The 52341-nt window shown below is 67.8% G+C and carries 63 protein-coding genes, 3 tRNA genes and 2 pseudogenes (2 of these 68 cut by a window edge); 49 read left to right on the top strand and 19 right to left on the bottom strand.

The window, feature by feature from the left end; translation table 11 throughout:
* The 3 genes in view from ACFVYK_RS07780 to ACFVYK_RS07770 are tightly spaced (each overlapping or abutting the next) and all read right to left on the bottom strand, a layout consistent with a single transcriptional unit that may run on beyond the window.
* Nucleotides 1-178, bottom strand: the 5' end (the start) of a protein-coding gene (locus ACFVYK_RS07780) for a DUF2637 domain-containing protein (RefSeq protein ID WP_389769859.1). The gene continues 797 nt to the left of window position 1, outside the view; the window shows 178 of its 975 coding nt (coding positions 1-178); it begins with the start codon at nucleotides 176-178; its stop codon lies beyond the left edge, outside the window.
* Nucleotides 175-462, bottom strand: coding sequence for a DUF6303 family protein (locus ACFVYK_RS07775; RefSeq protein WP_389769857.1), 288 nt, complete (start codon nucleotides 460-462; stop codon nucleotides 175-177). The genes ACFVYK_RS07780 and ACFVYK_RS07775 overlap by 4 nt, the downstream gene beginning before the upstream one ends.
* A complete protein-coding gene (locus ACFVYK_RS07770; protein ID WP_389769854.1) occupies nucleotides 462-719 on the bottom strand; it encodes a DUF6284 family protein in 258 nt (85 codons plus the stop codon). Before ACFVYK_RS07770 ends, ACFVYK_RS07775 begins: the two co-directional genes overlap by 1 nt.
* A 645-nt stretch (nucleotides 720-1364) precedes the next feature.
* On the opposite strand from ACFVYK_RS07770, the gene ACFVYK_RS07765 reads away from it, so the two are divergent.
* Together ACFVYK_RS07765 and ACFVYK_RS07760 are read left to right on the top strand one after the other, a co-directional pair.
* Nucleotides 1365-2090: an XRE family transcriptional regulator gene (locus ACFVYK_RS07765; RefSeq protein WP_389769852.1), complete on the top strand. Its 726-nt coding sequence runs from the start codon at nucleotides 1365-1367 to the stop codon at nucleotides 2088-2090.
* 2 nt (nucleotides 2091-2092) lie between these two features.
* Entirely contained in the window at nucleotides 2093-2566 is a 474-nt protein-coding gene (locus tag ACFVYK_RS07760) for an NUDIX domain-containing protein (RefSeq protein ID WP_389769849.1), read from the top strand.
* On the opposite strand, the gene ACFVYK_RS07755 is transcribed toward ACFVYK_RS07760, so the two are convergent.
* The 5 genes from ACFVYK_RS07755 to ACFVYK_RS07735 all read right to left on the bottom strand — a co-directional run bounded on the left by ACFVYK_RS07755 (nucleotide 2554) and on the right by ACFVYK_RS07735 (nucleotide 6613).
* The gene (locus tag ACFVYK_RS07755) at nucleotides 2554-3120 is read right to left on the bottom strand and encodes an HD domain-containing protein (protein ID WP_389769846.1); all 567 of its coding nucleotides are present in this window, start codon (nucleotides 3118-3120) and stop codon (nucleotides 2554-2556) included. The two genes, ACFVYK_RS07760 and ACFVYK_RS07755, sit on opposite strands and share 13 nt — an antisense overlap.
* Nucleotide 3121: 1 nt before the next feature.
* Nucleotides 3122-3583, bottom strand: a complete 462-nt coding sequence (locus tag ACFVYK_RS07750; RefSeq protein ID WP_389769843.1) for a GntR family transcriptional regulator — start codon at nucleotides 3581-3583, stop codon at nucleotides 3122-3124.
* Between the two features lie 208 nt (nucleotides 3584-3791).
* Nucleotides 3792-5198 carry a hypothetical protein gene (locus ACFVYK_RS07745; RefSeq protein ID WP_389769841.1) on the bottom strand — a complete coding sequence of 469 codons (1407 nt, stop codon included), beginning with the start codon at nucleotides 5196-5198 and terminating at the stop codon, nucleotides 3792-3794.
* Nucleotides 5199-5307: 109 nt separating this feature from the next.
* Entirely contained in the window at nucleotides 5308-5598 is a 291-nt protein-coding gene (locus ACFVYK_RS07740) for a hypothetical protein (RefSeq protein ID WP_389769838.1), read from the bottom strand.
* A gap of 736 nt (nucleotides 5599-6334) precedes the next feature.
* Complete coding sequence (locus tag ACFVYK_RS07735; RefSeq protein WP_389769836.1) at nucleotides 6335-6613, bottom strand: hypothetical protein; 279 nt, start codon at nucleotides 6611-6613, stop codon at nucleotides 6335-6337.
* A 97-nt stretch (nucleotides 6614-6710) separates the two neighbouring features.
* Between ACFVYK_RS07735 and ACFVYK_RS07730 the strand changes: the two genes are divergently transcribed.
* Nucleotides 6711-6932 carry a hypothetical protein gene (locus tag ACFVYK_RS07730; RefSeq protein WP_389769834.1) on the top strand — a complete coding sequence of 74 codons (222 nt, stop codon included), beginning with the start codon at nucleotides 6711-6713 and terminating at the stop codon, nucleotides 6930-6932.
* Nucleotides 6933-7017: 85 nt separating this feature from the next.
* Here ACFVYK_RS07730 and ACFVYK_RS07725 read toward each other — a convergent pair whose 3' ends face one another.
* Both ACFVYK_RS07725 and ACFVYK_RS07720 read right to left on the bottom strand, forming a co-directional pair.
* On the bottom strand, nucleotides 7018-7674 hold the full coding sequence (locus tag ACFVYK_RS07725; protein WP_389769832.1) for an SDR family oxidoreductase: 657 nt from the start codon (nucleotides 7672-7674) through the stop codon (nucleotides 7018-7020).
* A gap of 350 nt (nucleotides 7675-8024) precedes the next feature.
* Nucleotides 8025-9305 carry an amidohydrolase family protein gene (locus tag ACFVYK_RS07720; RefSeq protein ID WP_389769830.1) on the bottom strand — a complete coding sequence of 427 codons (1281 nt, stop codon included), beginning with the start codon at nucleotides 9303-9305 and terminating at the stop codon, nucleotides 8025-8027.
* A 278-nt stretch (nucleotides 9306-9583) separates the two neighbouring features.
* Here ACFVYK_RS07720 and ACFVYK_RS07715 point away from each other — a divergent pair.
* The 6 genes from ACFVYK_RS07715 to ACFVYK_RS07690 all read left to right on the top strand — a co-directional run bounded on the left by ACFVYK_RS07715 (nucleotide 9584) and on the right by ACFVYK_RS07690 (nucleotide 12346).
* Nucleotides 9584-9656, top strand: a tRNA-Thr gene (locus ACFVYK_RS07715).
* A gap of 46 nt (nucleotides 9657-9702) precedes the next feature.
* Nucleotides 9703-9775: transfer RNA gene (locus ACFVYK_RS07710), tRNA-Met, on the top strand.
* A 98-nt stretch (nucleotides 9776-9873) separates the two neighbouring features.
* A complete protein-coding gene (gene rpmG / locus ACFVYK_RS07705; protein ID WP_003948671.1) occupies nucleotides 9874-10038 on the top strand; it encodes a 50S ribosomal protein L33 in 165 nt (54 codons plus the stop codon).
* Nucleotides 10039-10167: 129 nt separating this feature from the next.
* Nucleotides 10168-10650, top strand: coding sequence for a MaoC family dehydratase N-terminal domain-containing protein (locus ACFVYK_RS07700; RefSeq protein ID WP_389769827.1), 483 nt, complete (start codon nucleotides 10168-10170; stop codon nucleotides 10648-10650).
* A 7-nt stretch (nucleotides 10651-10657) separates the two neighbouring features.
* Nucleotides 10658-11086: a MaoC family dehydratase gene (locus ACFVYK_RS07695; protein ID WP_389769824.1), complete on the top strand. Its 429-nt coding sequence runs from the start codon at nucleotides 10658-10660 to the stop codon at nucleotides 11084-11086.
* 204 nt (nucleotides 11087-11290) lie between these two features.
* Nucleotides 11291-12346, top strand: coding sequence for a UDP-N-acetylmuramate dehydrogenase (locus ACFVYK_RS07690; protein ID WP_389769822.1), 1056 nt, complete (start codon nucleotides 11291-11293; stop codon nucleotides 12344-12346).
* Nucleotides 12347-12472: 126 nt separating this feature from the next.
* Here the strand turns inward: ACFVYK_RS07690 and ACFVYK_RS07685 are convergent, their stop codons facing one another.
* On the bottom strand, nucleotides 12473-13105 hold the full coding sequence (locus ACFVYK_RS07685) for an NAD(P)-dependent oxidoreductase (RefSeq protein ID WP_389769819.1): 633 nt from the start codon (nucleotides 13103-13105) through the stop codon (nucleotides 12473-12475).
* A gap of 99 nt (nucleotides 13106-13204) precedes the next feature.
* Here ACFVYK_RS07685 and ACFVYK_RS07680 point away from each other — a divergent pair, with 99 nt between their 5' ends.
* Nucleotides 13205-13792 (top strand): TetR/AcrR family transcriptional regulator, encoded by a 588-nt coding sequence (locus ACFVYK_RS07680; RefSeq protein WP_389769816.1) that lies wholly within the window; start codon nucleotides 13205-13207, stop codon nucleotides 13790-13792.
* Between the two features lie 4 nt (nucleotides 13793-13796).
* Here ACFVYK_RS07680 and ACFVYK_RS07675 read toward each other — a convergent pair whose 3' ends face one another.
* Both ACFVYK_RS07675 and ACFVYK_RS07670 read right to left on the bottom strand, forming a co-directional pair.
* Entirely contained in the window at nucleotides 13797-14861 is a 1065-nt protein-coding gene (locus tag ACFVYK_RS07675) for an adenosine deaminase (protein ID WP_389769814.1), read from the bottom strand.
* A gap of 135 nt (nucleotides 14862-14996) precedes the next feature.
* Nucleotides 14997-16223, bottom strand: coding sequence for a pyridoxal phosphate-dependent aminotransferase (locus ACFVYK_RS07670; protein ID WP_389769811.1), 1227 nt, complete (start codon nucleotides 16221-16223; stop codon nucleotides 14997-14999).
* A gap of 261 nt (nucleotides 16224-16484) precedes the next feature.
* Here ACFVYK_RS07670 and ACFVYK_RS07665 point away from each other — a divergent pair.
* The 11 genes from ACFVYK_RS07665 to ACFVYK_RS07615 all read left to right on the top strand — a co-directional run bounded on the left by ACFVYK_RS07665 (nucleotide 16485) and on the right by ACFVYK_RS07615 (nucleotide 30695).
* Nucleotides 16485-16557: transfer RNA gene (locus ACFVYK_RS07665), tRNA-Trp, on the top strand.
* A 114-nt stretch (nucleotides 16558-16671) separates the two neighbouring features.
* Nucleotides 16672-16959 (top strand): preprotein translocase subunit SecE, encoded by a 288-nt coding sequence (gene secE, locus ACFVYK_RS07660; protein ID WP_256918771.1) that lies wholly within the window; start codon nucleotides 16672-16674, stop codon nucleotides 16957-16959.
* Between the two features lie 80 nt (nucleotides 16960-17039).
* Nucleotides 17040-17885 carry a transcription termination/antitermination protein NusG gene (gene nusG, locus ACFVYK_RS07655; protein ID WP_389769809.1) on the top strand — a complete coding sequence of 282 codons (846 nt, stop codon included), beginning with the start codon at nucleotides 17040-17042 and terminating at the stop codon, nucleotides 17883-17885.
* Between the two features lie 169 nt (nucleotides 17886-18054).
* Nucleotides 18055-18489 (top strand): 50S ribosomal protein L11, encoded by a 435-nt coding sequence (gene rplK, locus ACFVYK_RS07650; protein WP_020132675.1) that lies wholly within the window; start codon nucleotides 18055-18057, stop codon nucleotides 18487-18489.
* An 81-nt stretch (nucleotides 18490-18570) separates the two neighbouring features.
* Nucleotides 18571-19296, top strand: coding sequence for a 50S ribosomal protein L1 (rplA, locus tag ACFVYK_RS07645; protein ID WP_109003125.1), 726 nt, complete (start codon nucleotides 18571-18573; stop codon nucleotides 19294-19296).
* A gap of 156 nt (nucleotides 19297-19452) precedes the next feature.
* Complete coding sequence (locus ACFVYK_RS07640; RefSeq protein ID WP_389769805.1) at nucleotides 19453-20385, top strand: hypothetical protein; 933 nt, start codon at nucleotides 19453-19455, stop codon at nucleotides 20383-20385.
* A gap of 99 nt (nucleotides 20386-20484) precedes the next feature.
* Nucleotides 20485-21303 carry a hypothetical protein gene (locus ACFVYK_RS07635; protein WP_389769803.1) on the top strand — a complete coding sequence of 273 codons (819 nt, stop codon included), beginning with the start codon at nucleotides 20485-20487 and terminating at the stop codon, nucleotides 21301-21303.
* A gap of 284 nt (nucleotides 21304-21587) precedes the next feature.
* Nucleotides 21588-22118 (top strand): 50S ribosomal protein L10, encoded by a 531-nt coding sequence (gene rplJ / locus ACFVYK_RS07630; RefSeq protein WP_069770411.1) that lies wholly within the window; start codon nucleotides 21588-21590, stop codon nucleotides 22116-22118.
* A gap of 125 nt (nucleotides 22119-22243) precedes the next feature.
* Nucleotides 22244-22624, top strand: a complete 381-nt coding sequence (gene rplL, locus ACFVYK_RS07625; RefSeq protein ID WP_351351609.1) for a 50S ribosomal protein L7/L12 — start codon at nucleotides 22244-22246, stop codon at nucleotides 22622-22624.
* A gap of 575 nt (nucleotides 22625-23199) precedes the next feature.
* Nucleotides 23200-26685: a DNA-directed RNA polymerase subunit beta gene (gene rpoB / locus ACFVYK_RS07620; protein WP_389769800.1), complete on the top strand. Its 3486-nt coding sequence runs from the start codon at nucleotides 23200-23202 to the stop codon at nucleotides 26683-26685.
* A gap of 110 nt (nucleotides 26686-26795) precedes the next feature.
* Entirely contained in the window at nucleotides 26796-30695 is a 3900-nt protein-coding gene (locus ACFVYK_RS07615) for a DNA-directed RNA polymerase subunit beta' (protein WP_389769797.1), read from the top strand.
* 235 nt (nucleotides 30696-30930) lie between these two features.
* On the opposite strand, the gene ACFVYK_RS07610 is transcribed toward ACFVYK_RS07615, so the two are convergent.
* On the bottom strand, nucleotides 30931-32208 hold the full coding sequence (locus ACFVYK_RS07610; RefSeq protein WP_389769795.1) for a hypothetical protein: 1278 nt from the start codon (nucleotides 32206-32208) through the stop codon (nucleotides 30931-30933).
* A 198-nt stretch (nucleotides 32209-32406) separates the two neighbouring features.
* On the opposite strand from ACFVYK_RS07610, the gene ACFVYK_RS07605 reads away from it, so the two are divergent.
* From ACFVYK_RS07605 to tuf, 5 genes are all read left to right on the top strand, one after another.
* Nucleotides 32407-33423 carry a glycosyltransferase family 2 protein gene (locus ACFVYK_RS07605; protein WP_389769935.1) on the top strand — a complete coding sequence of 339 codons (1017 nt, stop codon included), beginning with the start codon at nucleotides 32407-32409 and terminating at the stop codon, nucleotides 33421-33423.
* A 257-nt stretch (nucleotides 33424-33680) separates the two neighbouring features.
* The gene (gene rpsL / locus ACFVYK_RS07600; protein ID WP_003948652.1) at nucleotides 33681-34052 is read left to right on the top strand and encodes a 30S ribosomal protein S12; all 372 of its coding nucleotides are present in this window, start codon (nucleotides 33681-33683) and stop codon (nucleotides 34050-34052) included.
* A 3-nt stretch (nucleotides 34053-34055) separates the two neighbouring features.
* Nucleotides 34056-34526, top strand: coding sequence for a 30S ribosomal protein S7 (gene rpsG / locus ACFVYK_RS07595; RefSeq protein ID WP_020132641.1), 471 nt, complete (start codon nucleotides 34056-34058; stop codon nucleotides 34524-34526).
* A gap of 39 nt (nucleotides 34527-34565) precedes the next feature.
* Nucleotides 34566-36692 carry an elongation factor G gene (gene fusA / locus ACFVYK_RS07590; protein ID WP_389769792.1) on the top strand — a complete coding sequence of 709 codons (2127 nt, stop codon included), beginning with the start codon at nucleotides 34566-34568 and terminating at the stop codon, nucleotides 36690-36692.
* A gap of 164 nt (nucleotides 36693-36856) precedes the next feature.
* The gene (gene tuf / locus ACFVYK_RS07585; RefSeq protein ID WP_329412700.1) at nucleotides 36857-38050 is read left to right on the top strand and encodes an elongation factor Tu; all 1194 of its coding nucleotides are present in this window, start codon (nucleotides 36857-36859) and stop codon (nucleotides 38048-38050) included.
* A gap of 158 nt (nucleotides 38051-38208) precedes the next feature.
* On the opposite strand, the gene ACFVYK_RS07580 is transcribed toward tuf, so the two are convergent.
* The 4 genes and pseudogenes from ACFVYK_RS07580 to ACFVYK_RS07565 all read right to left on the bottom strand — a co-directional run bounded on the left by ACFVYK_RS07580 (nucleotide 38209) and on the right by ACFVYK_RS07565 (nucleotide 41035).
* Nucleotides 38209-38676 carry a hypothetical protein gene (locus ACFVYK_RS07580; protein ID WP_389769790.1) on the bottom strand — a complete coding sequence of 156 codons (468 nt, stop codon included), beginning with the start codon at nucleotides 38674-38676 and terminating at the stop codon, nucleotides 38209-38211.
* A gap of 175 nt (nucleotides 38677-38851) precedes the next feature.
* Nucleotides 38852-39448: a Uma2 family endonuclease gene (locus ACFVYK_RS07575; protein WP_389769788.1), complete on the bottom strand. Its 597-nt coding sequence runs from the start codon at nucleotides 39446-39448 to the stop codon at nucleotides 38852-38854.
* Between the two features lie 49 nt (nucleotides 39449-39497).
* Nucleotides 39498-40340 (bottom strand): helix-turn-helix domain-containing protein, encoded by an 843-nt coding sequence (locus tag ACFVYK_RS07570; protein ID WP_389769786.1) that lies wholly within the window; start codon nucleotides 40338-40340, stop codon nucleotides 39498-39500.
* Between the two features lie 207 nt (nucleotides 40341-40547).
* A pseudogene (locus ACFVYK_RS07565) lies at nucleotides 40548-41035 on the bottom strand (ATP-binding protein).
* A gap of 250 nt (nucleotides 41036-41285) precedes the next feature.
* Between ACFVYK_RS07565 and ACFVYK_RS07560 the strand changes: the two are divergent.
* Nucleotides 41286-41591: pseudogene (locus ACFVYK_RS07560) on the top strand (Scr1 family TA system antitoxin-like transcriptional regulator); the annotation flags it as partial.
* On the top strand, nucleotides 41588-41791 hold the full coding sequence (locus tag ACFVYK_RS07555; RefSeq protein ID WP_389769783.1) for a DUF397 domain-containing protein: 204 nt from the start codon (nucleotides 41588-41590) through the stop codon (nucleotides 41789-41791). The pseudogene ACFVYK_RS07560 and the gene ACFVYK_RS07555, both read left to right, overlap by 4 nt.
* Here the strand turns inward: ACFVYK_RS07555 and ACFVYK_RS07550 are convergent.
* The gene (locus ACFVYK_RS07550; protein WP_389769780.1) at nucleotides 41765-42073 is read right to left on the bottom strand and encodes a hypothetical protein; all 309 of its coding nucleotides are present in this window, start codon (nucleotides 42071-42073) and stop codon (nucleotides 41765-41767) included. The two genes, ACFVYK_RS07555 and ACFVYK_RS07550, sit on opposite strands and share 27 nt — an antisense overlap.
* A gap of 535 nt (nucleotides 42074-42608) precedes the next feature.
* Between ACFVYK_RS07550 and rpsJ the strand changes: the two genes are divergently transcribed.
* The 21 genes from rpsJ to rplO form a co-directional block, all read left to right on the top strand.
* Nucleotides 42609-42917 (top strand): 30S ribosomal protein S10, encoded by a 309-nt coding sequence (gene rpsJ / locus ACFVYK_RS07545; protein ID WP_003948644.1) that lies wholly within the window; start codon nucleotides 42609-42611, stop codon nucleotides 42915-42917.
* Nucleotides 42918-42934: 17 nt separating this feature from the next.
* Complete coding sequence (gene rplC / locus ACFVYK_RS07540; RefSeq protein ID WP_069770402.1) at nucleotides 42935-43579, top strand: 50S ribosomal protein L3; 645 nt, start codon at nucleotides 42935-42937, stop codon at nucleotides 43577-43579.
* Nucleotides 43580-43586: 7 nt separating this feature from the next.
* On the top strand, nucleotides 43587-44246 hold the full coding sequence (gene rplD / locus ACFVYK_RS07535) for a 50S ribosomal protein L4 (RefSeq protein ID WP_256907665.1): 660 nt from the start codon (nucleotides 43587-43589) through the stop codon (nucleotides 44244-44246).
* Nucleotides 44246-44665 (top strand): 50S ribosomal protein L23, encoded by a 420-nt coding sequence (gene rplW, locus ACFVYK_RS07530; RefSeq protein WP_389769776.1) that lies wholly within the window; start codon nucleotides 44246-44248, stop codon nucleotides 44663-44665. Before rplD ends, rplW begins: the two co-directional genes overlap by 1 nt.
* A gap of 40 nt (nucleotides 44666-44705) precedes the next feature.
* Nucleotides 44706-45542, top strand: coding sequence for a 50S ribosomal protein L2 (gene rplB, locus ACFVYK_RS07525; protein WP_389769773.1), 837 nt, complete (start codon nucleotides 44706-44708; stop codon nucleotides 45540-45542).
* A gap of 12 nt (nucleotides 45543-45554) precedes the next feature.
* Complete coding sequence (gene rpsS, locus ACFVYK_RS07520; RefSeq protein ID WP_389769770.1) at nucleotides 45555-45836, top strand: 30S ribosomal protein S19; 282 nt, start codon at nucleotides 45555-45557, stop codon at nucleotides 45834-45836.
* 42 nt (nucleotides 45837-45878) lie between these two features.
* The gene (rplV, locus tag ACFVYK_RS07515; RefSeq protein WP_003974262.1) at nucleotides 45879-46226 is read left to right on the top strand and encodes a 50S ribosomal protein L22; all 348 of its coding nucleotides are present in this window, start codon (nucleotides 45879-45881) and stop codon (nucleotides 46224-46226) included.
* Nucleotides 46226-47059 carry a 30S ribosomal protein S3 gene (gene rpsC / locus ACFVYK_RS07510; RefSeq protein WP_054238784.1) on the top strand — a complete coding sequence of 278 codons (834 nt, stop codon included), beginning with the start codon at nucleotides 46226-46228 and terminating at the stop codon, nucleotides 47057-47059. Before rplV ends, rpsC begins: the two co-directional genes overlap by 1 nt.
* A gap of 5 nt (nucleotides 47060-47064) precedes the next feature.
* Nucleotides 47065-47484 carry a 50S ribosomal protein L16 gene (gene rplP, locus ACFVYK_RS07505; RefSeq protein ID WP_006140905.1) on the top strand — a complete coding sequence of 140 codons (420 nt, stop codon included), beginning with the start codon at nucleotides 47065-47067 and terminating at the stop codon, nucleotides 47482-47484.
* A complete protein-coding gene (gene rpmC / locus ACFVYK_RS07500) occupies nucleotides 47484-47708 on the top strand; it encodes a 50S ribosomal protein L29 (protein ID WP_003998824.1) in 225 nt (74 codons plus the stop codon). The genes rplP and rpmC overlap by 1 nt, the downstream gene beginning before the upstream one ends.
* On the top strand, nucleotides 47708-47995 hold the full coding sequence (rpsQ, locus tag ACFVYK_RS07495) for a 30S ribosomal protein S17 (RefSeq protein ID WP_057584675.1): 288 nt from the start codon (nucleotides 47708-47710) through the stop codon (nucleotides 47993-47995). The genes rpmC and rpsQ overlap by 1 nt, the downstream gene beginning before the upstream one ends.
* A 127-nt stretch (nucleotides 47996-48122) precedes the next feature.
* On the top strand, nucleotides 48123-48491 hold the full coding sequence (gene rplN / locus ACFVYK_RS07490; protein WP_003998823.1) for a 50S ribosomal protein L14: 369 nt from the start codon (nucleotides 48123-48125) through the stop codon (nucleotides 48489-48491).
* 2 nt (nucleotides 48492-48493) lie between these two features.
* Nucleotides 48494-48817: a 50S ribosomal protein L24 gene (rplX, locus tag ACFVYK_RS07485; protein WP_389769768.1), complete on the top strand. Its 324-nt coding sequence runs from the start codon at nucleotides 48494-48496 to the stop codon at nucleotides 48815-48817.
* Complete coding sequence (rplE, locus tag ACFVYK_RS07480) at nucleotides 48817-49374, top strand: 50S ribosomal protein L5 (protein ID WP_030788262.1); 558 nt, start codon at nucleotides 48817-48819, stop codon at nucleotides 49372-49374. The genes rplX and rplE overlap by 1 nt, the downstream gene beginning before the upstream one ends.
* 5 nt (nucleotides 49375-49379) lie before the next feature.
* Nucleotides 49380-49565: a type Z 30S ribosomal protein S14 gene (locus tag ACFVYK_RS07475; protein ID WP_030890724.1), complete on the top strand. Its 186-nt coding sequence runs from the start codon at nucleotides 49380-49382 to the stop codon at nucleotides 49563-49565.
* Nucleotides 49566-49774: 209 nt separating this feature from the next.
* Nucleotides 49775-50173 carry a 30S ribosomal protein S8 gene (gene rpsH, locus ACFVYK_RS07470; protein WP_013001411.1) on the top strand — a complete coding sequence of 133 codons (399 nt, stop codon included), beginning with the start codon at nucleotides 49775-49777 and terminating at the stop codon, nucleotides 50171-50173.
* A gap of 24 nt (nucleotides 50174-50197) precedes the next feature.
* Nucleotides 50198-50737 carry a 50S ribosomal protein L6 gene (gene rplF / locus ACFVYK_RS07465; RefSeq protein WP_329412715.1) on the top strand — a complete coding sequence of 180 codons (540 nt, stop codon included), beginning with the start codon at nucleotides 50198-50200 and terminating at the stop codon, nucleotides 50735-50737.
* 3 nt (nucleotides 50738-50740) lie between these two features.
* A complete protein-coding gene (gene rplR / locus ACFVYK_RS07460) occupies nucleotides 50741-51124 on the top strand; it encodes a 50S ribosomal protein L18 (protein WP_079660410.1) in 384 nt (127 codons plus the stop codon).
* 41 nt (nucleotides 51125-51165) lie between these two features.
* Nucleotides 51166-51774 carry a 30S ribosomal protein S5 gene (gene rpsE, locus ACFVYK_RS07455; RefSeq protein WP_010354225.1) on the top strand — a complete coding sequence of 203 codons (609 nt, stop codon included), beginning with the start codon at nucleotides 51166-51168 and terminating at the stop codon, nucleotides 51772-51774.
* Entirely contained in the window at nucleotides 51774-51956 is a 183-nt protein-coding gene (rpmD, locus tag ACFVYK_RS07450) for a 50S ribosomal protein L30 (RefSeq protein ID WP_060901490.1), read from the top strand. Before rpsE ends, rpmD begins: the two co-directional genes overlap by 1 nt.
* A 2-nt stretch (nucleotides 51957-51958) precedes the next feature.
* Nucleotides 51959-52341: the 5' portion of a 50S ribosomal protein L15 gene (gene rplO, locus ACFVYK_RS07445; protein WP_069770396.1), read on the top strand. It continues 73 nt past the right edge of the window; only the first 383 of its 456 coding nucleotides appear in the window; it begins with the start codon at nucleotides 51959-51961; the stop codon falls past the right edge of the window.

Here is a 52341-nt window from a genome sequence, read left to right as displayed (position 1 = left end):
CCACCGCGGCGTCCACGACGAGCGGCAGGATCGGCGCCGTCCACCCCCACTTGGCCGGGGTGTGGGCGGACATCAGGGGGGTGACGGTGAGGATCGAATACAGCATCGCGCCGCACACGATCAGCCACGTCCCCACGCTCAGCGCGCGCTCCGCTGAACGGATCTGAACACCGTTCACGCGGCAGCCTCCTGCCGGGAGTCGACCCAGGTGGAGGCGAGCAGCCACACGGGCGAGGCAGGGTCGGCAGGGTCCGTGCTGAACTCCGTCCACTCCCACTCAGCCGCCGGCGCCTGAACGAACCCCAGCGCCATGAGCGCCTGCGCCCGCTCCGTGAACGTCGGCACCCGCTCACCGGGACCGAAGCTGAACTCCGGCCACGGCTCGAGCGAGCCGCGCACCACTACGAACAACCGCCAGCCACCCTGGCTCGCGGACAGTTGGGCTCGGAGCTCCTGCGCCATCACGCCACCGCACTCGACACGGCGCGGTTGGCGAGCACGGCCCGTTCGGACAGTACCCGGCGCCGGCCGCGACGGGCGCGCCGCTCGTCCAGCTCGGTGGGCGCCTGGTCCAGCAGCGCGATCTGCACGTCCAGCGCCTCGACGTCTGCGAGGATCCGCGGCATCTCAGCCTCGATCGCATCCAGCTCGGAGTCGGTGGGCTCCATGAAGTCGGCGAACGCGGTAACAGCGTCCTGAACAGTCACGATGTACGTCATTGGGTCGTGTTCCTCTCAGCGTGGAACGGCCCGATGCGGCTCCCGGGGGGCCACCCGGGAGCCGCTTGCCGTTGGAGTCGGTTCCGGCTCCCCGCGCTCCCGCCCGTACGTCCTCACGCAGAGCGCGAAACGGACGGGCGGGAGAGGCAGCCGGCCGCAGCGTCAGCGCCGCGAACCAGAACAGACCGAACTGTTGACGGCGCCGCTGGCCGGTCCGTACCGGCGGCGCCTGGATATGGCGTCGGTTCACACCGACCTCCCGCGTTCGCAGGGACATTGGGCGCGACTTCATGCCGCGCGGTTCGTCTTTTCGACTCGGGGAGACGGGGCCCACTTGTTCAGTTGTCAATCAACGGCCGCTTCCTTCGTACTCACCCCCAATGAGAGTGGGGGCTTTCCTCTGTGCGATGCAGTACCTGTTTTACAGGTACTGCATAGGGCTCCGTCAAGTACAGCGACGCAATCTCTTCGTCTCGCGCCGGAACGTCTTGACGTATCTTCAGAATCGCTGCAGGTCAGGGGAGTTGGTCACCCCGCTCATGGACAGCTCTGGGACTTCTAGCTACGGTCAAGAAGTCCCTAGACGTCCCACCGGGGGTGCAGATGTCGAACGAGCGCTTACGAACCGCTCTCCTCACCCGTGGCATGACCGTGCAGAGCCTCGCTGAGGCGGTTGAGGTGAGCCCCAAGACGGTCGAACGCTGGATTACCCAGGGCAAGGTGCCGTACCTGCGTCACCAGTACGCGACGGCGGCGGCCCTCAAGGTCGACGTGACCATGCTGTGGGAGGACGGACGGACCGTCGAGAGTGCGGCCGACCTCACCAAAGCCGAGATAGCGACGGTCTACCCGCACCGCCACACAGTGCCTACTGGCCTCTGGCGAGAGCTGTACGGACGGGCTGAGCGCAACCTGGACGTCCTCGTGTACTCGGGGCTCTTCCTGTCCGAGGACCCGGTCTTCCATGACCTCGTGAGGGCGAAGGTGGAAGCGGGGGCACGGGTGCGCATCCTGCTCGGAGACCCGGGATGTGCGGCCGTCCGGCAGCGCGGCATTGACGAGGGGCACCACATCATGGACGGCAAGATCCGCAACGCGCTCGTGCTGTACCGGCCTCTCATGCGGAGTCACCCAGACGTCGGTTTCCGGCTGCACGATTCGACGCTGTACAACTCGATCTACCGGGCCGATGACGAGATGCTCGTCAACCCGCACGTCTACGGCATCGGCGCCTACATGGCGCCCGTACTGCACCTGCGACGACTCCCCGGCGGAAGCCTCTTCGACACGTACGCGAACAGCATCGATCACACATGGGAGAACGCACGGCTGGTCACTGACCAGGACGTCAAGACCATCACGGGAGCCTGACCATGGGACGTATTGACTACCTGCACGACCCGGACGCACCGTCGGCTAACTCGGTTGTGCCGTCCGTCGTTGCTTTCGTCCAGAACGACGCGGGGCAGGTGTTGATGATCCAGCGTTCTGACAACGGCAGGTGGGCACTGCCAGGCGGTGGTCACGACGTGGGGGAGTCCATCAGTGACACGGTCGTGCGTGAGGTCTGGGAAGAGACCGGCATCAGGGCGGAAGTGGTCGACGTGTCCGGCCTCTACACAGACCCCGGGCACGTCATGCAGTACGACGACGGTGAAGTCCGCCAGCAGTTCAGCATTTGCTTCCGGGCCCGGCCGGTCGGCGGCGACCTCCGTACGAGCAACGAAACGACTCAGGTCCGCTGGGTTGCCCCGGCGGACCTAGCGACGCTGGACGTACACCCCACGATGCGGCTCCGGATCGAGCACGCCATGGACCGAACGCGCACGGCGCCCTACATCGGCTGACGCTTGGCGGCGGCGACTCGTTCGAGCACACGGCATGTGCAGGCGAGGATCTCCGGCTCAGCCCGCCGGATGAACTTGCCGATCAGGCTGTCCGGCCCGTAGCGCCCGGTGATTTCGTTGATCCGGTCTACGGGGTTGGTCGGGGTGCCGTCCGGAGTGGTGTTCATGTCGCAATAGCAGAGTGCATCGTTCAGGTGCGCGCTCTCACGGGGGAACTCGCCGTCAAGCTCAGCACGCAAGCCGCGCGCGTCCGCCTCAAGCCACGAGCACGAGTGATGGGCGACCAGGTTGACGACCTGGGCGTCGGCGCCGGCCACGTCTCGGAGGTACCGCGCGCCGTCCAGGGGATGGAAGCCTGTCTTGGCGAGATCCGGCGCGTAGCCGATGTCATGCAGGACCGCCGCAGCCTCCAACAGGTCCGCGTCCCGGTCGAGGATGAGCGCGATGGTGCGCGCCCGCTCAGCGACCCCTAGGCAGTGTTTCCAGCGTCGCGGCAGCGGCTCAGCGAGCAGCGACTCAGCCAGGGGATAGGCCCACTCCGTCAACGTCGGCAAGCTACGAACGCCCCTCTCGTACCGGCACGGCGCGGACCGTCCGCACCTTGCCCTGTCCTCCACCCGCCAGCACGCCAGCGGCTTCCAACTTCTCCAGCGCCTTGGTCACGGTCGGACGCGACACCCCGAACCGTTCGGCCAGTGCGGAAGCGCTTGGGAACGCTGCCCCGACATCGAGGCGTTCATCCGCGATGACGTCCGCGATGCGCGCTTCGAGGGGGCGCCGGTCGCTCTGCGCTCCAGCACGTACGACGCGCCACCTACCACCCGGCGCAGGCTCGGCGACGCCGTCCTTCTGAAGAACTCCGAACGCCCGGAGCGCGACCCCCCGAGAGATCTTGTAGTCGCGCATGAGATCAGCAGCAGACGGAAGTTCCGACATGTCCGGGTCCGCCTCGATCTGTGTCTTCACTGCATCTGCGATCTTCAGGAAGGTGCCACGGGGGCTGGACTGCTGCGACACTCACTCTCCCTCTCTACGCACCTGGTGCAAGTCTTAAGAGTCGCACGCCCGGACGACGGGCGAGGAGAGGGCGAGGGAGCTGGCCGCCGATCCTGATGCGCCAACGCTTGGGGTGGGCTTAAGAGCGCGTGATGAGTCGTGTTGAGGTTGGCGGCTGCAGCCACGCGGTAGCAGCAGAGGCAGGCATCGAAAGGCTGCGGCACCTTCTTCACGTCTGATTCGCCTCTGGTGCTTCGTCGGTCACGGCGTCTTCCGTCTCAATGATCAGCGGACTCGGCAGGTCCCAGCCTGGCACGATGCCAACCGTGCTCAGCAATTCGTTCCTAATTGCCTCAGCCTTCGCGGGTTCAGCCATGACAGTCCGGGCCATCAGCAACAACTGAGTGCTCGTCACTAGGCAGTGCCCCTTGCTTTTACTGTAGGAGAGCATCTGATCCGGGAAGGCGGGTTGCGTTCTTTCAGTCAGGCTCTTCTCGCGCCAGGCGTTGACAATGAGAATGGCTACCGGGGCCGACTCTCCGGCAATGATCTCTTCTGAGACCCATTTCTCCAGTTGTGCGGCATGCTTTTCGGCGGCACTCTTGCTGATTCCCTTAACCTCGACGACAGCCTGAGAATCACCCGATTTCACGCGGATATCGGCCCTACCCTGCACGGTGGGTAGGATCTCAAAGCCGAGAGTTTGTAGGGCTCGTTCGACTTCAGACTCCAGGGCGCCACCTTGGCTGTATAGCAGACGCTTCCATTTCTCCTCCTCCGCCTGCGATGCCTTGACTTTGTCAATTTTTTCAAGGAGTTCCTTGAGTTCGTCTTGCAGCGTCGACAACTGGGCATCAAGGGTGCGCGCTTCGGGGAAGGAAAAACCGGCGACCCAAACGGGCGCGTCTTCGGTTTCCTCTCTCATCTGGCTGCACAGCCAAGCGTGCAACAGCTCAGGCGTGGAGGAGTGCTCTTGTTCTGCGGTGCTGGGACCTGACTCCTCGTCTCCCTCCTCATCTCCATTGGGGTCCCAATAGGGTTCGGGAAGGATTGCGAGAATTCCTCCATCTTTGTGTCTTACGTACGAGCCAACCGTGTTATCGGTTTGGGAAATCTTGAACGCGGGCGACCCGGGGTACTTCTTGAGGACTCCCCTGTATACCCAGTATCCTTGAGTTTCTCGCCACAGAGGCTGAAGCGGTCCTGGCAATGCTTCAGTTTCCACCCCCACACCTGGAGATATTTCCAGTTCAAATGGGAGAGCGCGATGAAAGCTGATCGGTGCCACTGTCCGGGTCTCGACCCTATTCCTTCCGGTACCGGAATATGTTCGTTCGCCGGTAGGGTACAAAATTTCATGATTCCGTCCCGGGAAAATAACCAGGGCTCTACCTAGCCTTAGGATTTCCTTAAATTCATCGCGTCGTCGCTGAATAGCCTCTAGGAACTGCCTAGATTGTCCATCATTAAGTGTTGGTAGACCTTGTTCTTTTCTGCAGACATCGTTGTAGTGATCGAAGGTTCCTTCGATGTCCCACATGACTACATCGAAGTCATAGCAGGAGACTGTCGACGCGAACTTAACCTCTAGAGAATCCTCAATAGGATAGTTGCAATCGATTAGCATAGTTCTCATACAGATATAATGCCAGTCTTCCCCTGTTCGTGTATGTCATTTGCTCAGAGATCGTCTCCAGGTTGACGCGGAGCCGGATGTGGCGCACGGCCATCGTGGACGGCACTCTTCACGGGGCCCCTGGAGCGGGGGCTTCGTCCAACTTCCCGTAGGAGTCCAGCATCCAGCGGACGCCGTTGTCGTCGGTGAAGTACAGGGTGGGACGGTTGTTGTACAGAGTCGTCGGCGACCAGTGCTGCGACAGGAATCGTGCAGCCCGCCCTGGCCCGAGTACGTGCACGGGCAGTGTCAACCGCTCCCCTCGCGGCTCCGACGCTTCGTTCCACTGGCCACGCCACTCGTAGACCTCTGCCGCGGTGTGCGCGCTGCCGAATCGGACTTCGACAGCATGTATGGGCATGTCACTCTCATTGTGTGCAGTGACCACCCAGTGATCGTCAGGGACAACTGCGCCCTGCCCGTCGGTCGTGGCACCAGCCCGACGATCGTGCATGCGTACTCGCCGGGCCTGCGTCCACCGTCGATCCTCCGCAGCAGCGCGCAGCTCTCCACGCTCCAGCTCTAGGTTCTGCTGTTGCTCGCCCATGAACCGCGACTGCTCGGCAATGAAATGCCGCTGTTCACCGATCTGCCTCCGCTGGCTCGTGATCGTTTGGTACGCGAAGACCGCCGCTCCGATCGCGCCGCCCGCTCCGATCCATGTCGGCACATCGCCCCAGTCCGCCAGGCCCATGCCTGCCCCTTCCTGCCGACGGCTGCGACTCGGTTGAATGGTTGCGCCGCCTTCTCACCGTTTCGGATTCGCAGACACTGACGCCCCTCCAGTGCTTACAGTTCCGGGCATGTCACGAGGACACTGTCAAGATCCGGACGAGACGTGGACGAGATGCGCTGAGTCGCGATGACCGATGTGTAAAGCAGCAGGTCAACGCGCAGATGGGCTGACGCTCTTGAGGGGACTGTAAATCTGCCGGCTCAGCCTTCCCAGGTTCGAATCCTGGCGCCGCCACGCTGAGAGAAGGAACCCCTCCGAACTGTGGAAACGCAGGGCGGAGGGGTTCTTTCGTGTTGGCCGGGGCGTCCGGGCGCCCAGGTATGTCCGGGGGAGGGGACGGAGAAGTCGGGACAGCGTGGCTTCAGTCTTCCTCGGAGGGTGCCTTCGCCGCCCTTTTCACCTCCGCCTCGACGTCGTTCCGCGGTCTGTTCTCGTCCTTGGCGTATTCGGTCACCGTGGCCTGGACGTCGCGGGCCAGGTCGCGCCAGGCTCGCCAGGCGGTCTCGTAGGTGTCGGTCTGGATCTCCGACCAGGGAGTGGCCGTGGGAGCGCCGTAGGCGTCCCGCAGCGCTTCGACCCTCGCGTGTGCCTCGTCGGCCGCGCGTTGCTTCTGCACGAGTTCCTCGAAGGTATGTGCCACGTGTAGGGATGCTAGGGAGGCCGGCGCACTTCCGCGCGGTGAGCGGGGCGCGTCCCGCCAGGGGTACCCGCGTGGCCCACTGGGGCAGACTGGCCCCATGTCCAGCCCGTCCAGCCGCCGTAGAACCTGTCCGGAGTGCCGTCGCGAGATCGCCGTCGTCGCCGGACGGTTCGCCCGGCACGACCCGCCGGGGGCGCGGGAGACCGGCGGCCTGGTGTCCTGTCCCGGCTCCCGCAGCCCGGCGCAACTCGGGGCCGCGCAGCCGTCCTTGGACGGCTACGTCGTGCCGGAGTTCCCGGGACAGCTGCCTCTTTTCTGACCGCGCGGGCGGCTCCCGCGATCCGCGGTCGGGGCCGCCTCCGCCTTCGCGGTCGGCTCCGCGGGGCCGCCCCGGGGCGCGGGTGTCAGTTCCCCGCCACCGCCTTCACCGCGACCGCCACCGGGGCGGAGCCCCTGATCAGCTCCAGGACGAGACCGGACGTCGCCGGGGTGTCCACCAGTTCCGCCAGGACGGCGGCCACGTCGTCGCGGGGGACGGGTCCCCGGCCGGTACGGGCCTCCAGGCGCACCAGACCGGTGCCGGGGTCGTCCGTGAGCGCCCCGGGGCGAAGGATGGTCCAGTCGAGGGACTCCAGGCCCTGCACGTATGCGTCCGCCTCGCCCTTGGCGCGCTGGTAGACGTCGAAGATCTCGTCGCCCCGGTGGTCGGGGTCCGCGCCCATGGACGACACGACCACGAAGCGGCGCACCCCCGCCCGCACGGCCGCGTCGGCGAACAACACCGCCGCACCCTTGTCGACGGTGTCCTTGCGGGCGACCCCGCTGCCCGGGCCCGCACCCGCCGCGAACACGGCCGCGTCGGCTCCTCGCAGCCGCTCGGCGACTTCCTCGACGGACGCCGACTCCAGGTCCAGGACGATCGGTTCGGCTCCGGCCGCCCGCAGGTCGTCGCTCTGTTCCGCCTTGCGGATGATTCCCGCCACCTCGTCTCCGCGCGCGGCGAGCAGACGCTCCAGCCGCAGTGCGATCTGACCATGACCACCAGCGATGACAATGCGCATGTTCTCGACCGTACGCCCGGACAGCCCCGTCCGCCCCACGACGCGGGTCGGGGGCGGGTCGGGTGCGGCCCACGACGCGGGTCGGGGGCGGGTCGGGTGCGGCCCCGAGAGCCCGGCCCAGGCCGCCCTCCGCCGCCTGGCTCGGGAGGCGGTCGGGAACCGGCCGGGATTTCGCGCGCACTTCCAGGATCCCGACCGGGACGGGCCGACGCCCGGTCAGGAAGCGGTCGGCGGGGGGCCCTCGGCCGGGGCCCGGACGTCCCGTTCGGCACCGGGAGGAACGGCGTACGGTGTTCGACTGCGTCCTGCCGTTCCCCCGCGCGGTCCCGGCGCCCGCAGGCCCGTCGCCGCTAGGACAGGTCCCCGCGCCCCTGTCGCGGCAGGCCCAACTCCGTGCCGACCGCCGAGTCGCAGTACTCGCGGACCGCGCTCGTGCGGGTCACGACACGGCCCTGGTGGATGACGATCCTGCTGTACGCCAGTGACAGGGCGCCCGCCAGCCGGTCGCCGCGGACGGCCAGGAGGTCGGCCGGGAAGCCCGCCTCGACGCGCACCTCGGGCAGGCCCAGGGCGGCACGCGCGGACGCGCTCACGGCGTCGTAGGCGTCCTCGGGGCGCAGGCCGTGACGGGAGGCCAGAAGATAGGCGGCCTCCAGGGGGTCGCCCCGGCCGACCGGGTTGCCGACGTCCCGCAACGCCCCGCTGCCCGCCGCGACCCGCACGCCGGCCGCGCGCAACAGCCGTACGGGCGCCGTGCCCCGGTGTTCGACGCCTCCGCAGCCGCCCTGGGGGAGACAGACCACCGTCACGCCGGCGGCGGCCAGTTGGTCGGCGGTGCGGCCGGCCGCGTCGGCGGGGAGACGGCCGAGGCCGCCGCAGGGACTGAGGGTGACCCCGGGGCGCAGACCACCGGCCATCGCGGCGAGTCGGGCGAGGCGCGCGGGATCGCCGGCGTCGCTGTGCAGGTCGACGGGGCAGCCGTGTTCGGCGGCGACTTCGAGCACGCACTCCACGTAGCCCGTGGGGTCGGGGTCCAGGTCGGGGCAGCCGCCCACCGCCGAGGCGCCCATCTTCACCGCGTCCCGCAGCATGGCGAGTCCGTCCGCTCCCGCCGCGCCCGTCAGCAACCGGGGCATCGCCACCGTCGTCAGCTCCGCGAGCCCGCGCAGCGAACGGCGGGCCCGCAGGACGGCGGCCAGCGCGCCCAGCCCCTGGACGTCGCCCACGTGGACGTGCGCGCGCAGCGCCGTCGCGCCGTGGCCCAGCTGCACGAGCGCCGCCTCCGTGGCGCGGCGCTGGACGTCCGCCGGGGCGTACGAGACGGGGCCGTCGGCGTCGGCCGTGAGCGCGGTGTCGGCGTGCGCGTGCGGCTCGGCCGGGGCCGGGAGCAGGAGGTAGCCGCCGAGGTCCACACGGGCGCCGGTGGACGTGCCGGGGCGGGCCGGTCCGGCCGTCAGACTGCCCGCCGTGCCGACCGCCTCGATGCGCCCGCGGCCCAGCCGGACGTCCACGGTCCGGCCGTCCGTCAGACGGGCCCCGCACAGCAGCAGGGCCGCCGGGGCCGGGGAGCCGTCGGAGGCGCCGGACGAGGACGACCACGAGGGGGGCGGCTGCGGCTGGCTGTCGGGCATCGGGCTCCAGGGGCTCGGGACTGCGCCGGTGGCGCAGCACACGCTGATGACGCAGGCGTCGCGCGAGGACGCATGATCACGCAGAGTGAGTCGAGCCTAGGACGGCGGTTCGGCGCGGGCGGGGAGGAGCGCAATAGTCGTACCGGTGTGGTCCGGCGTGCGGGAGAGGTCCCTGGGGCGGCCGGGACCTCGGGAGACGCCACCTTGGGCGGTCCCGGAGGCCCCGGCGAAACGGATTTGGGTGAACGGCTGGGGACCGTGTAATGTCTTCATCGCTCGCCCCAATAGCTCAGTCGGTAGAGCGTCTCCATGGTAAGGAGAAGGTCTACGGTTCGATTCCGTATTGGGGCTCTGGTGGGTGAGGTTCCCGTCGCGAGACGGGGCCCGATCCCATCAAAGCGGTGTAGCTCAGTCGGTAGAGCAAGCGGCTCATAATCGCTGTGTCACCGGTTCAAGTCCGGTCACCGCTACTGACAGTAGCCGATTGTGGGGTCGGTCCTTCGATCGGCTACTCTTCTATGCGTTATATGCATTAAATCGTCCCATCCGTTCGTCAAGGAGCACTCCTGTGGCTGCCACCGACGTCCGCCCGAAGATCACGCTGGCCTGCGTGGAGTGCAAGGAGCGGAACTACATCACCAAGAAGAACCGGCGTAACAACCCGGACCGACTGGAGATGAAGAAGCACTGCCCGCGTTGCAACGCGCACACCGCGCACCGCGAAACGCGATAAATCAGGCTCGTATGCGAGGCCGTCCCCGAGTGATCGGGGGCGGCCTCGCGTCGTTGAGCGACTTGTAACGGTCAGTAGAGCGACGCAGTTCCACAGCGGCGCGCAGCAAGTCAGGAGGTGCCGAGGCCCATGGCACTCGACCAGTCCTTCGTCGGGCGGACCTACCCGCCCACCGATCCCTATGAGGTCGGCCGGGAGAAGATCCGCGAGTTCGCCGAAGCCGTGGGGGACGCCCATCCGGCTTACACCGACCCGGACGCCGCCAAGGCCCTCGGGCACCCGGATGTGATCGCGCCGCCGACGTTCGTGTTCTCGATCACCTTCAAGGCGGCCGGTCAGGTCGTCCAGGACCCGCAGCTGGGTCTCGACTACACCCGCGTGGTGCACGGCGACCAGAAGTTCGCCTACAAGCGCCCGGTGCGCGCCGGTGACCGGCTCACGGTCACCTCCACCATCGAGGCCGTCAAGGCCATGGCGGGCAACGACATCCTGGACATCCGCGGCGAGGTGCACGACGAGGCCGGCGAGCACGTCGTGACCGCCTGGACCAAGCTGGTCGCCCGCGCGGCGGAGCCGGCGGCAGCCACGGCGGAACCTGACGGAAAGGCGTGAGAAACCGATGACGGCGAAGATCGCTTACGACGACGTCGAGGTCGGCACCGAGCTTCCGGCCCGGTCCTTCCCGGTGAACCGCGCCACACTCGTGCAGTACGCGGGGGCCTCCGGGGACTTCAACCCCATCCACTGGAATGAGAAGTTCGCCAAGGAGGTGGGCCTGCCGGACGTCATCGCGCACGGCATGTTCACCATGGCCGAGGCGATCCGCGTCGTCACGGACTGGACCGGCGACCCGGGCGCGCTCGTGGACTACGGTGTCCGCTTCACCCGGCCCGTCGTCGTCCCGAACGACGACCAGGGCGCGGTGATCGAGGTCACCGGCAAGGTCGGCGCCAAGCTCGACGACAACACCGTGCGGGTCGACCTCACGGTGACCAGCGCCGGACTGAAGGTCCTGGGGATGTCCCGGGCCGTCGTACGCCTGGCCTGAGAACGGCGGGCCCGCGGGGGCCGGCGGCAGGCGGTGCGGTAAGGGGCGTCCTCTATTGCGGGGCGCCCCTTACGCGTGCTCGGCGGTGGTCGCCCCGGGAGTGGTCGTGACGGCGGTGGTCGTCCCGGGAGTGGTCGTGACGGCGGTGGTCGTCCCGGCGGCCGCCCGGACCGCGGTGTCCGCCGGGTCTCGTAGGCTGGGCGCGTGCAGGAACTCCGTGACGCCCCGCTCGCCCCGCTGACCACCTTCCGGCTGGGCGGTCCCGCCACCAGGCTGGTGACCGCGACGACCGACGCCGAGGTGGTCGCCGCCGTGCGCGAGGCCGACGCCGACGGCACGCCGCTGCTGATCGTCGGCGGCGGCTCGAACCTCGTGATCGGCGACAAGGGCTTTCCGGGCACCGCCCTGCGCATCGCCACCCGCGGCTGCGGGCTGGTCGGGACGCGGCTCGAACTGGCCGCCGGCGAGGTGTGGACCGACGCCGTCGCCCGCACCGTGGACGCCGGGCTCGCCGGCGTCGAGTGCCTGGCCGGCATCCCCGGCTCGGCGGGCGCCACTCCGATCCAGAACGTCGGAGCGTACGGCCAGGAGGTCTCCTCGACGATCACCGAGGTCGTCGCCTACGACCGCCGGGCGGGCGAGACGGTCACGCTCACCGGCGAGGAATGCGCCTTCTCCTACCGCCACAGTCGTTTCAAAGCGGACCCGGAGCGCTATGTCGTCCTGCGCGTCCGCTTCGAACTGGAGGACGCGGGCGGGCTGTCGGCGCCCCTGAAGTACGCCGAGACGGCACGCGCGCTGGGCGTCGAGCCCGGGGACCGCGTGCCGCTCGCCGACGCCCGCGAGACCGTGCTGAAGCTGCGCGCAGGGAAGGGCATGGTCCTGGACGCGGAGGACCACGACACCTGGTCGGCCGGCTCGTTCTTCACCAACCCGATCCTCACCGACGCCGACTTCGCGGTGTTCCACGCGCGCGTGCGGGAGCGGCTCGGCGACGGCGTGGAGCCGCCCGCCTATCCGGCGGGCCCGGGACACACCAAGACCTCCGCGGCCTGGCTGATCGACAAGGCGGGCTTCACCAAGGGGTACGGCAGCGGGCCCGCCCGCATCTCCACGAAGCACACGCTGGCCCTCACCAACCGCGGTACGGCCACCGCGGACGACCTGCTGGCGCTGGCCCGTGAGGTGGTCGCCGGGGTGCGGGAGGCCTTCGGGATCACGCTGGTCAACGAGCCGGTGATGGTGGGCGTCGAGCTGTAGGGCCGGGCGCCGGGCTCGCCTGTGAGACACGGCCCGCCGCTCCTCCCCGAGGCGACGCCCGGCCGGTCCCCGCCGGGCGGTCGGGCCTGTCCGCCGTACCGCCCCGCCCGGCCTTCCGTATCGCCCCTAGTAGGCCACGCCCACTCCCTGTTTCACCGTTCCCGCGTCCGCCACCATCGCCAGCATCGCGTGGGCCACGTCGGCGCGGCCGATGAAGCGGCCCCTGGGCGGGAACCCGCCCACCGCCACCCGGTACGTCCCCGTCACCGGCTTGTTCTGCAGGCGCGGCGGGCGTACGACCGTCCAGTCCGTGGCGCTGCGCGCCAGTTCGGCCTCCATCTCGCGCAGGTCGGCGTACACGTCCTTCAGGGCCGCCGAGACGATGGCGCGCGCGGTGCGGTCCAGGGCGCCGTCGCCCTCGGAGGCCGGGCCGACCGGGCCGGCGCTCACCACGAGCAGTCGGCGCACGCCCTCCGCCTCCAGGGCCGTCAGCACGGTACGGGTGAGGCGGGCGGCGATCCCGGCGTCCTTGCGGCGGCGCGCCCCGAGACCGGACAGGACCGCGTCCCGGCCGGTCACCGCGGCGCGCAGCGGCTCCGGATCGGTCAGGTCGGCGCGGATCACCTCCAGCCCGTCACCGGTGACCCCGAGGCCGGCCGGATCGCGGACCACGGCCGTGACCTCGTGGCCGGCGTCCAGGGCCTGGCGGACGACCTCCCGGCCGATGCCCCCGGTGGCGCCGAAAACGGTGAACCTCATGGCGTGCTCCCCTGCCCGGTCGGGTGGGTGAGTGCTCACTCACCCCTGCTCCCTCTAGGGTGGGTAAGCATTCACTCACCCGTCAAGAGGGGAACCCGTATGGAGCGACCGGCCCGCGTCCGCATCCTCGACGCCGCGCACGAGCTGATGCTCACGGTGGGGATGGCCCGCGCCACCACCAAGGAGATCGCCAAGGCGGCCGGCTGCTCCGAGGCGGCGCTCTACAAGTACTTCCCGAGCAAGGAGGAGCTGTTCATCCGCGTACTGGCCGAACGGCTGCCCCGGCTGTCCCCGCTGCTCAGCAGCCTCGTCGACGAGCCGGGACACGGCACCCTGGAGGGCAACCTCACCGAGATCGCCCGCCAGGCCGCCCTGTTCTACGAACAGAGCTTCCCGATCGCCGCCTCCCTGTACGCCGAGACGCAGCTCAAGCGGCGCCACGACGCGGCCATGCGGGAGCTCGGCGCCGGGCCGCACGTGCCGATCGAGCAGCTCGCGGCCTATCTGCGGGCGGAGCAGGCGGTGGGCCGGGTCCGGCCGGACGCGGACACGTTCGCCGCGGCCTCGCTGCTGATGGGCGCCTGCGCGCAGCGCGCGTTCGCCTACGACGCGGCGGGGGAGCGGCCGCAGGCGGACGGCTTCGCCGCCCGCCTCGCGCGCACCCTCCTGGCCGCCGTCGCCGCCTGACGGCTCAGGACGCCAGCCAGTCGTCGACCCCCGCCAGCAGCTTTCGCCGCACGTCCTCCGGCGCCGCCGAACCCCGTACCGACTGCCGGGCCAGCTCGGCCAGCTCCTCGTCCGTGAAGGCGTGGTGGGCGCGGGCGATGTCGTACTGGGCCGCCAGGCGCGAGCCGAACAGCAACGGGTCGTCGGCGCCCAGGGCCATCGGCACCCCGGCGTCGAACAGGGTCCGCAGCGGCACGTCCTCCGGCTTCTCGTACACCCCGAGGGCCACGTTGGACGCCGGGCAGACCTCGCAGGTCACCCCGCGCTCGACGAGTTTCTTGAGCAGGTGCGGGTCCTCGGCCGCGCGGACCCCGTGCCCCAGCCGGTTCGCGTGCAGGTCGTCCAGGCAGTCGCGCACGGACGACGGCCCGCCCAACTCGCCGCCGTGCGGGGCGGACAGCAGCCCGCCCTCCCGGGCGATCGCGAACGCCCGGTCGAAGTCGCGCGCCATGCCCCGGCGCTCGTCGTTGGACAGGCCGAAGCCGATCACCCCCCGGTCCGCGTAGCGCACGGCCAGCCGGGCCAGGGTGCGGGCGTCCAGCGGGTGCTTCATCCGGTTCGCCGCGACCAGCACCCGCATCCCGAGCCCGGTCTCGCGCGAGGTCGTCTCCACCGCGTCGAGGATGATCTCCAGCGCCGGGATCAGCCCGCCCAGCCGGGGCGCGTACGACGTCGGGTCGACCTGGATCTCCAGCCAGCCCGAGCCGTCCTTCAGATCCTCCTCGGCCGCTTCCCGCACCAGCCGCTGTATGTCCTCCGGCTCGCGCAGGCAGGAGCGCGCCGCGTCGTACAGGCGCTGGAAGCGGAACCAGCCCCGCTCGTCGGTGGCCCGCAGCTTCGGCGGTTCCCCGCTCGTCAGGGCTTCGGTCAGCGCCTCGGGCAGGCGGACGCCGTGCTTGTCGGCCAGTTCCAGCACGGTGGTGGGCCGCATCGACCCGGTGAAGTGCAGGTGCAGATGGGCTTTCGGCAGCTCGGAGACGTCACGTACACGCGGGGGGTTCGGGGGGCGCCCCCCTGAAGAGTGCAGCATTCAGCGATCCTGCCGTACGCGGGCTGCGTCCGGGTAGCCGATTCCCCGAACGTGGTCTTGCTCGCACACGGCAACGGGCCGCCTCCCGCAGGAGACGGCCCGCGGACCGCTCACGCGGCAGGCCGGCGTGCCAGGTCAGTCCCTGGCCTCCGCCAGCAGCTTCTGGACGCGGCTCACGCCCTCGACGAGGTCCTCGTCGCCCAGCGCGTAGGACAGGCGCAGGTAGCCCGGGGTGCCGAAGGCCTCGCCCGGCACCACCGCGACCTCGGCCTCCTCCAGGATGAGCGCGGCCAGTTCGACCGTGTCCTGCGGACGCCTGCCGCGGATCTCCTTGCCGAGCAGCGCCTTCACGGAGGGGTACGCGTAGAACGCGCCCTCGGGCTCCGGGCAGAGCACGCCGTCGATCTCGTTGAGCATCCGCACGATCGTCTTACGACGCCGGTCGAACGCCTCGCGCATCCTCTCGACGGCCGACAGGTCACCGGAGACGGCGGCCAGGGCGGCGACCTGCGCCACGTTGGAGACGTTCGAGGTGGCGTGCGACTGGAGGTTGGTCGCGGCCTTGACGACGTCCTTGGGGCCGACGATCCAGCCCACTCGCCAGCCCGTCATCGCGTACGTCTTGGCGACGCCGTTGACGACGACGCACTTGTCGCGCAGCTCGGGGACGGCGGCCGGCAGCGAGGTGAACGTCGCGTCGCCGTAGACGAGGTGCTCGTAGATCTCGTCCGTCATCACCCACAGGCCGTGTTCGACGGCCCAGCGGCCGATCGCCTCGGCGTCCTCGGCGCTGTAGACCGCGCCGGTCGGGTTCGACGGGGAGACGAAGAGGACGACCTTCGTGTTCTCCGTACGCGCCGCCTCCAGCTGTTCGACGGAGACCCGGTAGCCGGTCGTCTCGTCGGCGACCACCTCCACCGGGACACCGCCGGCCAGCCGGATCGACTCCGGGTACGTCGTCCAGTACGGCGCCGGGACGATGACCTCGTCGCCCGGGTCGAGAATGGCCGCGAAGGCCTCGTAGATGGCCTGCTTGCCGCCGTTGGTGACCAGGATCTGCGAGGGGTCGACCTCGTAACCCGAGTCGCGCAGCGTCTTGGCGGCGATGGCGGCCTTCAGCTCGGGCAGACCGCCGGCCGGCGTGTACCGGTGGTACTTCGGGTTCTTGCAGGCCTCGACGGCCGCCTCGACGATGTAGTCCGGGGTCGGGAAGTCGGGCTCGCCCGCGCCGAAGCCGATCACCGGCCGCCCGGCGGCCTTCAGGGCCTTGGCCTTGGCGTCCACGGCGAGGGTGGCGGACTCGGAGATCGCACCGACGCGGGCGGAGACCCGGCGCTCGGTGGGAGGGGTTGCAGCGCTCATGAGCCCCATGGTTCCAGACCGGAAACCACTCGGGCACACGGGTTTCACGTACTGAACATGTACGGGCAAAGCCCTGAACATCCGTCCGGATTCGCTTCCCCTGCTGGGCGATCTTGCGCCGAGGAGCTCCCCACAGGCCCTTTACGTTCGACGAGGCGCTCAAGACCACGTACACTCACACGTCGTTGGCCTTCGACAGCCGCGCCTCCCCAGGTGTACACCGAGCACCCGGTCGGATGCGGTACGTTGGGGGACACACAAAGGGTCGTAGCTCAATTGGTAGAGCACTGGTCTCCAAAACCAGCGGTTGGGGGTTCAAGTCCCTCCGGCCCTGCTACACACTCCGTCACCAGGATGTGTGCGCAGCGCATGTACGTACAGCAATGCACTCGCCGTGCGGCTCACACCGGGCGCGGCACGGCCACGACCCGGGAACAGGTGAGGACGAATGGCGGACGCCGTGGGCTCCATCGACACGCCTGATGCCCAGGACGAGGCGCCTGAGGCGAAGAAGAAGGCCCGCAAGGGTGGTAAGCGCGCCAAGAAGGGCCCGCTGAAGCGCCTCGCGACCTTCTACCGCCAGATCATCGCGGAGCTCCGCAAGGTCGTCTGGCCGACGCGGAACCAGCTGACGACGTACACCACCGTGGTGATCGTGTTCGTCGTCATCATGATCGGCCTGGTGACCGTGATTGACTATGGACTCAGCCACGCCGCCAAGTACGTCTTCGGCTGAGCCGAGAGCGAAGGGCGCCGAGGTATCCGGCGCCCCTTTCGCATGTTCCACCCCTATGTATCCAGGAAGAAGCAGCCACCGTGTCTGACCAGAACCTGAACGAGGCCGTCGAGTCCGTGGACGACGAGCTCGACATCGTCGAGGGCGCGGACGAGGACCTGGACGAGTTCGAGGCTGCCGAGGCCGAAGCGGGCGAGCCCGCCGAGGAAGCCGCGCTCCACGTCGAGGACGAGGAGGCCGAGGACGAGGAAGCCGCCGAGGCTCCTCTCGACGAGGCCGAGGCCGAGGAAGAAGAGCCGGCCGAGCCCGTCGACCCCGTCGTCGCCCTGCGCGAGGAGCTGCGCACCCTCCCCGGCGAGTGGTACGTCATCCACACGTACGCCGGCTACGAGAACCGCGTGAAGACCAACCTGGAGCAGCGCGCGGTCTCCCTGAACGTCGAGGACTACATCTTCCAGGCCGAGGTGCCGCAGGAAGAGGTCGTCCAGATCAAGAACGGCGACCGCAAGACGATCCGTCAGAACAAGCTCCCCGGCTACGTGCTGGTGCGCATGGACCTGACGAACGAGTCCTGGGGCGTCGTCCGCAACACCCCCGGCGTGACCGGCTTCGTGGGCAACGCCTACGACCCGTACCCGCTGACCCTGGACGAGATCGTCAAGATGCTCGCCCCGGAGGCCGAGGAGAAGGCCGCCCGTGAGGCCGCCGAGGCCGAGGGCAAGCCGGCTCCCTCCCGCAAGGTCGAGGTCCAGGTGCTGGACTTCGAGGTGGGCGACTCGGTCACCGTCACCGACGGTCCGTTCGCCACGCTGCAGGCCACGATCAACGAGATCAACGCGGACTCGAAGAAGGTCAAGGGTCTCGTGGAGATCTTCGGCCGCGAGACGCCGGTCGAGCTCAGCTTCGACCAGATCCAGAAGAACTAGCTTCTCTGGAACCCACGCCTCCGAACAGGTCAGACGGGCTGTCACAGCCCGCCTGACCTGCTCGGTTTTTGGCCGCGCATAGATACCCGTTATCGTTGTGCGGTATGCCTCCATCCGGGTCATCCGGAGCGGACGGCTGAAAAACTCTCACTAGGACCCGGAGAGAGCAATGCCTCCCAAGAAGAAGAAGGTCACGGGGCTCATCAAGCTCCAGATCAACGCCGGTGCGGCGAACCCGGCTCCGCCGGTCGGCCCCGCGCTCGGCCAGCACGGCGTCAACATCATGGAGTTCTGCAAGGCCTACAACGCCGCGACCGAGTCGCAGCGTGGCTGGGTGATCCCGGTGGAGATCACGGTCTACGAGGACCGCTCCTTCACCTTCATCACCAAGACGCCGCCGGCCGCGAAGATGATCCTCAAGGCCGCGGGTGTCGAGAAGGGCTCGGGCGAGCCGCACAAGACCAAGGTCGCCAAGATCACCGAGGCGCAGGTCCGTGAGATCGCCACGACCAAGCTGCCCGACCTGAACGCCAACGACCTGGACGCCGCGTCGAAGATCATCGCCGGCACCGCCCGTTCCATGGGCATCACCGTCGAGGGCTGACCTCACCCCCCGTACCAAGCAGAAGTGTGGAAGGGCCTGCTCGGCCCGGACCACGACTCCTCAGAATCACCAGGAGCAGTAGTGAGCAAGCGCAGCAAGTCTCTCCGCGCTGCGGACGCCAAGATCGACCGGGAGAAGCTCTACGCCCCGCTCGAGGCCGTCCGTCTCGCCAAGGAGACCTCCACGAGCAAGTTCGACGGCACCGTCGAGGTCGCCTTCCGCCTGGGCGTCGACCCGCGCAAGGCCGACCAGATGGTCCGTGGCACCGTGAACCTGCCGCACGGCACCGGCAAGACCGCCCGGGTCCTGGTCTTCGCGACCGGTGACCGTGCTGCGGCCGCAGAGGCCGCGGGCGCCGACATCGTCGGCTCCGACGAACTGATCGACGAGGTCGCGAAGGGCCGTCTGGACTTCGACGCCGTCGTCGCCACCCCGGACCTCATGGGCAAGGTCGGCCGTCTCGGCCGCGTGCTCGGTCCGCGTGGTCTGATGCCGAACCCGAAGACCGGCACCGTCACCCCCGACGTGGCCAAGGCCGTCACCGAGATCAAGGGTGGCAAGATCGAGTTCCGCGTCGACAAGCACTCGAACCTGCACTTCATCATCGGCAAGTCGTCCTTCGACGACGAGAAGCTGGTGGAGAACTACGGCGCGGCGCTGGAGGAGATCCTCCGTCTGAAGCCGTCCGCCGCCAAGGGTCGCTACATCAAGAAGGCCGCGATCAGCACCACGATCGGCCCCGGCGTCCCGGTCGACCCGAACCGCACCCGCAACCTCCTCGTCGAGGAGGACCCGGCCGCGGTCTGAGCCTGACAGCTCACCCTCAGTCGGTGACGAGCCCCGCACCTTTCGAGGTGCGGGGCTCGTCCCACTTCCCGTACGTCTTTGCCGTACGTCGTTTTCCCGGACGGCTGTCAGTGCCGTGGGTTAGCGTGCAGGGACGGGAATCTGGGGGGTGGGCGAATGAAGCGGGCGACCGTGCGCCGGGCGGGGCTGTCGATCGTTGCCGTGACGCTCTTCGCGGGGGTGACGGCCTGCGGCTCAGGGGGCTCAGGGGGTTCCGGAGGGGTCGAGGGGGCCAAGAGCTCCACGGGCTCCGGTGTGGGCGGGGGGAGCAGCCCGCGGCTGAGCCCCGTCGCGGCCCTGCGCACCGCCGAGAAGTCCACCGACGGCGCCGACTCCGCGAAGGTCGAGTCCAGCACGACCATCGGCTCGCTGATGTCGATGACCGCCGACGGCGCCCTCGGCTGGGGCCACGGTCTCACCGGCGCCCTCACCATCACGTACACCGGCGGCACCGTCGCCGATACGATGCGCCAGCTGGGCAGCACGTCGATGCAGGCGCGCTATCTGCCCGACGCGTACTACGCCAGGATGGGCGACTCCTTCGCGCGGCAGACCGGCGGCAGACACTGGATCAAGTACGCCTACGACGACCTGGAGCGCCTCGGCGGCAGCTCGGGTGCGTACCTGAAGGACCAGATGACCCACACCACTCCCAACCAGTCGGTCAAGCTACTGCTGGCCTCGGGGGACGTGCGCCGGGTCGGCACGGACAAGGTGCGCGGCCGCGACACCGCGCACTACGCGGGAACGGTCGACGTGGCCGATCTCACCGGGCGGAACTCCCACCTCAGCCGAAGCCAGCTCGACGACCTGAAGAAGACGCTGGAGGGAGCCGGCGTGACCACCGAGACGGTCGACGTCTGGGTCGACGACCGGGACCTGCTGGTGAAGAAGGTGGAGCGCGGCGAGACGGCGCAGGGCGGCTACACCCAGACCGCCTACTACAGCGACTACGGCACCACGGTCTCGGCGAAGGCCCCTGCGGCGGACGACACCGCGGACTTCACGGAGCTGGTACGGCAACAGGCAGGGGCGGGCGCCGGCTCGTAATTCACGGGACCCGCGCCGCCCCCCTGGGATACCTTCACGGTCCTGCTGTGCTTCGACCGTGTGTTCTCTGTACGGGTTCTGTGTTCTGGGGGAAGTTGAATGAGGTCTTCCGTGGGTCTCCTCGGGCTGTCCGCGCTGCTCGTCACCGGGTGCGCGGCCGGGGGCGGCGGCGAGAGCGGGGGCGACTCGGCGGCCGCGGCCGCCGTCGTACGGGCCGCCGGCAAGGCGGAGGAGCCCGTCTCGCTGCGTTACCGGATGACCGGCCGGACGCCGGAGGAGGGCCGGGTCAAGGCCGAGGCCGCGATCGGCGTCAAGCCGCCGGTGATGAGCCTGAAGTCCACGGTGCTCGGCGGACGCGACCGCGGCACCGGAGAGTTCCGGCTGGTCGGCGGGGTGCTGTACGTCGGCTCCGGCGAACCCGGTGAGGGCGGCAAGCACTGGGTGAAGTTCGGCGCGCGGGGCAGATCCGGCACGTCGAGCGGCAAGGTCGACACGAGCACGATGGTGGATCGGGTCCGCGAGAACCCCTCCCACGAGAGCGGGTTCCTCGCCGCGGCCGACGACCTGAAGAAGGCCGGCGTCGAGACCGTCGGGGGCGTCAGCACCACCCACTACACGGGAACGGCCACCGTCGACGCCATCCGCGCCTCCTACAAGGACGACGCGACGAACGTCCGGCAGCGGACCGAGAAGAGCCTCGCCCAGTACGAGAAGCTGGGCGTCGACGAGCTCACCATGGATCTGTGGGTCGACGCCCAGGACCGCACCCGGCAGATGCGCATGCAGGGCTTCGGGCGGCACGGCCAGCTCGACCTCACCTTCGCGTTCCTCGACTTCGGCAAGCCCGTGACCGTCAAGGCCCCGCCGGCCTCGGACACCCTGGACCTGGCCGCGGAGGCTGAGAAGGCCGGCCGCTGAGGTCGCCGTCAGAGGCGGATTTGCTTGACGGCGACCGGTTCACGTACTCTCCACGAGAAGCCAAAGACCGCTGGTCGTTGCCGTGCTCTCGCAAGAGGGGGCGGTGGCCGAAGGATCCGCTGCAATGCGGACGACCCGCGCAGGTGTCGTGGATGTGCTCCCGAGAGAAATCCTTTCATGGAATTCTGCCGGTCGAGCTACGCCCCGTGCGCCTGCGCCGGGGCGTTTCGTCTGTCACAGCCCCTTCTGAGCGGTCCTCATCACCCGGAAGGAGGCCGACGCTCATGGCAAGGCCCGACAAGGCTGCCGCGGTTGCCGAGCTGACGGAGTCGTTCCGCAGCTCGAACGCCGCCGTGCTGACCGAGTACCGGGGTCTCACCGTGGCGCAGCTCAAGACGCTGCGTCGTTCGCTCGGTGAGAACGCCCAGTACGCCGTGGTGAAGAACACGCTGACCAAGATTGCGGCCAACGAGGCCGGGATCAACACGCTGGACGACCTTTTCAACGGTCCGACGGCGGTCGCCTTCATCACCGGTGACCCGGTGGAGTCGGCGAAGGGTCTTCGTGACTTCGCCAAGGACAACCCGAACCTCGTCATCAAGGGCGGCGTCCTTGACGGCAAGGCTCTGTCCGCCGACGAGATCAAGAAGCTTGCGGACCTCGAGTCCCGCGAGGTTCTGCTCAGCAAGCTGGCGGGCGCCTTCAAGGGTAAGCAGACTCAGGCTGCTCAGCTCTTCCAGGCGCTTCCCTCGAAGCTCGTCCGCACCGTGGACGCTCTTCGTGCCAAGCAGGCCGAGCAGGGCGGTGCCGAGTAATTCGGCTCCCGAAATGATCGCCGCCTGAGGCAGCCCGCCTGAAGCAGCGGTCGTAGCGGGCCGAACGTACGCCCGCCAGACATGTACATACCGGCACCAGCCGAATTAGTGGAAGGAAAGCCGTCATGGCTCTCACCCAGGACGAACTGCTCGCCGAGTTCGAGGGCATGACCCTCATCCAGCTCTCCGAGTTCGTGAAGGCGTTCGAGGAGAAGTTCGACGTCACCGCCGCCGCCGCGGTCGCCGTCGCCGGCCCGGCCGGTCCGGCCGCCGCCGCCGAGGCCGTCGAGGAGCAGGACGAGTTCGACGTCATCCTCACGGGTGCCGGCGAGAAGAAGATCCAGGTCATCAAGGTCGTGCGTGAGCTGACCTCCCTGGGTCTGAAGGAGGCCAAGGACCTCGTGGACGGCGCCCCGAAGCCCGTCCTCGAGAAGGTCGCCAAGGAGGCCGCTGAGAAGGCCGCCGAGTCCCTCAAGGGCGCCGGCGCCTCCGTCGAGGTCAAGTAACACCCCGCGGTCGGCGACGACCGCGAGCGAAGGCTGAAACTGTCCCCTCGGGGGCTGTAACGCCCACGCACCGAAGAGCGATCATCCATCTGGGTGGTCGCTCTTCGTCGTTCCCGGGGGTGTGGCCACGGTTGCCTTGCACCCCTCTGAGCGGGGGGTATGGTGATCTTCGTCCTGTCTCCGGGTCCTCGGTTCACGCCAGGGGGCCTTGACGAACCGCACGCAGCGCGCAATTCTCAGGACGCGTCGTCACATGGATCCGAATCCGAGGCATGGATCGACGGCGAAGAGGGCAGTATCACCGTGCATTGAGGGCTACCGGACCGAGGGCGTTGAGAACCACGAGGGTCGCGAAATACCCGCACTGGACATCAGTGTGCCAAGTGGCTACACTGACCCTTTGCGCTGCCTGTTAGCTGTCCCCTGCCCGTCACCAGGGGCATACCCTCCCTTGAACCCGGACGATCAGACGTCTCCCACCTGGCCCACCGCCAGATCAGGAACAGTCTGTCTCCGTGCGCTAGAGAGGGGCCGGTACGCGCGTAGTGAGTCCGAGCCCTCGGAAGGACCCCCTCTTGGCCGCCTCGCGCAACGCCTCGACCGCGAATACGAACAACGCCGCCAGCACCGCCCCGCTGCGCATCTCCTTTGCAAAGATCAAGGAGCCCCTCGAGGTTCCCAACCTGCTCGCGCTGCAGACCGAGAGCTTTGACTGGCTGCTCGGGAACACCGCCTGGCAGAGTCGGGTCGAGGCGGCTCTGGAATCCGGTCAGGACGTCCCCACGAAGTCGGGTCTGGAGGAGATCTTCGAGGAGATCTCTCCGATCGAGGACTTCTCCGGGTCGATGTCGCTGACTTTCCGCGACCACCGTTTCGAGCCGCCGAAGAACAGCATCGACGAGTGCAAGGACCGTGACTTCACGTACGCGGCCCCGCTCTTCGTGACGGCCGAGTTCACCAACAACGAGACCGGCGAGATCAAGTCCCAGACGGTCTTCATGGGCGACTTCCCGCTCATGACCAACAAGGGCACCTTCGTCATCAACGGCACCGAGCGTGTCGTGGTGTCGCAGCTGGTCCGTTCGCCGGGTGTCTACTTCGACTCCTCCATCGACAAGACGTCCGACAAGGACATCTTCTCCGCCAAGATCATCCCCTCCCGGGGCGCCTGGCTGGAGATGGAGATCGACAAGCGCGACATGGTCGGTGTCCGCATCGACCGCAAGCGCAAGCAGTCCGTCACCGTCCTTCTGAAGGCTCTCGGCTGGACCACCGAGCAGATCCTGGAGGAGTTCGGCGAGTACGAGTCCATGCGCGCCACCCTGGAGAAGGACCACACCCAGGGCCAGGACGACGCGCTGCTGGACATCTACCGCAAGCTGCGTCCGGGCGAGCCCCCCACGCGTGAGGCCGCGCAGACGCTGCTCGAGAACCTCTACTTCAACCCCAAGCGCTACGACCTGGCCAAGGTCGGCCGCTACAAGGTCAACAAGAAGCTGGGCGCGGAGGCTCCGCTGGACGCGGGCGTCCTGACCGTCGAGGACGTCATCTCGACGATCAAGTACCTGGTGAAGCTGCACGCCGGCGAGACCGAGACGGCCGCGGACAACGGCCAGACGATCGTCGTCGAGACCGACGACATCGACCACTTCGGCAACCGTCGTCTGCGCAGCGTCGGCGAGCTCATCCAGAACCAGGTCCGCACGGGTCTGGCGCGTATGGAGCGGGTCGTCCGCGAGCGGATGACGACTCAGGACGTCGAGGCGATCACGCCGCAGACCCTGATCAACATCCGGCCGGTCGTCGCCTCCATCAAGGAGTTCTTCGGCACCAGCCAGCTGTCGCAGTTCATGGACCAGAACAACCCGCTGTCGGGTCTCACCCACAAGCGCCGTCTGTCGGCGCTCGGTCCGGGTGGTCTCTCCCGTGAGCGGGCCGGCTTCGAGGTCCGTGACGTGCACCCGTCCCACTACGGCCGCATGTGCCCGATCGAGACGCCCGAAGGCCCGAACATCGGTCTGATCGGCTCGCTCGCCTCCTACGGCCGCGTCAACGCGTTCGGCTTCGTCGAGACGCCCTACCGCCGGGTCACCGACGGCATCGTCACCGACGAGGTCGACTACCTCACGGCCGACGAGGAGGACCGCTTCGTCATCGCGCAGGCCAACGCCACGCTCGACGACGACATGCGGTTCAGCGAGAACCGCGTCCTGGTCCGCCGTCGTGGCGGCGAGGTCGACTACGTCCCCGGTGACGACGTGGACTACATGGACGTCTCGCCGCGCCAGATGGTGTCGGTCGCGACCGCCATGATCCCGTTCCTCGAGCACGACGACGCCAACCGTGCCCTCATGGGCGCGAACATGATGCGTCAGGCCGTGCCGCTCATCAAGAGCGAGTCCCCGCTCGTCGGCACCGGCATGGAGTACCGCTCCGCCGTCGACGCCGGCGACGTGGTCAAGGCCGAGAAGGCGGGTGTGGTCCAGGAGGTCTCCGCGGACTACATCACCACCACCAACGACGACGGCACGTACATCACGTACCGCCTGGCCAAGTTCGCCCGTTCCAACCAGGGCACCTCGGTCAACCAGAAGGTCATCGTCAACGAGGGCGACCGGATCATCGAGGGCCAGGTCCTGGCCGACGGTCCGGCCACCGAGAACGGCGAGATGGCGCTGGGCAAGAACCTGCTCGTGGCGTTCATGCCGTGGGAGGGTCACAACTACGAGGACGCGATCATCCTGTCGCAGCGCCTCGTGCAGGACGACGTCCTCTCCTCGATCCACATCGAGGAGCACGAGGTCGACGCCCGTGACACCAAGCTCGGCCCCGAGGAGATCACCCGGGACATCCCGAACGTCTCCGAGGAGGTCCTCGCCGACCTCGACGAGCGCGGCATCATCCGCATCGGCGCCGAGGTCGTCGCCGGCGACATCCTGGTCGGCAAGGTCACGCCCAAGGGCGAGACCGAGCTGACCCCGGAGGAGCGCCTGCTGCGCGCGATCTTCGGCGAGAAGGCCCGTGAGGTCCGTGACACCTCGCTGAAGGTGCCGCACGGCGAGATCGGCAAGGTCATCGGCGTCCGCGTCTTCGACCGTGAAGAGGGCGACGAGCTGCCGCCGGGCGTGAACCAGCTGGTTCGGGTCTACGTGGCGCAGAAGCGCAAGATCACGGACGGTGACAAGCTCGCCGGCCGCCACGGCAACAAGGGTGTCATCTCCAAGATCCTGCCCATCGAGGACATGCCGTTCCTCGAGGACGGGACCCCGGTCGACATCATCCTCAACCCGCTGGGCGTGCCGTCCCGAATGAACCCGGGACAGGTGCTGGAGATCCACCTCGGCTGGCTCGCCAGCCGCGGCTGGGACGTCTCCGGGCTCGGCGAGGACTGGGCGCAGCGCCTGCAGGTCATCGGCGCCGACCAGGTCGCCCCGGGCACCAACGTCGCCACCCCGGTGTTCGACGGCGCCCGGGAGGACGAGCTCGCGGGTCTGCTGCAGCACACCATCCCGAACCGCGACGGCGAGCGGATGGTGCAGCCGACCGGCAAGGCCCGGCTGTTCGACGGCCGCTCCGGCGAGCCGTTCCCGGAGCCGATCTCGGTCGGTTACATGTACATCCTGAAGCTGCACCACCTGGTCGACGACAAGCTGCACGCCCGCTCGACCGGTCCCTACTCGATGATCACCCAGCAGCCGCTGGGCGGTAAGGCTCAGTTCGGCGGTCAGCGCTTCGGTGAGATGGAGGTGTGGGCGCTGGAGGCATACGGCGCCGCGTACGCCCTCCAGGAGCTCCTGACCATCAAGTCCGACGACGTGACCGGCCGCGTGAAGGTCTACGAGGCCATCGTCAAGGGCGAGAACATCCCCGAGCCCGGCATCCCCGAGTCCTTCAAGGTGCTCATCAAGGAGATGCAGTCCCTGTGCCTCAACGTGGAGGTGCTGTCCTCGGACGGCATGTCCATCGAGATGCGCGACACCGACGAGGACGTCTTCCGCGCGGCGGAGGAGCTCGGCATCGACCTGTCCCGGCGCGAGCCGAGCAGCGTCGAAGAGGTCTGACGGGAGTCCGGTCCGGAGGTTCGGCGATGAAGATCCCTGAACCTCCGGCCGGCCCCGGGACCCCCGTATCAGACCCCAAGACTTACAACCCTGAGAGGGATTGACGCATAGTGCTCGACGTCAACTTCTTCGACGAGCTCCGGATCGGTCTGGCTACCGCTGACGACATCCGTCAGTGGAGCCACGGCGAGGTCAAGAAGCCCGAGACGATCAACTACCGCACGCTCAAGCCCGAGAAGGACGGACTCTTCTGCGAGAAGATCTTCGGTCCGACCCGGGACTGGGAGTGCTACTGCGGCAAGTACAAGCGCGTCCGCTTCAAGGGCATCATCTGCGAGCGCTGCGGCGTCGAGGTCACTCGCGCCAAGGTGCGTCGTGAGCGGATGGGCCACATCGAACTGGCCGCTCCCGTCACCCACATCTGGTACTTCAAGGGTGTCCCGAGCCGTCTGGGCTATCTGCTCGACCTGGCTCCCAAGGACCTCGAGAAGGTCATCTACTTCGCGGCGTACATGATCACGTACGTCGACGACGAGCGTCGTACGCGTGACCTGCCCTCGCTGGAGGCGCACGTCTCCGTCGAGCGTCAGCACATCGAGAACCGTCGCGACTCCGACCTGGAGGCCCGCGCCAAGAAGCTCGAGACCGACCTGGCCGAGCTGGAGGCCGAGGGCGCCAAGGCCGACGTGCGCCGCAAGGTGCGCGAAGGCGCCGAGCGAGAGATGAAGCAGCTGCGCGACCGTGCGCAGCGCGAGATCGACCGTCTCGACGAGGTGTGGACCCGGTTCAAGAACCTCAAGGTCCAGGACCTGGAGGGCGACGAGCTCCTCTACCGCGAGCTGCGTGACCGCTTCGGCACGTACTTCGACGGTTCGATGGGCGCCGCGGCGCTGCAGAAGCGCCTGGAGTCCTTCGACCTCGACGAGGAGGCCGAGCGCCTCCGCGAGATCATCCGCACCGGCAAGGGCCAGAAGAAGACCCGTGCGCTCAAGCGCCTCAAGGTCGTCTCCGCGTTCCTGCAGACCAGCAACAGCCCCAAGGGCATGGTGCTCGACTGCGTGCCGGTCATCCCGCCGGACCTCCGCCCGATGGTGCAGCTGGACGGTGGCCGCTTCGCGACCTCCGACCTGAACGACCTGTACCGCCGTGTGATCAACCGCAACAACCGCCTGAAGCGGCTTCTCGACCTCGGCGCGCCCGAGATCATCGTGAACAACGAGAAGCGCATGCTCCAGGAGGCCGTCGACGCCCTCTTCGACAACGGCCGTCGTGGTCGCCCCGTCACGGGCCCCGGCAACCGTCCGCTGAAGTCGCTGTCCGACATGCTCAAGGGCAAGCAGGGCCGCTTCCGTCAGAACCTGCTCGGCAAGCGTGTGGACTACTCCGCGCGTTCCGTGATCGTCGTCGGTCCGCAGCTGAAGCTGCACCAGTGCGGTCTGCCGAAGGCGATGGCGCTGGAGCTGTTCAAGCCGTTCGTGATGAAGCGCCTGGTGGACCTGAACCACGCGCAGAACATCAAGAGCGCCAAGCGCATGGTGGAGCGCGGCCGCACGGTCGTGTACGACGTCCTCGAAGAGGTCATCGCCGAGCACCCGGTTCTGCTGAACCGTGCGCCCACCCTGCACCGCCTCGGCATCCAGGCCTTCGAGCCGCAGCTGGTCGAGGGCAAGGCCATCCAGATCCACCCGCTCGTCTGCACCGCGTTCAACGCGGACTTCGACGGTGACCAGATGGCCGTCCACCTGCCGCTCTCCGCGGAGGCGCAGGCCGAGGCCCGCATCCTGATGCTGTCCTCGAACAACATCCTCAAGCCCGCCGACGGCCGTCCGGTGACGATGCCGACCCAGGACATGGTCCTCGGTCTGTTCTTCCTCACCACCGACGGCGAGCTGCGCGACACCAAGGGCGAGGGCCGGTCCTTCGGCTCCACGGCCGAGGCGATCATGGCGTTCGACGCCGGTGAGCTCGCGCTGCAGTCGCCGATCGACATCCGCTTCCCGGTGGGCACCATCCCGCCGCGTGGCTGGACGCCGCCGGCGCGCGAGGAGGGCGAGCCCGAGTGGCAGCAGGGTGACACCTTCCGGCTGCGGACGACCCTGGGCCGCGCGCTCTTCAACGAGCTGCTGCCCGAGGACTACCCGTTCGTCGACTACTCGGTGGGCAAGAAGCAGCTCTCCGAGATCGTCAACGACCTGGCCGAGCGCTACCCCAAGGTCATCGTGGCGGCGACGCTCGACAACCTGAAGGCGTCCGGCTTCTACTGGGCGACCCGTTCCGGTGTCACCGTGGCCATCTCCGACGTCGTCGTTCCCGAGGCGAAGAAGGAGATCGTCAAGGGTTACGAGGCGCAGGACGAGAAGGTCCAGAAGCAGTACGAGCGCGGTCTGATCACCAAGGAAGAGCGCACGCAGGAGCTCATCGCGATCTGGACCAAGGCGACCAACGAGGTCGCCGAGGCGATGAACGCGAACTTCCCCAAGACCAACCCCATCTTCATGATGGTCGACTCGGGCGCCCGAGGAAACATGATGCAGATGCGGCAGATCGCGGGTATGCGCGGTCTGGTGTCGAACGCGAAGAACGAGACCATCCCGCGTCCGATCAAGGCGTCCTTCCGTGAGGGCCTGTCCGTGCTGGAGTACTTCATCTCCACGCACGGCGCCCGTAAGGGTCTGGCGGACACCGCCCTGCGTACCGCCGACTCGGGTTACCTGACCCGTCGTCTGGTGGACGTCTCGCAGGACGTCATCATCCGCGAGGAGGACTGCGGCACCGAGCGCGGTCTGAAGCTGAAGATCGCCGTCCGCGGCGAGGACGGCGTCCTGCGCAAGACGGACGACGTCGAGACCAGCGTCTACGCCCGCATGCTCGCCGAGGACGTCGTCATCGACGGCAAGGTGATCGCGCCGGCCAACGTGGACCTCGGTGACGTGCTCATCGACCAGCTCGTGCGCCACGGCGTCGAGGAGGTCAAGACCCGCTCGATCCTCACCTGTGAGTCGCAGGTCGGCACGTGTGCCATGTGCTACGGCCGTTCGCTGGCCACCGGCAAGCTGGTCGACATCGGTGAGGCGGTCGGCATCATCGCCGCCCAGTCCATCGGTGAGCCCGGCACCCAGCTGACGATGCGTACCTTCCACACCGGTGGTGTGGCCGGTGACGACATCACGCAGGGTCTGCCGCGTGTCGTCGAGCTCTTCGAGGCCCGTACCCCGAAGGGTGTCGCCCCGATCTCCGAGGCCTCCGGCCGCGTGCGGATCGAGGAGACCGAGAAGACGAAGAAGATCGTCATCACGCCGGACGACGGCAGCGACGAGACGGCGTTCCCGATCTCGAAGCGCGCCCGTCTCCTGGTCAGCGAGGGCGAGCACGTCGAGGTGGGCCAGAAGCTCACCGTGGGCGCCACCAACCCGCACGACGTGCTGCGCATCCTGGGTCAGCGTGCCGTCCAGGTCCACCTGGTCGGCGAGGTCCAGAAGGTGTACAACTCGCAGGGCGTGTCGATCCACGACAAGCACATCGAGATCATCATCCGGCAGATGCTGCGCCGCGTGACGATCATCGAGTCCGGCGACGCCGAGCTGCTGCCCGGCGAGCTCGTCGAGCGCTCGAAGTTCGAGGTCGAGAACCGTCGTGTGGTGCAGGAGGGCGGTCACCCGGCCTCCGGTCGTCCGCAGCTGATGGGTATCACCAAGGCCTCGCTGGCGACGGAATCCTGGCTGTCGGCCGCCTCCTTCCAGGAGACGACCCGAGTGCTGACGGACGCGGCGATCAACGCCAAGTCCGACAGCCTCATCGGCCTCAAGGAGAACGTCATCATCGGTAAGCTCATCCCGGCCGGTACGGGTCTGTCCCGCTACCGCAACATCCGGGTCGAGCCGACCGAGGAGGCCAAGGCCGCGATGTACTCGGCCGTCGGCTACGACGACATCGACTACTCGCCGTTCGGCACCGGCTCCGGCCAGGCCGTCCCGCTGGAGGACTACGACTACGGTCCGTACAACCAGTAAGGCGTGCGTCTGACGTACTGAAGGGCGGTTCCCCCGGGTTCGACGGGGGGACCGCCCTTCGGCGTTTCCGGCCCGCCCCGCAGACGGGCTCTGACAGCCGCTCTGACGGCATGCGGGGCCGGCCCGCGGTCCGGGCCCACCCTGGTGGCGTCGAGAGCCCCCAGCCCCCGCGGACGCCGTCCGAAGGCGCGTCCGCGGTCGGCCACCGGCGCGACGCGCCGTGTCGGGGTGCGGGTTACGGGATTCCCAGTTCGAAGATGACGAAGTGGGCGTACCAGCCCGAGGCGACGGCCGCGGTGGCGAAGAACACCGTCAGGCTCGGCCACTTCAGGCGGCTCATCGCCGCGGCCGGGGCCAGGAGGAGGGGGAAGACCGGGAGCAGGTAGCGGCCCGTGTTGCCGAACATCTGCTGGGTCCCCAGGACGGCGACGACGCTCGCCAGGGTGTACGCGACCAGCACCAGCGGCGGCTTCCTGCGCAGCATCAGCGCGATCAGGAACGGCAGCGCCACGACCAGCTGGACGGCGAGGAGGTCGGGGACGGAGAACGCGAACAGGTAGTTGTTGTGCCCGATCGCCGTGTTGCCCAGCACGTCCAGGGTGTAGGCCCCGAAGTCGAAGTAGTGCGCCCAGCCCTCGCGCTGGAGCGTGAAGTAGGCGGTGAGGTCGCCCGCCTCCAGGCCGACCCAGGTGACGTAGGTGAGCAGGCCCAGCGGGGCGGCGATCATGGCGTACACGGGCCCGGCGACCCCGTGCTCGCGTCTGCTCTCCGGCCGGGCGAGGGCGACGATCGCGGCGAGCCCGACCGCGCCGATGAGGGCGGCGGACGTCGGCCGGTTGAGCCCGGCCAGGAAGGCGAGCAGTCCCGCGGCCACCCAGCGGTGCTTCATCACGCAGTAACAGCACCAGGCGGCGATGGCGACGAACACCGACTCCGAGTAGACCGCCCACTGGACGCCCGCGCCGGGCGCCAGCGCCCACAGCCCCGCCGCGATCGTGCCCGCCCGCGCGCCGGCCAGCGTCGAGACCACCGCGTAGACGCCGGCGGCCGCGACGAAGGAGGCGAGGACCGAGACCGCGATCGCGGAGCCGTACAGGCCGAGGCCGGTGATCTCGGAGACCCCCCGGATCAGGCCCGGGTACAGGGGGAAGAACGCCACGGAGTTCTGCTTGACGGTGAACAGCCCGCCGGGGGCCAGTCTCACCAGCGGGCCGGGTTCGTACCCCTTCTCGGCGACCTGGAGGTACCACCAGCCGTCCCAGGTGGCGAGCACGTCCCACCAGTGGGCGCCGCCGCCGAAGCGCGGGTTCTTCTTCTGGTACTCGTCGGCCGCTTCCAGGAGCCGGACGAACACGGTCAGTCCCACGAGCTTCGTCACGCCGTAGAGGAGCAGCGGGGCGAGGTACGGTCGTACCCCGTCGGGCAGGGCGAGGCGGCGCTGTCGCCGCGACGGCTCCGTCGGCACGTCGGGCACGGCGGGGTCCGTCGCCGTGTCGCTGGAAGCCGTGCTCATGGCTGGGGTCCCCCCTCGGCCGATCGCCGGACACCCAGGGGCGGCGCCGTTGTCCGGATGATCGTGACGTTTGGTCATAAGAGTGCGGTCATAAGATCGCAACAGAGTCGCACATGTGCGCCACAGGTGGGGGGAGGACGGGTGTCCGAAGCGCCGACGACCACGGCTGCTGCGACCGTCTTGTCGGTCGTCATACCCATGTACAACGAGGAAGAGGTCCTTCCCGCGCTGGTCAGCCGGTTGCGTCCGGTCCTCGCCGGACTCGGCGTCCCGTACGAGGTCGTCGCCGTGGACGACGGCAGCACCGACCGCACGGCCGCCCTCCTGGACGCCTTCCGGCTCGGCTGGCCGGAGCTGCGCGTCATCGGCCTGCGCCGCAACTCCGGGCACCAGGCGGCCCTCACCGCGGGCCTGGACCGGGCCGTGGGCGCGTACGTGGTCAGCATCGACGCGGACCTGCAGGACCCGCCGGAGAAGATCCCCGACATGCTCGCGCTGGCCCGCGCCGAGCACCTCGACATCGTGTACGGCATCCGGGCCGACCGGGCCAGCGACACCGGCTTCAAGCGGTGGACGGCGGGCCTGTACTACCGCCTCGTCCGCCGCCTGGCGGGCCCGTCGGTGCCGGCCCAGGCCGGCGACTTCCGGCTGCTGAGCCGGGCCGCGGTGGACGCCCTCAAGGCGCTGCCGGACCAGCAGCGCGTCTACCGTCTCCTCGTGCCCTGGCTGGGCTTCCCCAGCGGCGAGGTCACCTACGAGCGCGCCCCGCGGCCGGCGGGGCAGAGCAAGTACCCCCTGGGCCGGATGATCCGGCTGGCCGTGGACAGTGTCACCGGTTTCTCGGCGGCGCCCCTGCGCATCGCCACCTGGCTGGGCGGCTTCGCGTTCGTGGTCTGCCTCGGCCTGATGATCTACACGCTGAGCGCGCACGCCTTCCAGCACACCGTTCCCGGCTGGACCTCCCTGTTCATCGGGGTGCTGTTCATCGGCGCGGTCCAGCTGGTCTGCGTCGGCCTGCTCGGCGAGTACGTGGGCCGCATCTACACGGCGGTGCAGAACCGTCCCACGTACTTCGTGGGCCGCGACACGGCGGCGTCCCCGGAGCCGGCGACCGCCGGCCCGGCGCCCGTCCCGCCGCCCGCTTCGGGGGCGGATCCGGCCGGCCTCGCGGACGCCCAGGCTCCGGTGTCGCGCGGGCTGAGGCAGCGTTCCTGAAACCCCCGGCGTGTCGGCCGCGAGGGTTCTGTTTTGACCGGAGTCAGTGCGCTAGGTACGCTCAGACCTTGTGCCTGGGGTGTGCCCTGGCCCTCGTGCGTGTCTTCAGCCGCACGCGGGTCTCAAGCAGTGGCCACCGCGATCCGCGCTTCGCTCCGCTTCGCGGCGGAAGTCCGCGGGTCCGACACACCCGACCGCGTGGGTCGGCGAAGTTCCAGGTTAGCTTTACCATTCGGCACACAGAAACCGGAGAAGTAGTGCCTACGATCCAGCAGCTGGTCCGTAAGGGCCGGCAGGACAAGGTCGAGAAGAACAAGACGCCCGCACTCGAGGGTTCGCCCCAGCGTCGCGGCGTCTGCACGCGTGTGTTCACGACCACCCCGAAGAAGCCGAACTCGGCCCTGCGTAAGGTCGCGCGTGTGCGTCTGACCAGCGGTATCGAGGTCACTGCTTACATTCCGGGTGAGGGACACAACCTGCAGGAGCACTCCATCGTGCTCGTGCGTGGTGGCCGTGTGAAGGACCTGCCCGGTGTTCGCTACAAGATCATCCGCGGTTCGCTCGACACCCAGGGTGTCAAGAACCGCAAGCAGGCCCGCAGCCGCTACGGCGCCAAGAAGGAGAAGTAAACAATGCCTCGTAAGGGCCCTGCCCCGAAGCGCCCGGTCATCATCGACCCGGTCTACGGTTCTCCTCTTGTCACGTCGCTCATCAACAAGGTGCTGCTGAACGGCAAGCGCTCCACCGCCGAGCGCATCGTCTACGGCGCCATGGAGGGCCTGCGCGAGAAGACCGGCAACGACCCGGTCATCACGCTGAAGCGCGCTCTCGAGAACATCAAGCCGACCATCGAGGTCAAGTCCCGCCGTGTCGGTGGCGCGACCTACCAGGTCCCGATCGAGGTCAAGCCGGGTCGCGCGAGCACCCTGGCGCTGCGCTGGCTCGTCGGTTACTCCCGCGCCCGTCGCGAGAAGACCATGACCGAGCGCCTCCTCAACGAGCTTCTCGACGCGTCCAACGGCCTCGGCGCCGCTGTGAAGAAGCGCGAGGACACCCACAAGATGGCCGAGTCCAACAAGGCCTTCGCGCACTACCGCTGGTAGTCGCTACCCACATCGAGACCGAGAGAAGACGAAAGCCTCATGGCTACCACTTCACTTGACCTGGCCAAGGTCCGCAACATCGGGATCATGGCCCACATCGACGCGGGCAAGACGACCACCACCGAGCGGATCCTGTTCTACACCGGCGTCTCCTACAAGATCGGTGAGGTCCACGACGGCGCCGCCACGATGGACTGGATGGAGCAGGAGCAGGAGCGTGGCATCACGATCACCTCTGCTGCCACCACCTGTCACTGGCCGCTCGCCGATGTCGACCACACGATCAACATCATCGACACCCCGGGCCACGTCGACTTCACCGTCGAGGTGGAGCGTTCGCTGCGCGTGCTCGACGGTGCCGTGACGGTGTTCGACGGCGTCGCGGGTGTCGAGCCCCAGTCCGAGACCGTTTGGCGTCAGGCGGACCGCTACGGCGTGCCGCGCATCTGCTTCGTCAACAAGCTCGACCGGACCGGTGCCGAGTTCCACCGCTGCGTCGACATGATCAGCAGCCGCCTCGGCGCGCAGCCGATCGTCATGCAGCTCCCGATCGGTGCCGAGGCCGACTTCAAGGGCGTCGTCGACCTGGTCACGATGAAGGCCTTCGTGTGGTCCGCCGAGGCGGAGAAGGGCGAGATGTACGACGTCGTCGACATCCCGGCCACCCACACCGAGGCTGCCGAGGAGTACCGCGGCAAGCTCGTCGAGACCGTCGCCGAGAACGACGACGAGATCATGGAGCTGTACCTGGAGGGCCAGGAGCCGTCCGTGGAGCAGCTGTACGCCGCGATCCGTCGCATCACCATCGCGTCCGGCAAGTCCAGCGACACGACGGTCACCCCGGTGTTCTGCGGTACCGCGTTCAAGAACAAGGGCGTTCAGCCCCTGCTCGACGCGGTCGTGCGCTACCTCCCCTCCCCGCTCGACGTCGAGGCCATCGAGGGCCACGCCGTCAACGACCCGGAGGAGGTCGTCAAGCGCAAGCCGTCCGACGACGAGCCGCTGTCGGCGCTGGCGTTCAAGATCATGAGCGACCCGCACCTCGGCAAGCTCACCTTCGTCCGGGTCTACTCGGGCCGCCTGGAGTCCGGCACCGCCGTGCTGAACTCCGTCAAGGGCAAGAAGGAGCGCATCGGCAAGATCTACCGCATGCACGCGAACAAGCGTGAGGAGATCGCGTCGGTCGGCGCCGGCGACATCGTCGCCGTCATGGGTCTGAAGCAGACCACGACCGGCGAGACGCTGTGCGACGACAAGCAGCCGGTGATCCTGGAGTCCATGGACTTCCCGGCTCCGGTCATCCAGGTCGCCATCGAGCCCAAGTCGAAGGGCGACCAGGAGAAGCTGGGCATCGCGATCCAGCGCCTGGCCGAAGAGGACCCGTCGTTCCAGGTCCACTCGGACGAGGAGACCGGCCAGACCATCATCGGTGGCATGGGCGAGCTGCACCTCGAGGTGCTGGTCGACCGTATGCGCCGTGAGTTCAAGGTCGAGGCCAACGTCGGCAAGCCGCAGGTCGCCTACCGCGAGACCATCCGCAAGGCGGTCGACCGGGTCGACTACACGCACAAGAAGCAGACCGGCGGCACCGGCCAGTTCGCCAAGGTGCAGATCGCGATCGAGCCGATCGAGGGCGGCGACGCCTCGTACGAGTTCGTGAACAAGGTGACCGGTGGTCGCATCCCGAAGGAGTACATTCCTTCGGTCGACGCCGGTGCGCAGGAGGCCATGCAGTTCGGCATCCTCGCGGGCTACGAGATGACGGGCGTCCGCGTCACGCTTCTCGACGGCGGCTACCACGAGGTCGACTCCTCCGAGCTCGCCTTCAAGATCGCCGGCTCGCAGGCCTTCAAGGAGGCCGCGCGCAAGGCCAGCCCCGTGCTGCTCGAGCCGATGATGGCCGTCGAGGTCACCACGCCCGAGGACTACATGGGCGAGGTCATCGGCGACATCAACTCCCGCCGTGGTCAGATCCAGGCCATGGAGGAGCGGGCCGGTGCCCGTGTCGTCAAGGGCCTGGTGCCCTTGTCGGAGATGTTCGGCTACGTCGGCGACCTCCGCAGCAAGACGTCGGGTCGCGCAAGCTACTCGATGCAGTTCGACTCCTACGCCGAGGTTCCGCGGAACGTCGCCGAGGAGATCATCGCGAAGGCCAAGGGCGAGTAACGCATCGCGTTCACACGCTTTAGGCTTGACTCCGGAGCCTCTGGGGCAAACACCCGCATCCGTCAAGGATCGTGAGAGTTTGCCCTGGGCCCGGGATTTGACAGCAAAGATCACCTGGCGCCGATGAAGCAAGGCGTTCCAGAACCACTTCCAGGAGGACCCCCGTGGCGAAGGCGAAGTTCGAGCGGACTAAGCCGCACGTCAACATCGGCACCATCGGTCACATCGACCACGGTAAGACGACCCTCACGGCCGCCATTACCAAGGTGCTGCACGACGCGTACCCGGACCTGAACGAGGCCTCGGCCTTCGACCAGATCGACAAGGCTCCTGAGGAGCGCCAGCGCGGTATCACCATCTCCATCGCGCACGTCGAGTACCAGACCGAGACGCGTCACTACGCCCACGTCGACTGCCCCGGTCACGCGGACTACATCAAGAACATGATCACGGGTGCGGCGCAGATGGACGGCGCCATCCTCGTGGTCGCCGCCACCGACGGCCCGATGCCGCAGACCAAGGAGCACGTGCTCCTGGCCCGCCAGGTCGGCGTCCCCTACATCGTCGTCGCCCTGAACAAGGCCGACATGGTGGACGACGAGGAGATCCTGGAGCTCGTCGAGCTCGAGGTTCGTGAGCTCCTCTCCGAGTACGAGTTCCCGGGCGACGACCTTCCGGTCGTCAAGGTCTCGGCGCTCAAGGCCCTTGAGGGCGACCCGGAGTGGTCGAAGACCGTCCTGGAGCTCATGGCCGCGGTCGACGAGTCGATCCCGACCCCCGAGCGTGACGTCGACAAGCCGTTCCTCATGCCCGTCGAGGACGTCTTCACGATCACCGGTCGCGGTACGGTCGTCACCGGCCGTATCGAGCGTGGTGTCCTGAAGGTCAACGAGACCGTCGACATCATCGGCATCAAGCAGGACAAGACCACCACCACGGTCACCGGTATCGAGATGTTCCGCAAGCTGCTCGACGAGGGCCAGGCCGGTGAGAACGTCGGTCTGCTGCTTCGCGGCATCAAGCGCGAGGACGTCGAGCGCGGCCAGGTCATCATCAAGCCGGGCTCGGTCACCCCGCACACCGAGTTCGAGGCCCAGGCCTACATCCTGTCGAAGGACGAGGGTGGTCGTCACACCCCCTTCTTCAACAACTACCGTCCGCAGTTCTACTTCCGTACGACGGACGTGACCGGCGTCGTGACCCTCCCCGAGGGCACCGAGATGGTCATGCCGGGTGACAACACCGAGATGAAGGTGGAGCTCATCCAGCCCGTCGCCATGGAAGAGGGCCTGAAGTTCGCCATCCGTGAGGGTGGCCGGACGGTCGGCGCCGGCCAGGTCACCAAGATCAACAAGTAAGTCTTGTTGTTCGACCTGGTAGCTCCAGCCTGAGCTGAGCACACGAGAGGGCCCGTACGACTTCGGTCGTACGGGCTCTCTTGTCGTGTCCGGCCAGTTGTTGTCTTCGGACAGTCGTGCCGGGCTTGTCGTGTCCGGGCTGTCGTGTCCGGCCGGGCTCAGATGCGGGCGAGGATCTGCCGCACCGGATGCCCGAGCGCCTTGCCGAGATCGGCCAGCTCACCGTCGTCGAGCGGCTCCCGGTCCGGGTTCCAGGCGGCGATCTCGAAACGCGCGAAGCCGCAGGGCCGGTCGTACTCCAGGGCGTCCAGCGAGGTGGCCGCCCCGCAACAGGGGACCTCCACGTCGAGGCTGACGAAGCCGTCGTCGCCGTGCGCCTCCAGGAGATCGCCGTACCACACGTCGGAGACGGTCGCACCGCACCGCGGGCAGCCGATCCGCTCCAGGTACTCGCCGCAGTCGACGGCCATGACGGCGTCGTACCAGTCGACGTCGATCTCCGTGTCCAGGCCGGAGTCGTCCTCGGGAACGAGACGGGTCAGCAGCGCGGCGGCACGGTCGGCCGCGGCCTCGTCCGGCTGCCAGCGCGGGTCGGTCGGAATCACCGAGAGGACGTTGTCGCTCATGGGCTCACTCGAATCGTCGAAGTCGTCTGCTGACGTGGTCGTCAGGTGAAGTGTCGTGGAACACGGCGCGAGCCTTCGACGAGGGGCCGGTCAACGCTGCGGGCGAGCCAGGTGAATTGCCCCTGTCTGCGTCCTGTGCGGCGGTTGGGACGGCCTTGATGTTCTCGGGTCCTGATCACGCGTCGGCGTACAGGGGCAGCCCTTCGGTGGAGATCGCCCAGTCGGCGATGGTGACGTCCTCGCCGTAGACGAAGTCCTTGCGGGTGGCGTACCGGGGGCCGTCGGGCGTGGAGTGGATGTCGGAGAGGACGGCGCCCTTGCCGGTGCGGGGGTCGAAGATCGCGTAGACGGGGATGCCCATCAGGGGGTAGTCACGCGTCTTGCTCACCCAGTCGTTGTCCGGGTTGGAGCGGGAGACGACCTCGACGGCGGCGACGAGGGTGCGGGCGTCGAAGGAGCCCTCTCCCTCCATGTCCCCCTCGGCGATCACCATCACATCGGGGCGGCGCATGATGCCCTCGGGCTCGTCCTCCACGTCGGGCTCACCGGTGTGGGCCACGATCTCGTCCGGCATCACCTTTTCCAGGCGCTTGCGGACGCGCAGCACGGTGAGCTCGTGCGGCCTCGTGGGCGACATCATGTCGAGGACGATCCCTTCCTTGGTGATCTCGAACTTGCCGGGGAGGTCGTCGTCCGCCGACTCCACGAAGTCCCGCATGGCCCGGTAGAGGGGGGAGGCACCCTGCTGCGTGTCGTCCGGGGCGATGGTCATGGCGCTCGCTCCTCGTCTGTGTCCAGGGGCAAGGATCGTCACGCTCATGCTAGGCGGCCTCCGGGGGATCGGTTCGGCAGTCGCGGCAGAGTCCCGCGGTCGGTGAGCGGAAGGGGCGGTCGCACCCGTCGCAGGTCGCGGACGGCCCGCGCGTGGGCGGCGGAGGGTCCGGGGCCCGGAAGGGCGGCGGGGGCGGGAGCTGGGCGGCCAGGCGGTGCGCCATAAGGGCCGCAGGCCGGCGTAGCGGGTCCGGTGGGAGGTCGGCGGTGAGGGCCCGCACCACTGCCGCGGGCCCGACGTCCCGTTCCAGCCAGGCGGCGACCCCGGGGGCGAGGTGCTCCACGTCCGTGGCGGACAGCAGCAGACGGGAGTCGTGGCGGCGGAGAGGGACGAGGAGGTCCGTCGCGGTCTGCAGGAGGGCCGGAGCCGGGTACGCGGGGCGCGGTACCGCGGGAAGGGCCTTGCGGGGCGCTGCCGGGCGTTTCGCGGGGACGCGGTCGGCTGCCGGACGGCGATCGCGGTGGCCGGGGCGGTTGCAGGAGACCGTGCGGGTGATGATCCGGCCTCCGGGGATGCGGGTGCGTTCACGGCGGAGGTAGCCGTGGGACTCCAGTTCGCGCAGCGCCGCGGCGATGCGGACCGAGCCCTCGGGGAAACGGGCGGTGAGGGTCTTGATGTCGACCCGGGCGCCCTTGGGCAGCGACTGGATGTGCACGCCCAGTCCGATCGCCAGCAGCGACAGCTCCTGGTGCTGGGCGAGATGGTTGCCGATCACCGTGAAGCGTTCGGTGTGGTGGGCGTTCTCGTGGGTGAGACCGCTTGCGTGAGGGTGGTCTTTGCCCGAGAGGCGAGACGCGGCGGCTGTAGGCGAGCTAAGGTTTTTCGTATCCATCAGGAAGTCGCTGTTCCTCGGTGGTCAGGCCCTCGCATCGGGATGGCTGTCCCGGCGGGGGCCGACGTATGTCTGCGATCAGCGGGGGGTGGTGCTGCGCTGAGCGTAGAGCAGACAACCTGTCCCGAATCCACCTGAGTTGGCATATTCACTCGTCGGAGTGAGGGTGCGCCGCGGGCGGGAGGGGTGGGGCTTGGTGGGGTCATTTCACCCCCGTGGTACTTGGGAAAGGCCGCCCCTGCCACCGAAGTTCAGAGATCCGGGTTCCGGTGCCGATGACATCCGGATCTCCGCCCGGACCGTCTTCCGTGGCCGCCTCCGCTCGCTCACTCCCCAGCGGTCGGAGAGCGCGTCCACGAGTAGCAGCCCGCGGCCCGATCCGCCGTCTCCCGGGTCCTGGGGGACCGGTCGGACGTACGGCATCCGGTCACCGCGCGTGTCCGTCACCTCGATGGGAGGACGTCCCCGACGACGTAGAGGAGCAGCTGGAAATCGCGCCCCGGGACGCGCCCGTGGGTGACGGCGTTGGCCGCCAGCTCCGCGACGAGGTGGGCCGCCGGGTCCATCGGCAGCCCCCAGGTGCGCAGTTGCTCGGTGGCGAGCAGACGGGCCAGTCGGGCTCCGCGGGGCGTGGCCGAAAGGCGCACGTCGAAGTTGCGGATGGGGGAGAGGGGTTGAGGGGTTTCTCGAATCACGTGACTCAGAGTGGCGATGCATGCGTACCGTGCACAGTGACAACGCGGTTGCCTGGGGTCACTGTCCGCCCCTTGTCCGGTCGTGTCCGGGCCTGTCGGAGACGGGCGGCGGACGGACGACGGAGGGGTGCGCGAATGTCGGTCGACGGGCAGGCGGTACGGCTCAGGGACGAGACGGACGAGCCGGCCTGGGAGGTGGCCCCGGACGACGAGTGGGGCGTCGCGGTCGGGGCCACGGTGGGCCGCCAGCGGCGCCCGCTCGGTATTGCGCGGTCAGCTCGAACACCTGCTGGAGGCAGGGGAGTTGCGTAACGTCGAGCTTCAGGTGATGCCGATGGACCGCGAGGAGCATGCGGGGTTGGCCGGCGGCATCGAAGTGCTGAAGTTCGCCGACGGCTCGGCGGTGGGGCGCTCGCAGGCGGTGGCCGGCGGCCGGGCGGTGTTCCACCTGAAGCAGCTCCGTATCCTTGAACTGCGCTATGGCATCATCCGGGCCCAAGCGCTCACCCCACGTGAGTCGTTGGCCTTCATCGAGCAACTGCTGGGGGACGCATGATCCGGGACCTGCACCGGTTCAAGAGCAGCTACAGCAGCAGCAGTGAAGCCGACTCATGCGTCGAAGTGGCGACCGCCCCCGCCGTCGTCCACGTCCGCGACAGCAAGAACCCGGAGGGCGGCCCCACCTTCCACGTCGCCTCGGCCGTCTGGACGGAGTTCGTGGCGTACGCGTCAGCCGGACAGCAGCGCGGCCAGTAGCAGCAGGAGCCCCACGGGCAGAAGCGTGATCAGCAGGGCCGCCGTGGCCGCCAGGATGCGGAGCGTTCTGAGCGAGCGGCGGTGGGGGAGGGCCCAGGCGATCGCGAACAGGGCCAGGGCCGAGTAGAGGGCCCCTCCGTACTCGCCCATGCCGGCCTGTGCCCGGATCGCGCTGTATTCCAGTGCGAGGACCGGCAGGCCGAGCGCGGAGGCGACCAGGGGGATCCTCCACCAGGTCGGGTGGTCGGCCCGGCGCTGCGGCGTGGTGTCGTGCGTCGTCATGAGAGCCACTTCACCAGCGCCGGCCGTCGCGGACATCGGCGTACGTACTCATGTACGGGCCTGATCCGTCCGGGTGAAGTGTTCAGGTGGAGGCCGTCGGCCGCGGCTCGCCGCGCTCCGCGTTTGACCTGCGTCACGTCCGGGGTATTGTCTCCGGCCCGATTGGCCACGGACCTGCCCCATATGGCAGACTGTCCGAGTTGCTCGGTCGAGTGTTGATGCTGCGCGCCTCCCGCCGGGAGGACCGGAAGCGAGTCCCACAGTACTCGTCGCCCTAACTGCCTGATGGCAGCGCTGGGGCGGACGTACGGGAATCTTTCGGGAAGTGTCAGTGCGGCGCCGACCAGGCACCCGGTGGACCTTTCGTCCTCGGCTTGCGGTTCCGGAAGGGCCGTGTTTTCCCGGCAGGGATGTTCGAACAAGGGGCATCTGTGTCGGCGAGAGCGCGACACACCCGACCGCGTGGGTCGGAGAACGAAGTGAAACGGACCATCTGGTTCCAGAGCGTTAGAAGAGACAGGACTACTGAGTAGCCATGGCGGGACAGAAGATCCGCATCCGGCTCAAGGCCTACGACCACGAGGTCATCGACAGCTCGGCGAAGAAGATCGTCGAGACGGTGACGCGTACTGGTGCGTCGGTCGCGGGCCCGGTGCCGCTGCCCACTGAGAAGAACGTGTACTGCGTCATCAAGTCGCCGCACAAGTACAAGGACTCGCGCGAGCACTTCGAGATGCGCACGCACAAGCGCCTGATCGACATCCTCGACCCGACCCCCAAGACCGTTGACTCTCTGATGCGACTCGACCTCCCGGCCGGTGTCGACATCGAGATCAAGCTCTGAGGGCTGGTGATCTGAGAATGGCTAAGCAGATCAAGGGCATCCTGGGCGAGAAGCTCGGCATGACGCAGGTGTGGGACGAGAACAACCGTGTTGTTCCGGTCACCGTCGTCAAGGCCGGCCCCAACGTCGTGACCCAGGTCCGTACGAACGACAGTGACGGCTACGAGTCGGTCCAGATCGCCTTCGGCGAGATCGACCCGCGCAAGGTGAACAAGCCCCTCAAGGGTCACTTCGCCAAGGCCGACGTCACGCCCCGTCGCCACCTCGTCGAGATCCGGACGGCCGATGCCGCCGAGTACACGCTCGGTCAGGAAATCACCGCCGAGGTCTTCGAGGCCGGCGTGAAGGTCGACGTGACCGGCAAGAGCAAGGGCAAGGGCTTCGCCGGTGTCATGAAGCGTCACAACTTCAAGGGCCTCGGCGCCGGTCACGGCACCCAGCGCAAGCACCGCTCGCCCGGTTCCATCGGTGGCTGCGCCACCCCGGGCCGCGTGTTCAAGGGCCTGCGCATGGCGGGTCGCATGGGCAACGAGCGTGTCACCACCCAGAACCTGACCGTCCACGCCGTTGACGCGGAGAAGGGTCTGCTGCTCATCAAGGGCGCTGTCCCGGGTCCGAACGGCGGCCTCGTCCTGGTCCGCACCGCGGCCAAGGGGGCCTGAGGTACCGATGAGCACTGTTGACATCCTTTCGCCTGCAGGCGAGAAGACCGGAAGCGTCGAGCTCCCCGCGGAGATCTTCGGCGTGGAGAAGATCAGCATCCCGCTGATCCACCAGGTCGTCGTCGCGCAGAACGCGGCTGCCCGTCAGGGCACGCACAAGACCAAGACCCGCGGCGAGGTTCGCGGTGGCGGTAAGAAGCCTTACCGTCAGAAGGGCACCGGCCGCGCGCGCCAGGGCTCGACCCGCGCGCCGCAGTTCGCCGGCGGTGGCGTCGTCCACGGTCCGCAGCCGCGTGACTACTCGCAGCGGACCCCGAAGAAGATGAAGGCTGCCGCTCTGCGTCACGCCCTCACCGACCGGGCCCGCCACAACCGCATTCACGTCGTCACCGGCGTGATCGAGGGCGAGACCCCCTCCACGAAGGCCGCTCGCTCGCTGTTCGGCAAGATCTCGGAGCGCAAGAACCTGCTCCTGGTCGTCGACCGCGCCGACGAGGCCGCGTGGCTGTCCGCCCGCAACCTGCCCCAGGTGCACATCCTGGAGCCGGGCCAGCTGAACACGTACGACGTGATCGTCTCGGACGACGTGGTCTTCACCCAGGCCGCTCTTGAGTCCTTCGTGTCCGGCCCGAACAAGGCCAACGACACCGAAGGGAGTGACGCCTGATGGCTACGCGTCACCCGAGCATCGCCTCCAAGGCGGCCAAGGCCGCCAAGGCCGCGCGCGTCGCCAAGGCGAAGCGCCACGAGGCCGAGGGCAAGAACACCGTCGTCACCGCGCCCAGCAAGGCGTACACGGACCCCCGTGACGTGCTGCTGAAGCCGGTCGTGTCGGAGAAGAGCTACGCGCTCCTGGACGACAACAAGTACACGTTCATCGTCGCGCCCGGCGCCAACAAGACCCAGATCAAGCAGGCCGTGCAGTCGGTCTTCTCGGTCAAGGTCACCGGGGTCAACACGATCAACCGCATCGGCAAGCGCAAGCGCACCAAGACCGGTTTCGGTCAGCGCGCCGGCACGAAGCGAGCGATCGTGACCCTTGCTGAGGGCGACCGTATCGACATCTTCGGCGGTCCGACCGCCTGAGGGCGGTCCGGATCGTCCGATATCGGACGAGGACTGAATAATGGGAATCCGCAAGTACAAGCCGACTACGCCGGGCCGTCGTGGCTCCAGCGTCGCCGACTTCGTCGAGGTCACGCGGTCCACGCCGGAGAAGTCGCTGGTCCGCCCGCTGCACAGCAAGGGCGGCCGTAACAACGCCGGTCGTGTGACCGTTCGCCACCAGGGTGGCGGACACAAGCGCGCCTACCGAGTGATCGACTTCCGTCGTCACGACAAGGACGGCGTGCCGGCGAAGGTCGCGCACATCGAGTACGACCCCAACCGCACCGCGCGCATCGCGCTGCTGCACTACGCGGACGGCGAGAAGCGCTACATCCTCGCCCCGCGCAACCTGCAGCAGGGTGACCGCGTCGAGAACGGTCCCGGGGCCGACATCAAGCCGGGCAACAACCTGGCGCTCCGCAACATCCCGGTCGGTACCACGATCCACGCGATCGAGCTCCGTCCCGGTGGCGGCGCCAAGTTCGCCCGCTCCGCAGGCGCCTCCGTGCAGCTGCTGGCGAAGGAGGGCACGATGGCCCACCTTCGTATGCCGTCCGGTGAGATCCGCCTGGTCGACCAGCGCTGCCGCGCCACGGTCGGCGCGGTCGGCAACGCCGAGCAGAGCAACATCAACTGGGGCAAGGCCGGGCGCAAGCGCTGGCTGGGCGTCCGCCCGACCGTTCGCGGTGTGGCGATGAACCCGGTTGACCACCCCCACGGTGGTGGTGAGGGCAAGACCTCCGGTGGTCGCCACCCGGTCAGCCCCTGGGGTCAGAAGGAAGGTCGTACTCGTTCGCCGAAGAAGGCTTCGAACAAGTACATCGTCCGCCGCCGCAAGACGAACAAGAAGCGCTAGGAGCGGGTTTAGATGCCGCGCAGTCTCAAGAAGGGGCCCTTCGTCGACGGACACCTCGTAAAGAAGGTGGACGCCCAGAACGAAGCCGGTTCCAAGAACGTCATCAAGACCTGGTCCCGTCGCTCGATGATCACTCCCAGCATGCTGGGCCACACGATCGCGGTGCACAACGGCAAGACCCACATTCCGGTGTTTGTCACCGAGTCGATGGTCGGCCACAAGCTCGGCGAGTTCTCGCCGACGCGCACCTTCCGGGGTCACGTCAAGGACGACCGGAAGTCGAAGCGCCGCTAGTAGCGGGGTGGAATGACCATGACAGACACTGGAAGGACAACCATGGAAGCCAGGGCCCAGGCGCGGTACATCCGCGTCACGCCCATGAAGGCCCGCCGGGTGGTGGACCTTATCCGTGGCATGGACGCCACGGAGGCTCAGGCGGTCCTGCGTTTCGCCCCGCAGGCCGCGAGCGTGCCGGTCGGCAAGGTGCTTGACAGCGCCATTGCCAACGCCGCGCACAACTACGACCACACTGACGCAGACAGCCTCTTCATCTCCGAGGCCTACGTCGACGAGGGCCCGACCCTGAAGCGGTTCCGTCCGCGCGCCCAGGGCCGCGCCTACCGGATCCGCAAGCGGACCAGCCACATCACCGTGGTCGTCAGCAGCAAGGAAGGGACCCGGTAATGGGCCAGAAGGTTAACCCGCATGGGTTCCGGCTCGGCATCACCACGGACTTCAAGTCCCGCTGGTACGCCGACAAGTCGTACAAGGAATACGTCGGAGAAGACGTCGCCATCCGTCGGATGATGACGTCCGGCATGGAGCGCGCCGGCATCTCGAAGGTGGAGATCGAGCGCACCCGTGACCGGGTCCGCGTCGACATCCACACCGCGCGTCCGGGCATCGTCATCGGCCGCCGCGGCGCCGAGGCCGACCGTATCCGCGGCGACCTGGAGAAGCTGACCAAGAAGCAGGTCCAGCTGAACATCCTCGAGGTCAAGAACCCCGAGGTCGACGCTCAGCTGGTGGCCCAGGCCGTTGCCGAGCAGCTCTCCTCCCGCGTCTCCTTCCGTCGCGCCATGCGTAAGAGCATGCAGTCGGCGATGAAGGCGGGCGCCAAGGGCATCAAGATCCAGTGCGGTGGCCGCCTCGGCGGCGCCGAGATGTCCCGCTCGGAGTTCTACCGCGAGGGCCGTGTGCCCCTGCACACGCTCCGCGCGAACGTGGACTACGGCTTCTTCGAGGCCAAGACGACCTTCGGCCGCATCGGCGTGAAGGTCTGGATCTACAAGGGCGATGTCAAGAACATCGCCGAGGTCCGCGCCGAGAACGCTGCTGCCCGCGCCGGCAACCGCCCGGCCCGTGGTGGCGGCGGCGCCGACCGCCCGGCCCGTGGTGGCCGTGGTGGCGAGCGCGGCGGTCGCGGTCGCAAGCCGCAGCAGGCTCCCGCTGCCGAGGCCCCCAAGGCCGAGGCTCCGGCGGCCGCTCCGGCTGAGAGCACCGGAACGGAGGCCTGACCGACATGCTGATCCCCCGTAGGGTCAAGCACCGCAAGCAGCACCACCCGAAGCGCCGCGGTCAGGCCAAGGGCGGTACGACGGTTTCGTTCGGCGAGTACGGCATTCAGGCCCTCACGCCGGCGTACGTCACCAACCGCCAGATCGAGGCGGCCCGTATCGCGATGACCCGCCACATCAAGCGTGGCGGCAAGGTCTGGATCAACATCTACCCGGACCGCCCGCTCACGAAGAAGCCTGCCGAGACCCGCATGGGTTCCGGTAAGGGTTCTCCCGAGTGGTGGATCGCGAACGTGCACCCGGGACGGGTCATGTTCGAGCTGTCCTACCCCAACGAGAAGATCGCCCGTGAGGCCCTGACTCGCGCCGCTCACAAGCTGCCGATGAAGTGCCGGATCGTCAAGCGCGAGGCAGGTGAAGCGTGATGTCGGCCGGTACCAAGGCGTCCGAGCTGCGCGAACTGGGTGACGAGGAGCTTCTGGCGAAGCTCCGCGAAGCCAAGGAAGAGCTGTTCAACCTCCGCTTCCAGGCGGCGACGGGTCAGCTCGAGAACCACGGTCGGCTCAAGGCCGTCCGTAAGGACATCGCGCGGATCTACACCCTGATGCGTGAGCGCGAGCTGGGCATCGAGACGGTGGAGAGCGCCTGATGAGCGAGAACAACGTGACTGAGCAGAACACCGAGGCCCGTGGCTTCCGCAAGACCCGCGAGGGTCTCGTCGTCAGCGACAAGATGGACAAGACCGTCGTCGTCGCCGTCGAGGACCGCGTGAAGCACGCGCTGTACGGCAAGGTCATCCGCCGTACGAACAAGCTCAAGGCTCACGACGAGCAGAACGCCGCGGGCGTCGGCGACCGTGTCCTCCTCGCGGAGACCCGGCCGCTGTCCGCCACGAAGCGCTGGCGCGTCGTCGAGATCCTCGAGAAGGCCAAGTAGGTAATTCGCGCAAGCGAATTCCAAAGAAACCGCCTGCGGGGCAAACCCGGCAGGACAGTTCCGCCAGGCTCCGGGAGCCGCTCACTGAGCGGCTCCCGGGGAACCGGCAGACAATCAGGAGATAGACGTGATCCAGCAGGAGTCGCGACTGCGTGTCGCCGACAACACTGGTGCGAAGGAAATCCTTTGCATCCGTGTGCTCGGTGGCTCCGGTCGCCGCTACGCGGGCATCGGTGACGTCATCGTCGCCACCGTCAAGGACGCGATCCCCGGTGGCAACGTGAAGAAGGGTGACGTCGTCAAGGCGGTCATCGTTCGCACCGTCAAGGAGCGCCGCCGTCCGGACGGCTCGTACATCCGCTTCGACGAGAACGCCGCCGTCATTCTGAAGAACGACGGCGACCCTCGCGGCACCCGCATCTTCGGCCCGGTCGGGCGCGAGCTGCGCGAGAAGAAGTTCATGAAGATCATCTCGCTGGCTCCGGAGGTGCTGTAAGCATGAAGATCAAGAAGGGCGACCTGGTCCAGGTCATCACCGGTAAGGACAAGGGCAAGCAGGGCAAGGTCATCGCGGCCTTCCCCCGTGAGGACCGCGTCCTGGTCGAGGGTGTCAACCGGGTCAAGAAGCACACGAAGGCCGGTCCGACCGCCAAGGGCTCCCAGGCCGGCGGCATCGTGACCACCGAGGCCCCCATCCACGTGTCCAACGTCCAGCTGGTCGTGGAGAAGGACGGCGACAAGGTCGTCACGCGCGTCGGTTACCGCTTCGACGACGAGGGCAACAAGATCCGCGTTGCCAAGCGGACGGGTGAGGACATCTGATGGCTACCACCACGACTCCGCGTCTCAAGACGAAGTACCGCGAGGAGATCGCGGGCAAGCTGCGTGAGGAGTTCTCCTACGAGAACGTCATGCAGATCCCCGGTCTCGTCAAGATCGTGGTCAACATGGGTGTGGGCGACGCCGCCCGCGACTCCAAGCTGATCGAGGGCGCCATCCGCGACCTCACCACGATCACCGGTCAGAAGCCGGCCGTCACCAAGGCCCGTAAGTCCATCGCGCAGTTCAAGCTGCGCGAGGGTCAGCCGATCGGCGCCCACGTCACGCTTCGTGGCGACCGCATGTGGGAGTTCCTGGACCGCACCCTGTCGCTCGCGCTCCCGCGCATCCGCGACTTCCGCGGTCTGTCCCCCAAGCAGTTCGACGGCCGTGGCAACTACACCTTCGGTCTCACGGAGCAGGTCATGTTCCACGAGATCGACCAGGACAAGATCGACCGCGTCCGGGGTATGGACATCACCGTGGTCACCACGGCGACCAACGACGCTGAGGGCCGCGCGCTCCTTCGTCACCTCGGCTTCCCCTTCAAGGAGGCGTGAGCGAGATGGCGAAGAAGGCTCTGATCGCTAAGGCTGCTCGCAAGCCCAAGTTCGCTGTGCGCGCTTACAACCGCTGCCAGCGCTGCGGTCGTCCGCACTCCGTGTACCGCAAGTTCGGCCTCTGCCGTGTGTGCCTTCGTGAGATGGCTCACCGCGGCGAGCTGCCGGGCGTGACCAAGAGCTCCTGGTAAACCCCTTAATCAGGGTTCCAGAGGCTCTCGGTAAGCAATGGGCGTGTCAGGTGCCCCTCCCTCCATGCCGTAGGCTGCGAGGGTTGGGCGCCTGACGCCCGTACGACTTACTACGCCGTAGGTCCACCGCGCCGCACCCGTCCCGTCTCGGATCGGGGAGAGGGATGGCGCACCAGGAAACCCCGGCGAGAGAGGCCACAGGCCAATTCATGACCATGACTGATCCGATCGCAGACATGCTTACGCGTCTGCGGAACGCGAACTCGGCGTACCACGACTCCGTGACGATGCCGGCATCGAAGATCAAGTCTCACATCGCGGAGATCCTCCAGCAGGAGGGCTTCATCACGGGCTGGAAGGTCGAGGACGCCGAGGTCGGCAAGAACCTCGTTCTCGAGCTGAAGTTCGGCCCGAACCGTGAGCGCTCCATCGCGGGCATCAAGCGGATCTCCAAGCCCGGTCTCCGGGTTTACGCGAAGTCCACCTCCCTGCCCAAGGTGCTCGGTGGCCTCGGCGTGGCGATCATCTCCACGTCGCACGGTCTCCTCACCGACAAGCAGGCCGGCAAGAAGGGCGTAGGCGGAGAAGTTCTCGCCTACGTCTGGTAGCGGAAGGGAACGGAGGAAACAGCTATGTCGCGCATTGGCAAGCTCCCCATCACGGTTCCCGCCGGCGTGGACGTCACCATCGACGGCCAGACGGTTGCGGTCAAGGGCCCCAAGGGCTCGCTGACCCACACCGTCGTAGCGCCGATCGAGATCGCCAAGGGTGAGGACGGCGTTCTGAACGTCACCCGCCCCAACGACGAGCGTCAGAGCAAGGCCCTGCACGGCCTGTCCCGCACGCTGGTGGCGAACATGATCACCGGCGTGACCGAGGGTTACGTGAAGAAGCTCGAGATCAGTGGTGTCGGTTACCGCGTGACCGCGAAGGGCTCGAACCTCGAGTTCGCGCTCGGTTACAGCCACCCGATCACCGTCGAGGCGCCCGAGGGAATCACCTTCAAGGTGGAGACCCCGACCCGCTTCCAGGTCGAGGGCATCGACAAGCAGAAGGTCGGCGAGGTTGCGGCCAACATCCGCAAGCTGCGCAAGCCGGACCCGTACAAGGCCAAGGGTGTCAAGTACGAGGGCGAAGTCATCCGCCGCAAGGTCGGAAAGGCGGGTAAGTAAGCCATGGCATACGGACAGAAGATCCTGAAGGGCGACGCCTACAAGCGCGCCGCGATCAAGCGCCGTCACATCCGGATCCGCAAGCGGATCTCCGGTACGGCGGAGCGTCCCCGTCTGGTCGTTACCCGCTCCAACCGCCACATCGTGGCGCAGGTGATCGACGACCTCAAGGGCCACACCGTGGCCTCGGCGTCCACGCTGGACACCTCGATCCGCGGTGCCGAGGGCGACAAGTCCGCCCAGGCGAAGCAGGTCGGCGCCCTGGTCGCCGAGCGCGCCAAGGCCGCCGGTGTCGAGGCAGTCGTGTTCGACCGTGGTGGTAACCAGTACGCCGGGCGCATCGCCGCCCTGGCGGACGCCGCCCGCGAGGCCGGGCTCAAGTTCTGAGCCGGTTCCGTAGCTAGCGGAAACAGAGAGAGGTAATTCCAATGGCTGGACCCCAGCGCCGTGGAAGCGGTGCCGGTGGCGGCGAGCGGCGGGACCGGAAGGGCCGTGACGGCGGCGCTGCTGCCGCCGAGAAGACCGCGTACGTTGAGCGCGTAGTCGCGATCAACCGCGTCGCCAAGGTTGTCAAGGGTGGTCGTCGCTTCAGCTTCACCGCGCTGGTCGTGGTGGGCGACGGTGACGGCACCGTGGGTGTCGGTTACGGCAAGGCCAAGGAGGTGCCGGCCGCCATCGCCAAGGGTGTTGAGGAGGCCAAGAAGCACTTCTTCAAGGTCCCCCGCATCCAGGGCACCATCCCGCACCCGATCACGGGCGAGAAGGCCGCGGGCGTCGTCCTGCTCAAGCCTGCTTCCCCCGGTACCGGCGTCATCGCCGGTGGCCCGGTGCGTGCCGTGCTCGAGTGCGCCGGCGTTCACGACATCCTGTCGAAGTCGCTCGGTTCGTCGAACGCGATCAACATCGTGCACGCGACCGTGGAGGCCCTGAAGGGCCTGCAGCGTCCCGAGGAGATCGCGGCCCGCCGCGGTCTGCCCCTCGAGGACGTCGCCCCCGCGGCTCTGCTTCGTGCGCGTGCCGGGGCTGGTGCTGCGTAATGGCACAGCTCAGGATCACGCAGACGAAGTCGTACATCGGCAGCAAGCAGAACCACCGTGACACCCTGCGTTCGCTCGGGCTCAAGCGCCTGAACGACGTGGTCGTCAAGGAGGACCGCCCCGAGTTCCGCGGAATGGTGCACACCGTCCGCCACCTCGTGACGGTCGAGGAGGTCGACTGATCATGGCGGAGAACAACCCGCTCAAGATCCACAACCTCCGTCCCGCCCCGGGCGCCAAGACCGCCAAGACCCGTGTGGGTCGTGGTGAGGCGTCGAAGGGTAAGACGGCCGGTCGTGGTACCAAGGGCACGAAGGCCCGTTACCAGGTTCCGGAGCGCTTCGAGGGTGGGCAGATGCCCCTCCACATGCGTCTTCCGAAGCTCAAGGGCTTCAGGAACCCGTTCAAGACCGAGTTCCAGGTCGTGAACCTCGACAAGCTGGGCGCGCTGTACCCGGAGGGTGGCGAGGTCACCGTCGAGGGGCTCGTCGCCAAGGGCGCCGTTCGCAAGAACAGCCTCGTCAAGGTCCTCGGCCAGGGCGAGATCTCCGTGGCGCTGCAGGTGAC

This window comes from Streptomyces sp. NPDC058291 (genome assembly GCF_042880855.1).
Lineage (GTDB): Bacteria > Actinomycetota > Actinomycetes > Streptomycetales > Streptomycetaceae > Streptomyces.
This window is presented reverse-complemented; position numbering and strand designations above follow the sequence as displayed.

Excerpts from the sequence above, each read along its gene's own strand:
- secE (WP_256918771.1), top strand. The coding sequence starts at position 16,672 with ATGGCGGACGCCGTGGGCTCCATCGACACGCCTGATGCCCAGGACGAG.
- ACFVYK_RS07700 (WP_389769827.1), top strand. The coding sequence starts at position 10,168 with ATGGCACTCGACCAGTCCTTCGTCGGGCGGACCTACCCGCCCACCGAT.
- ACFVYK_RS07580 (WP_389769790.1), bottom strand. The coding sequence starts at position 38,676 with ATGAGCGACAACGTCCTCTCGGTGATTCCGACCGACCCGCGCTGGCAG.
- ACFVYK_RS07670 (WP_389769811.1), bottom strand. The coding sequence starts at position 16,223 with ATGAGCGCTGCAACCCCTCCCACCGAGCGCCGGGTCTCCGCCCGCGTC.
- rplD (WP_256907665.1), top strand. The coding sequence starts at position 43,587 with ATGAGCACTGTTGACATCCTTTCGCCTGCAGGCGAGAAGACCGGAAGC.
- ACFVYK_RS07775 (WP_389769857.1), bottom strand. The coding sequence starts at position 462 with ATGGCGCAGGAGCTCCGAGCCCAACTGTCCGCGAGCCAGGGTGGCTGG.
- rplE (WP_030788262.1), top strand. The coding sequence starts at position 48,817 with ATGGCTACCACCACGACTCCGCGTCTCAAGACGAAGTACCGCGAGGAG.
- ACFVYK_RS07730 (WP_389769834.1), top strand. The coding sequence starts at position 6,711 with ATGTCCAGCCCGTCCAGCCGCCGTAGAACCTGTCCGGAGTGCCGTCGC.
- fusA (WP_389769792.1), top strand. The coding sequence starts at position 34,566 with ATGGCTACCACTTCACTTGACCTGGCCAAGGTCCGCAACATCGGGATC.
- rpmC (WP_003998824.1), top strand. The coding sequence starts at position 47,484 with ATGTCGGCCGGTACCAAGGCGTCCGAGCTGCGCGAACTGGGTGACGAG.
- ACFVYK_RS07610 (WP_389769795.1), bottom strand. The coding sequence starts at position 32,208 with ATGAGCACGGCTTCCAGCGACACGGCGACGGACCCCGCCGTGCCCGAC.
- ACFVYK_RS07745 (WP_389769841.1), bottom strand. The coding sequence starts at position 5,198 with ATGAGAACTATGCTAATCGATTGCAACTATCCTATTGAGGATTCTCTA.
- ACFVYK_RS07475 (WP_030890724.1), top strand. The coding sequence starts at position 49,380 with ATGGCGAAGAAGGCTCTGATCGCTAAGGCTGCTCGCAAGCCCAAGTTC.
- ACFVYK_RS07550 (WP_389769780.1), bottom strand. The coding sequence starts at position 42,073 with ATGACGACGCACGACACCACGCCGCAGCGCCGGGCCGACCACCCGACC.
- ACFVYK_RS07570 (WP_389769786.1), bottom strand. The coding sequence starts at position 40,340 with ATGGATACGAAAAACCTTAGCTCGCCTACAGCCGCCGCGTCTCGCCTC.
- rpmD (WP_060901490.1), top strand. The coding sequence starts at position 51,774 with ATGGCACAGCTCAGGATCACGCAGACGAAGTCGTACATCGGCAGCAAG.
- rplB (WP_389769773.1), top strand. The coding sequence starts at position 44,706 with ATGGGAATCCGCAAGTACAAGCCGACTACGCCGGGCCGTCGTGGCTCC.
- rplK (WP_020132675.1), top strand. The coding sequence starts at position 18,055 with ATGCCTCCCAAGAAGAAGAAGGTCACGGGGCTCATCAAGCTCCAGATC.
- rplX (WP_389769768.1), top strand. The coding sequence starts at position 48,494 with ATGAAGATCAAGAAGGGCGACCTGGTCCAGGTCATCACCGGTAAGGAC.
- rpsG (WP_020132641.1), top strand. The coding sequence starts at position 34,056 with ATGCCTCGTAAGGGCCCTGCCCCGAAGCGCCCGGTCATCATCGACCCG.
- ACFVYK_RS07675 (WP_389769814.1), bottom strand. The coding sequence starts at position 14,861 with ATGCTGCACTCTTCAGGGGGGCGCCCCCCGAACCCCCCGCGTGTACGT.
- rplC (WP_069770402.1), top strand. The coding sequence starts at position 42,935 with ATGGCTAAGCAGATCAAGGGCATCCTGGGCGAGAAGCTCGGCATGACG.
- rpsJ (WP_003948644.1), top strand. The coding sequence starts at position 42,609 with ATGGCGGGACAGAAGATCCGCATCCGGCTCAAGGCCTACGACCACGAG.
- ACFVYK_RS07765 (WP_389769852.1), top strand. The coding sequence starts at position 1,365 with ATGACCGTGCAGAGCCTCGCTGAGGCGGTTGAGGTGAGCCCCAAGACG.
- ACFVYK_RS07605 (WP_389769935.1), top strand. The coding sequence starts at position 32,407 with ATGTACAACGAGGAAGAGGTCCTTCCCGCGCTGGTCAGCCGGTTGCGT.
- ACFVYK_RS07685 (WP_389769819.1), bottom strand. The coding sequence starts at position 13,105 with ATGAGGTTCACCGTTTTCGGCGCCACCGGGGGCATCGGCCGGGAGGTC.
- ACFVYK_RS07640 (WP_389769805.1), top strand. The coding sequence starts at position 19,453 with ATGAAGCGGGCGACCGTGCGCCGGGCGGGGCTGTCGATCGTTGCCGTG.
- rplJ (WP_069770411.1), top strand. The coding sequence starts at position 21,588 with ATGGCAAGGCCCGACAAGGCTGCCGCGGTTGCCGAGCTGACGGAGTCG.
- ACFVYK_RS07770 (WP_389769854.1), bottom strand. The coding sequence starts at position 719 with ATGACGTACATCGTGACTGTTCAGGACGCTGTTACCGCGTTCGCCGAC.
- rplW (WP_389769776.1), top strand. The coding sequence starts at position 44,246 with ATGGCTACGCGTCACCCGAGCATCGCCTCCAAGGCGGCCAAGGCCGCC.
- ACFVYK_RS07760 (WP_389769849.1), top strand. The coding sequence starts at position 2,093 with ATGGGACGTATTGACTACCTGCACGACCCGGACGCACCGTCGGCTAAC.
- ACFVYK_RS07725 (WP_389769832.1), bottom strand. The coding sequence starts at position 7,674 with ATGCGCATTGTCATCGCTGGTGGTCATGGTCAGATCGCACTGCGGCTG.
- rplP (WP_006140905.1), top strand. The coding sequence starts at position 47,065 with ATGCTGATCCCCCGTAGGGTCAAGCACCGCAAGCAGCACCACCCGAAG.
- ACFVYK_RS07720 (WP_389769830.1), bottom strand. The coding sequence starts at position 9,305 with ATGCCCGACAGCCAGCCGCAGCCGCCCCCCTCGTGGTCGTCCTCGTCC.
- rplV (WP_003974262.1), top strand. The coding sequence starts at position 45,879 with ATGGAAGCCAGGGCCCAGGCGCGGTACATCCGCGTCACGCCCATGAAG.
- rpsE (WP_010354225.1), top strand. The coding sequence starts at position 51,166 with ATGGCTGGACCCCAGCGCCGTGGAAGCGGTGCCGGTGGCGGCGAGCGG.
- ACFVYK_RS07695 (WP_389769824.1), top strand. The coding sequence starts at position 10,658 with ATGACGGCGAAGATCGCTTACGACGACGTCGAGGTCGGCACCGAGCTT.
- ACFVYK_RS07575 (WP_389769788.1), bottom strand. The coding sequence starts at position 39,448 with ATGACCATCGCCCCGGACGACACGCAGCAGGGTGCCTCCCCCCTCTAC.
- rplR (WP_079660410.1), top strand. The coding sequence starts at position 50,741 with ATGGCATACGGACAGAAGATCCTGAAGGGCGACGCCTACAAGCGCGCC.
- rpsQ (WP_057584675.1), top strand. The coding sequence starts at position 47,708 with ATGAGCGAGAACAACGTGACTGAGCAGAACACCGAGGCCCGTGGCTTC.
- ACFVYK_RS07635 (WP_389769803.1), top strand. The coding sequence starts at position 20,485 with ATGAGGTCTTCCGTGGGTCTCCTCGGGCTGTCCGCGCTGCTCGTCACC.
- rplF (WP_329412715.1), top strand. The coding sequence starts at position 50,198 with ATGTCGCGCATTGGCAAGCTCCCCATCACGGTTCCCGCCGGCGTGGAC.
- rpsH (WP_013001411.1), top strand. The coding sequence starts at position 49,775 with ATGACCATGACTGATCCGATCGCAGACATGCTTACGCGTCTGCGGAAC.
- ACFVYK_RS07680 (WP_389769816.1), top strand. The coding sequence starts at position 13,205 with ATGGAGCGACCGGCCCGCGTCCGCATCCTCGACGCCGCGCACGAGCTG.
- ACFVYK_RS07555 (WP_389769783.1), top strand. The coding sequence starts at position 41,588 with ATGATCCGGGACCTGCACCGGTTCAAGAGCAGCTACAGCAGCAGCAGT.
- rpsS (WP_389769770.1), top strand. The coding sequence starts at position 45,555 with ATGCCGCGCAGTCTCAAGAAGGGGCCCTTCGTCGACGGACACCTCGTA.
- rpsC (WP_054238784.1), top strand. The coding sequence starts at position 46,226 with ATGGGCCAGAAGGTTAACCCGCATGGGTTCCGGCTCGGCATCACCACG.
- ACFVYK_RS07740 (WP_389769838.1), bottom strand. The coding sequence starts at position 5,598 with ATGCCCATACATGCTGTCGAAGTCCGATTCGGCAGCGCGCACACCGCG.
- rplL (WP_351351609.1), top strand. The coding sequence starts at position 22,244 with ATGGCTCTCACCCAGGACGAACTGCTCGCCGAGTTCGAGGGCATGACC.